Source organism: Shewanella sp. WXL01 (genome assembly GCF_012263345.1).
Lineage (GTDB): Bacteria > Pseudomonadota > Gammaproteobacteria > Enterobacterales > Shewanellaceae > Shewanella > Shewanella maritima.
In genome coordinates this window covers 113,518-163,118 of record NZ_JAAIKQ010000008.1, presented here as the reverse complement: position 1 = coordinate 163,118, position 49,601 = coordinate 113,518, and the positions used below count along the sequence as shown (strand labels likewise).

General features: G+C 45.3%; 48 protein-coding genes and 1 tRNA gene (1 of these 49 running past the window's edge). 28 read left to right on the top strand and 21 right to left on the bottom strand.

Going from position 1 to position 49,601, the window contains the following annotated elements; genetic code table 11:
• The first annotated feature begins 154 nt into the window (after positions 1 to 154).
• The 3 genes from G3R49_RS16310 (at position 155) to G3R49_RS16300 (ending at position 1,607) form a co-directional block, all read left to right on the top strand.
• Positions 155 to 231, top strand: a tRNA-Asp gene (locus tag G3R49_RS16310).
• Positions 232 to 853: 622 nt separating this feature from the next.
• Positions 854 to 1,105 (top strand): YkgJ family cysteine cluster protein, encoded by a 252-nt coding sequence (locus G3R49_RS16305; RefSeq protein WP_167870366.1) that lies wholly within the window; start codon positions 854 to 856, stop codon positions 1,103 to 1,105.
• 43 nt (positions 1,106 to 1,148) lie between these two features.
• Positions 1,149 to 1,607 (top strand): Rrf2 family transcriptional regulator, encoded by a 459-nt coding sequence (locus G3R49_RS16300; RefSeq protein ID WP_167870365.1) that lies wholly within the window; start codon positions 1,149 to 1,151, stop codon positions 1,605 to 1,607.
• On the opposite strand, the gene G3R49_RS16295 is transcribed toward G3R49_RS16300, so the two are convergent.
• Genes G3R49_RS16295 through gpmM form a run of 4 tightly spaced genes read right to left on the bottom strand, consistent with a single transcriptional unit; the run spans position 1,579 to position 6,369 of the window.
• Positions 1,579 to 2,382 carry a divergent polysaccharide deacetylase family protein gene (locus tag G3R49_RS16295; protein WP_348633936.1) on the bottom strand — a complete coding sequence of 268 codons (804 nt, stop codon included), beginning with the start codon at positions 2,380 to 2,382 and terminating at the stop codon, positions 1,579 to 1,581. The genes G3R49_RS16300 and G3R49_RS16295 overlap by 29 nt on opposite strands.
• A 25-nt stretch (positions 2,383 to 2,407) precedes the next feature.
• A complete protein-coding gene (locus G3R49_RS16290) occupies positions 2,408 to 3,622 on the bottom strand; it encodes a S41 family peptidase (RefSeq protein ID WP_167870364.1) in 1,215 nt (404 codons plus the stop codon).
• A 58-nt stretch (positions 3,623 to 3,680) separates the two neighbouring features.
• Positions 3,681 to 4,814, bottom strand: a complete 1,134-nt coding sequence (locus tag G3R49_RS16285) for a peptidoglycan DD-metalloendopeptidase family protein (RefSeq protein WP_167870363.1) — start codon at positions 4,812 to 4,814, stop codon at positions 3,681 to 3,683.
• A gap of 10 nt (positions 4,815 to 4,824) precedes the next feature.
• Positions 4,825 to 6,369 carry a 2,3-bisphosphoglycerate-independent phosphoglycerate mutase gene (gpmM, locus tag G3R49_RS16280; RefSeq protein WP_167870362.1) on the bottom strand — a complete coding sequence of 515 codons (1,545 nt, stop codon included), beginning with the start codon at positions 6,367 to 6,369 and terminating at the stop codon, positions 4,825 to 4,827.
• 270 nt (positions 6,370 to 6,639) lie between these two features.
• Between gpmM and G3R49_RS16275 the strand changes: the two genes are divergently transcribed.
• From G3R49_RS16275 to G3R49_RS16260, 4 genes are all read left to right on the top strand, one after another.
• Complete coding sequence (locus tag G3R49_RS16275; protein ID WP_167870361.1) at positions 6,640 to 7,074, top strand: rhodanese-like domain-containing protein; 435 nt, start codon at positions 6,640 to 6,642, stop codon at positions 7,072 to 7,074.
• A gap of 197 nt (positions 7,075 to 7,271) precedes the next feature.
• Positions 7,272 to 7,748 (top strand): protein-export chaperone SecB, encoded by a 477-nt coding sequence (secB, locus tag G3R49_RS16270; RefSeq protein WP_130599884.1) that lies wholly within the window; start codon positions 7,272 to 7,274, stop codon positions 7,746 to 7,748.
• Between the two features lie 5 nt (positions 7,749 to 7,753).
• Complete coding sequence (gene gpsA / locus G3R49_RS16265) at positions 7,754 to 8,770, top strand: NAD(P)H-dependent glycerol-3-phosphate dehydrogenase (RefSeq protein ID WP_130599886.1); 1,017 nt, start codon at positions 7,754 to 7,756, stop codon at positions 8,768 to 8,770.
• A 121-nt stretch (positions 8,771 to 8,891) separates the two neighbouring features.
• Positions 8,892 to 10,076, top strand: a complete 1,185-nt coding sequence (locus G3R49_RS16260; RefSeq protein ID WP_167870360.1) for an NAD(P)/FAD-dependent oxidoreductase — start codon at positions 8,892 to 8,894, stop codon at positions 10,074 to 10,076.
• A 69-nt stretch (positions 10,077 to 10,145) separates the two neighbouring features.
• On the opposite strand, the gene G3R49_RS16255 is transcribed toward G3R49_RS16260, so the two are convergent.
• Positions 10,146 to 10,775 (bottom strand): TMEM175 family protein, encoded by a 630-nt coding sequence (locus G3R49_RS16255; protein ID WP_167870359.1) that lies wholly within the window; start codon positions 10,773 to 10,775, stop codon positions 10,146 to 10,148.
• 76 nt (positions 10,776 to 10,851) lie between these two features.
• Entirely contained in the window at positions 10,852 to 11,781 is a 930-nt protein-coding gene (locus G3R49_RS16250; protein WP_167870358.1) for a sodium-dependent bicarbonate transport family permease, read from the bottom strand.
• 321 nt (positions 11,782 to 12,102) lie between these two features.
• On the opposite strand from G3R49_RS16250, the gene G3R49_RS16245 reads away from it, so the two are divergent.
• Complete coding sequence (locus G3R49_RS16245; protein ID WP_167870357.1) at positions 12,103 to 13,035, top strand: LysR family transcriptional regulator; 933 nt, start codon at positions 12,103 to 12,105, stop codon at positions 13,033 to 13,035.
• 15 nt (positions 13,036 to 13,050) lie between these two features.
• Here the strand turns inward: G3R49_RS16245 and G3R49_RS16240 are convergent, their stop codons facing one another.
• The 3 genes from G3R49_RS16240 to G3R49_RS16230 form a co-directional block, all read right to left on the bottom strand.
• Complete coding sequence (locus tag G3R49_RS16240; protein ID WP_167870356.1) at positions 13,051 to 13,848, bottom strand: ABC transporter substrate-binding protein; 798 nt, start codon at positions 13,846 to 13,848, stop codon at positions 13,051 to 13,053.
• 171 nt (positions 13,849 to 14,019) lie between these two features.
• Positions 14,020 to 15,207, bottom strand: a complete 1,188-nt coding sequence (locus G3R49_RS16235) for a flagellar assembly protein T N-terminal domain-containing protein (protein WP_167870355.1) — start codon at positions 15,205 to 15,207, stop codon at positions 14,020 to 14,022.
• A 3-nt stretch (positions 15,208 to 15,210) separates the two neighbouring features.
• The gene (locus G3R49_RS16230; protein WP_167870354.1) at positions 15,211 to 15,939 is read right to left on the bottom strand and encodes a flagellar basal body L-ring protein FlgH; all 729 of its coding nucleotides are present in this window, start codon (positions 15,937 to 15,939) and stop codon (positions 15,211 to 15,213) included.
• Positions 15,940 to 16,132: 193 nt separating this feature from the next.
• Here G3R49_RS16230 and G3R49_RS16225 point away from each other — a divergent pair, with 193 nt between their 5' ends.
• Together G3R49_RS16225 and G3R49_RS16220 are read left to right on the top strand one after the other, a co-directional pair.
• The gene (locus G3R49_RS16225; RefSeq protein WP_167870353.1) at positions 16,133 to 16,852 is read left to right on the top strand and encodes a hypothetical protein; all 720 of its coding nucleotides are present in this window, start codon (positions 16,133 to 16,135) and stop codon (positions 16,850 to 16,852) included.
• Positions 16,853 to 16,903: 51 nt separating this feature from the next.
• On the top strand, positions 16,904 to 17,374 hold the full coding sequence (locus tag G3R49_RS16220) for an LPP20 family lipoprotein (protein ID WP_210147246.1): 471 nt from the start codon (positions 16,904 to 16,906) through the stop codon (positions 17,372 to 17,374).
• 49 nt (positions 17,375 to 17,423) lie between these two features.
• On the opposite strand, the gene gltS is transcribed toward G3R49_RS16220, so the two are convergent.
• Positions 17,424 to 18,650 carry a sodium/glutamate symporter gene (gene gltS / locus G3R49_RS16215; protein ID WP_167870352.1) on the bottom strand — a complete coding sequence of 409 codons (1,227 nt, stop codon included), beginning with the start codon at positions 18,648 to 18,650 and terminating at the stop codon, positions 17,424 to 17,426.
• Positions 18,651 to 18,940: 290 nt separating this feature from the next.
• Between gltS and G3R49_RS16210 the strand changes: the two genes are divergently transcribed.
• The 4 genes from G3R49_RS16210 (at position 18,941) to mog (ending at position 22,315) form a co-directional block, all read left to right on the top strand.
• Positions 18,941 to 20,257, top strand: coding sequence for an anaerobic C4-dicarboxylate transporter (locus G3R49_RS16210; protein WP_130599903.1), 1,317 nt, complete (start codon positions 18,941 to 18,943; stop codon positions 20,255 to 20,257).
• Positions 20,258 to 20,464: 207 nt separating this feature from the next.
• Positions 20,465 to 21,049, top strand: a complete 585-nt coding sequence (locus G3R49_RS16205) for a TetR/AcrR family transcriptional regulator (protein ID WP_167870351.1) — start codon at positions 20,465 to 20,467, stop codon at positions 21,047 to 21,049.
• Between the two features lie 47 nt (positions 21,050 to 21,096).
• On the top strand, positions 21,097 to 21,594 hold the full coding sequence (locus tag G3R49_RS16200) for a C40 family peptidase (protein ID WP_167870350.1): 498 nt from the start codon (positions 21,097 to 21,099) through the stop codon (positions 21,592 to 21,594).
• Positions 21,595 to 21,781: 187 nt separating this feature from the next.
• Positions 21,782 to 22,315, top strand: coding sequence for a molybdopterin adenylyltransferase (gene mog / locus G3R49_RS16195; RefSeq protein ID WP_130599909.1), 534 nt, complete (start codon positions 21,782 to 21,784; stop codon positions 22,313 to 22,315).
• A 120-nt stretch (positions 22,316 to 22,435) separates the two neighbouring features.
• Here the strand turns inward: mog and G3R49_RS16190 are convergent, their stop codons facing one another.
• The 4 genes from G3R49_RS16190 to G3R49_RS16175 form a co-directional block, all read right to left on the bottom strand.
• Positions 22,436 to 22,711: a hypothetical protein gene (locus G3R49_RS16190; RefSeq protein ID WP_130599911.1), complete on the bottom strand. Its 276-nt coding sequence runs from the start codon at positions 22,709 to 22,711 to the stop codon at positions 22,436 to 22,438.
• Positions 22,712 to 22,799: 88 nt separating this feature from the next.
• The gene (locus tag G3R49_RS16185; RefSeq protein WP_130599913.1) at positions 22,800 to 23,933 is read right to left on the bottom strand and encodes an ABC transporter permease; all 1,134 of its coding nucleotides are present in this window, start codon (positions 23,931 to 23,933) and stop codon (positions 22,800 to 22,802) included.
• On the bottom strand, positions 23,933 to 24,667 hold the full coding sequence (locus tag G3R49_RS16180) for an ATP-binding cassette domain-containing protein (RefSeq protein ID WP_167870349.1): 735 nt from the start codon (positions 24,665 to 24,667) through the stop codon (positions 23,933 to 23,935). Before G3R49_RS16180 ends, G3R49_RS16185 begins: the two co-directional genes overlap by 1 nt.
• A gap of 2 nt (positions 24,668 to 24,669) precedes the next feature.
• Positions 24,670 to 26,358: an alpha/beta hydrolase gene (locus tag G3R49_RS16175; RefSeq protein WP_245335387.1), complete on the bottom strand. Its 1,689-nt coding sequence runs from the start codon at positions 26,356 to 26,358 to the stop codon at positions 24,670 to 24,672.
• 87 nt (positions 26,359 to 26,445) lie between these two features.
• Here G3R49_RS16175 and G3R49_RS16170 point away from each other — a divergent pair, with 87 nt between their 5' ends.
• The 7 genes from G3R49_RS16170 (at position 26,446) to G3R49_RS16140 (ending at position 33,131) form a co-directional block, all read left to right on the top strand.
• Positions 26,446 to 26,823 carry a GntR family transcriptional regulator gene (locus G3R49_RS16170; RefSeq protein ID WP_167870348.1) on the top strand — a complete coding sequence of 126 codons (378 nt, stop codon included), beginning with the start codon at positions 26,446 to 26,448 and terminating at the stop codon, positions 26,821 to 26,823.
• Positions 26,824 to 26,898: 75 nt separating this feature from the next.
• The gene (locus tag G3R49_RS16165) at positions 26,899 to 27,768 is read left to right on the top strand and encodes an ABC transporter ATP-binding protein (RefSeq protein ID WP_167870347.1); all 870 of its coding nucleotides are present in this window, start codon (positions 26,899 to 26,901) and stop codon (positions 27,766 to 27,768) included.
• Entirely contained in the window at positions 27,765 to 29,099 is a 1,335-nt protein-coding gene (locus tag G3R49_RS16160) for an ABC transporter permease (RefSeq protein ID WP_167870346.1), read from the top strand. The genes G3R49_RS16165 and G3R49_RS16160 overlap by 4 nt, the downstream gene beginning before the upstream one ends.
• 124 nt (positions 29,100 to 29,223) lie before the next feature.
• Positions 29,224 to 31,023 (top strand): long-chain fatty acid--CoA ligase, encoded by a 1,800-nt coding sequence (locus G3R49_RS16155; RefSeq protein WP_167870345.1) that lies wholly within the window; start codon positions 29,224 to 29,226, stop codon positions 31,021 to 31,023.
• Between the two features lie 137 nt (positions 31,024 to 31,160).
• Positions 31,161 to 31,772, top strand: coding sequence for a GyrI-like domain-containing protein (locus G3R49_RS16150; RefSeq protein WP_167870344.1), 612 nt, complete (start codon positions 31,161 to 31,163; stop codon positions 31,770 to 31,772).
• Positions 31,773 to 31,893: 121 nt separating this feature from the next.
• Complete coding sequence (locus G3R49_RS16145; protein ID WP_167870343.1) at positions 31,894 to 32,682, top strand: Mbeg1-like protein; 789 nt, start codon at positions 31,894 to 31,896, stop codon at positions 32,680 to 32,682.
• A gap of 47 nt (positions 32,683 to 32,729) precedes the next feature.
• On the top strand, positions 32,730 to 33,131 hold the full coding sequence (locus tag G3R49_RS16140; protein ID WP_167870342.1) for a thioesterase family protein: 402 nt from the start codon (positions 32,730 to 32,732) through the stop codon (positions 33,129 to 33,131).
• Between the two features lie 173 nt (positions 33,132 to 33,304).
• Here G3R49_RS16140 and G3R49_RS16135 read toward each other — a convergent pair whose 3' ends face one another.
• Positions 33,305 to 33,733, bottom strand: coding sequence for a thioesterase family protein (locus G3R49_RS16135; protein ID WP_167870341.1), 429 nt, complete (start codon positions 33,731 to 33,733; stop codon positions 33,305 to 33,307).
• Positions 33,734 to 33,930: 197 nt separating this feature from the next.
• Between G3R49_RS16135 and G3R49_RS16130 the strand changes: the two genes are divergently transcribed.
• Positions 33,931 to 34,989 carry a hypothetical protein gene (locus G3R49_RS16130; RefSeq protein ID WP_167870340.1) on the top strand — a complete coding sequence of 353 codons (1,059 nt, stop codon included), beginning with the start codon at positions 33,931 to 33,933 and terminating at the stop codon, positions 34,987 to 34,989.
• 103 nt (positions 34,990 to 35,092) lie between these two features.
• Here the strand turns inward: G3R49_RS16130 and mtnC are convergent, their stop codons facing one another.
• Positions 35,093 to 35,773 (bottom strand): acireductone synthase, encoded by a 681-nt coding sequence (mtnC, locus tag G3R49_RS16125; protein ID WP_130599935.1) that lies wholly within the window; start codon positions 35,771 to 35,773, stop codon positions 35,093 to 35,095.
• 233 nt (positions 35,774 to 36,006) lie between these two features.
• On the opposite strand from mtnC, the gene G3R49_RS16120 reads away from it, so the two are divergent.
• Positions 36,007 to 37,206, top strand: coding sequence for an alpha/beta hydrolase-fold protein (locus G3R49_RS16120; protein ID WP_245335386.1), 1,200 nt, complete (start codon positions 36,007 to 36,009; stop codon positions 37,204 to 37,206).
• A gap of 49 nt (positions 37,207 to 37,255) precedes the next feature.
• Here the strand turns inward: G3R49_RS16120 and G3R49_RS16115 are convergent, their stop codons facing one another.
• Entirely contained in the window at positions 37,256 to 40,033 is a 2,778-nt protein-coding gene (locus tag G3R49_RS16115; RefSeq protein ID WP_167870339.1) for an alpha/beta fold hydrolase, read from the bottom strand.
• A gap of 56 nt (positions 40,034 to 40,089) precedes the next feature.
• Entirely contained in the window at positions 40,090 to 40,623 is a 534-nt protein-coding gene (locus G3R49_RS16110) for a hypothetical protein (protein WP_167870338.1), read from the bottom strand.
• A 272-nt stretch (positions 40,624 to 40,895) separates the two neighbouring features.
• Between G3R49_RS16110 and G3R49_RS16105 the strand changes: the two genes are divergently transcribed.
• The 3 genes from G3R49_RS16105 (at position 40,896) to arrB (ending at position 44,978) form a co-directional block, all read left to right on the top strand.
• Positions 40,896 to 41,339, top strand: a complete 444-nt coding sequence (locus tag G3R49_RS16105) for a dCMP deaminase family protein (RefSeq protein WP_130599937.1) — start codon at positions 40,896 to 40,898, stop codon at positions 41,337 to 41,339.
• 361 nt (positions 41,340 to 41,700) lie between these two features.
• Positions 41,701 to 44,262, top strand: a complete 2,562-nt coding sequence (arrA, locus tag G3R49_RS16100) for an arsenate respiratory reductase molybdopterin-containing subunit ArrA (RefSeq protein ID WP_167870337.1) — start codon at positions 41,701 to 41,703, stop codon at positions 44,260 to 44,262.
• A gap of 11 nt (positions 44,263 to 44,273) precedes the next feature.
• Positions 44,274 to 44,978: an arsenate respiratory reductase iron-sulfur subunit ArrB gene (arrB, locus tag G3R49_RS16095; protein ID WP_167870336.1), complete on the top strand. Its 705-nt coding sequence runs from the start codon at positions 44,274 to 44,276 to the stop codon at positions 44,976 to 44,978.
• 169 nt (positions 44,979 to 45,147) lie between these two features.
• Here the strand turns inward: arrB and G3R49_RS16090 are convergent, their stop codons facing one another.
• The 3 genes from G3R49_RS16090 to hutI form a co-directional block, all read right to left on the bottom strand.
• Positions 45,148 to 45,510: a metalloregulator ArsR/SmtB family transcription factor gene (locus tag G3R49_RS16090; RefSeq protein ID WP_245335385.1), complete on the bottom strand. Its 363-nt coding sequence runs from the start codon at positions 45,508 to 45,510 to the stop codon at positions 45,148 to 45,150.
• A gap of 94 nt (positions 45,511 to 45,604) precedes the next feature.
• On the bottom strand, positions 45,605 to 46,723 hold the full coding sequence (locus tag G3R49_RS16085) for an acyltransferase (RefSeq protein ID WP_167870335.1): 1,119 nt from the start codon (positions 46,721 to 46,723) through the stop codon (positions 45,605 to 45,607).
• Between the two features lie 156 nt (positions 46,724 to 46,879).
• Positions 46,880 to 48,106 carry an imidazolonepropionase gene (gene hutI, locus G3R49_RS16080; RefSeq protein WP_167870371.1) on the bottom strand — a complete coding sequence of 409 codons (1,227 nt, stop codon included), beginning with the start codon at positions 48,104 to 48,106 and terminating at the stop codon, positions 46,880 to 46,882.
• Positions 48,107 to 48,253: 147 nt separating this feature from the next.
• Between hutI and hutC the strand changes: the two genes are divergently transcribed.
• Positions 48,254 to 48,961: a histidine utilization repressor gene (hutC, locus tag G3R49_RS16075; protein WP_167870334.1), complete on the top strand. Its 708-nt coding sequence runs from the start codon at positions 48,254 to 48,256 to the stop codon at positions 48,959 to 48,961.
• Positions 48,962 to 49,076: 115 nt separating this feature from the next.
• Positions 49,077 to 49,601: the 5' end (the start) of a urocanate hydratase gene (gene hutU, locus G3R49_RS16070; RefSeq protein WP_167870333.1), read on the top strand. The gene runs 1,149 nt beyond the window's last position; 525 of the gene's 1,674 nt are visible here — the first part of the coding sequence; it begins with the start codon at positions 49,077 to 49,079; the stop codon falls past the right edge of the window.

The following is a 49,601-nucleotide window of genomic DNA, read 5'->3' as shown; positions in this document are numbered from 1 at the left end:
AGCAGTGAAACGCAATCGCGCCGATGGTAGTGTGGGGTTTCCCCATGTGAGAGTAGGTCATTTCCAGACGCCTAATTAGCTTTTTATAAATGAAAGCAAGTCCCCTAGCCTTGACACGTTAGCGACTTAAAAAGAATTTAGACTTCGGTCTAAAGGAGCGGTAGTTCAGTTGGTTAGAATACCGGCCTGTCACGCCGGGGGTCGCGGGTTCGAGTCCCGTCCGCTCCGCCAACATAAAGAGAAAAGCCTCATCGATTGATGAGGCTTTTTTCGTTTTGCACGTTCGAAAATGCGGTAGTTCAGTTGGACTTACATTGTTCGCGACAATGTTTAGCATATACTCCTTCCCTGGAGATATTAGACTCTTTTGAATAGTAAGCGGCGTGTCTCGCGTGCCGAAGACACATGGGTTTAAAAGCAAGTTCGCCCCAGCTTACGCGCTTGTGGCTATCGCCACACTCGCGCCCACCAACATAAAGAGCAAAGCCTCATCGATTGATGAGGCTTTTTTTCGTTTTACGCGTTCAAAAATCATAGTTGGTCTGGAGATAAGTGCTTTCACTCCTCACGTCAGTTAGGGGTTGGCTAGTACCAATAGTCGCCCACGGTGCTTAGATAAAGCTTTTTCTCGTAAGTGCCGGTATTTTTATGTTTCTGGCATCCAAACATCCTGAATGGCCTTTCGAGGTCGGTGAAGTGTTTTTCAGCACGACATATTTCTATATGCAGATTATCTGATTTTATTTTCTGAAAACTAAAACATACATAACAAATATTTGTTTTAGTGCTTCCTTATAATGTGAAACTCAGTACACTAGGCAAGTGTTTAATGCTTTGTCTTTAGGTTGTTCAAGTGGATTGTCGATTAGGTTGTGGTGCCTGCTGTATTGCGCCATCTATAACTAGCCCAATACCTGGAATGCCCAATGGCAAGCCTGCTGGCGTGCGTTGCGTCCAGTTAAATGACGATAACTTGTGTAAGATTTTTGACCAGCCTGAACGCCCTGATGTTTGCGGTGCCTTTGTGCCTTGTGAAGATGTTTGTGGTGACACTAATGAGCAAGCATTGATCTTAATCACTGAGCTTGAACAAAGTACTGGCTAACTCTTGGCAGTAGAAGTAGCAACAGAAGTAGAGTAACTGAAGTATGAAACTAACTCGATATACAGACTACGGCATTCGTATTTTGATGTACGTGGCAATGCAGCACGAGCGTGAAAAGCTGTTTCGTATTGCAGAAGTTACCGAGGTATTTACTCTGTCGTCAAATCATGTGGCAAAGATTATTCACCACCTAGGCAAGCTCGGTTATATCAATACCATTCGCGGAAAAAGCGGCGGCTTTAAACTGGCAGTGTTACCTAGCGAGATCAATTTAGGGCAATTAATACGTGAGCTGGAAAACTCATTGGCCCCGATTGATTGTGATGAGCCAAAATGCCGCTTCACGTCTGTATGCGCATTCAAAGGCATACTTGGTAAGGCTGTTGCTGCTTATCTTGCCGTGTTAGATGAATATACCCTTGCTGACATTGTAGTGAATAAGTCAGAGTTGATGTCGACTTTATCTGATCTTGCTATTCCAGTGTTGACGCTTGAGTCGTAGTCACTTGTTCTGCAATTAAGTTAGGCTTGGTATTACGGTCAAGCACATTTGCCACAATCTCACCATTAGCGTCATATAAGCTAGATGCGCTGACTAGCCTCACCCCATTCTGGGTGAGTAAATTCATATTCTTCTTTAAGTAGCTCACCGTTTCAGGGTATGGGTGACCAATTAGAATGACTTGCCCTAGCTGCTTTGCTTGATCAATAGCTAATCTGAATTGTTTGTCTAGCGCGCTATAACGTTTGTCATTGTCTAAAAACACTTGTCGATATAGCAGCGGTACGCCTGCTGTTTCAGCTTGTGCTGTTGCCTTGCTAAATTTAGTGGTTACGCTGTCGACAAAATAGAGATTCTTTTGCTTGAGGCTCTGCATTACCCACTTCATTGGCGTTGATAGCTGGGTAAAGAAACTACCCATGTGGTTATTAACGCCTTTAGCAAATGGAATGTCTTCTACGGCATCAATAACTGTTTGTTTGATTTGCCGCTCGTTCATTTGATTGGTGAGCCCACCAGGACCTAGCTTGCGACCGTCAAGCGACTGCATAGGAATGTGCAGCATGATCTCGTGACCATTATTGTAGCCTTGCTGAGCCAACGTTTTGCCTAGTGGCGTATGTGGTAGCACGGCAAGGGTGATACTAGGATCTAATGACAGCACAGCTTTGTCCGTTTGCCGGTAACCAATATCGTCAATAATAATGGCGAGATTGGCGGCAAATGCCGGAAAGCATGTCAGTAAACATGTAACTGTTAATAGTAATAAGCGCACGGTTCTGAGTAATCGGTATATAGTTTTAGTTATTATTTTGCGAAATCCAATTAATTGCAGAGCTTATATGTAGGTCTTTAAGAGGATCATCTAAATTATAAGCTGTGATTATAGGCACATTTGTGTTTGTTGATACAGTGTTAAAGTCGACTTTTATGTCTGGAGCGATGCCGACACTGTGAATGTCATTGCCCTTAGGTGTGTTGTATTTGGCAATGGTTAGTTTGATGGCATTTCCTTGAGACAACATAGGAATAAGGCTTTGTACAGTTCCTTTGCCAAAGCTTTTCTCTCCCAGTAACACGGCTCGGTCATTTTCTTGCAGCGCCGCTGCTAACACCTCTGAGGCCGAAGCCGAGCCTTTATTGATCAGTACCGCAACTGGCAACTGGTTGAAAATGGTGTGTTTAGAAGCATAGTAGTCTTCATTGGCATCAAAAAAGCGTCCTTGAGTCGAGACGATGCGTCCTTTATCGAGAAACAAGTCAGCGATTTCGATGGCCTGATCTAACAGTCCACCCGGATTATTGCGCACATCCAAAATTACGCCATCTAGCTGCAGCTCTTGCCAGGCTATAGACTGTTTAATAATGGCCTTGGCTGCATCAGACTGAAAATTGGCGATATTAATGTAACCAATATTGTTGATTACTCTCGCCTGGATTGACTCAATGTGCACGTGGCTTGGTGATAGGATCAACTCGCGCTGCTCATCTAAAGCATCAGATACTACAGTTAAGTTTATCGCCTGGTTTTGCTGGCTATGTTGTTTAATACCCGTGAGCACCATGTTGAGGTTACTCTCAGTTACCTCTACTTCATTGAAGTGAGAAATCACATCACCGGGCATAATACCGGCGTTAGCTGCAGGGGAGCCTGCAAAAGGAGTGATGACGGTTATTTTGCCGCCTTCAGTCGCAACCTCGAAGCCAAAACCAAAATACTCACCTTTATTGCTGTCGGTAAGGGATTGGAACGCTTGACGATTAAGGAAGCCTGAATAGGGGTCGAGGTGTTTAAACACACCATCAATTGCCGCCTTGATAAGCTCTGGGCGCTCGACCTGATTAAGGTAATAAGTTTCGACAGTGTCGATAACATCATATAGCAGCGCTAAATCATATTCTTGGCCGCTGGATTCTGCTCGAATGAAAGTATGTTCTGAGCTAGATAAGCTCACTGACATTGCAACAAGTACGCCGCAAATAAAGCATGCTAGATAACGCAAAGACTGGTGCATAACATCCCCTTGTGAAGCAAGGGCGGCGTCATCACGTGTGCTTTATAAACCAGATTGGTTAGCGACAATATCTCGCTGGGTTGACGGCTTGCCCTTTGTGCCTTATCTCAAAGTATAGGCCAGGTTCTGTCTGTCCACCCGAACGTCCTACTAATCCGATGGATTCGCCTTTACTCACAGCGTCGCCGACTTCGCGTAAAAGCGCCTGCGCATGGCCATAGAGGCTCATATAGCCTTCACCATGATCAATGACTAAAACCATACCAAAGCCGCGTAACCAGTCTGAATAAATGACTTTTCCGTCGGCAATCGCTTGAATGTCTTGGCCTTCTGGGGCGGATAAAATGGTGCCTTTCCAGTTAATTTGTCCTGAGCGGCGGCTACCAAATTTTTTCGATGTTCGGCCTTTGGTCGGCCACTTTAGTTTGCCTTTTAATTTGGCAAGGCCATCCATGCTTGGGCTGTTCTTAGCGGCGCGCATTGCCTGTTGCACGATTTGCTTAAGGCTGGCTTCTTCGATTTGTAGCTGTTCAAGTTCAGCACCTTTGCTAGATAGGGTGCGCTGAAGCTGAGTTAGGGTTTGCTGACGCTGATTTTGTTCGGCTGAAAGAGTTTTGGCGTACTTTTGTTGACTCAATATGGTTGAGTTGAGCTTTTGCTGTTGTTGTTGTTGCTGGCTTACCACTTGATTTAATTCTTGCGCAGTAGATTTTAAATCAGCAATAGCCTGCATGCGGGCGTTATTGAGGTATTGATAGTAAGTTAGCATACGCTCAACTGTGGCAGGGTTTTGCTGGTTGAGCATCATTTTGCTGTAGTCGTGATTGCCGGCAAGGTACGCGCTTGATAATTGCTTTGAGAGTGTCTTTTGTTGTTTTTGCTTGCGTTTATCTAGCTCAACACGCTGCAGGTTTAATTCATCGAGCTGTTTGTTTAGCGAGGCGAGCTCAGTCTTGGTTTGATTAACTTGCTGCGCGGCTTTGGCGATGGCCTTTTCATCGCTTTTTAGCAGCGCGATCAGCTTTTCACGTTGTTTGCTGGTGTCTTGTAGTGAGCTTTGCTGCTTAGAGATCTGTGCCTGAATCGCTTTAAGCTCTGATTGACGTTTTTCAAGATCAGCACTTTGGGCAGAAGAGGTTAGCAATAAAAAGCCAGCGATAACGCTGGCTTTAACAAGGTGTCGAAGGATCACGTTTATTCTTTTACTCTGTTATGTCGATTATGCAACGTCCTGACATTTCAGCAGGAATCTTTTGTCCCATCAACGATAACATAGTCGGAGCGATATCGCTTAATCTTCCGTCAGCTTTTATTTGTGCTTCTCGGCCAACATAAATAAACGGTACTAACTCGCTAGTATGGGCAGTATGTGCCTGACCTGTACTTTCATCAGCCATTTGCTCAGCATTACCGTGGTCGGCAGTAATAATGCACTCGCCGCCTACTTTTTGTAGCGCTTCAACTACGCGACCAATACAGCTATCAACCGCCTCACAGGCTTTAACTGCCGCATCAAAACTACCAGTGTGACCAACCATGTCGCCATTAGGATAGTTACAGATGATCACGTCATAGTCGGTAGACTCGATAGCACCGACAAGTTTGTCGGTTAGCTCAGTAGAGCTCATTTCTGGCTGTAAGTCGTAAGTTGCCACTTTAGGTGATTCAATAAGAATACGGTCTTCGCCCTCAAATGGCTGCTCTTTGCCACCGTTGAAGAAGAAAGTGACGTGTGCATATTTCTCAGTCTCAGAAATACGTAGCTGCTTTTTACCCAAGTTTTGTAAGGTTTCACCTAGGGTATTAACCAAATCTTCTGACGGGTAGGCAATAGGGGCATTAATGTCTGCTGCGTACTCGGTCAGCATAACAAAGTTAACTTCAGGCGTTTTATTACGAGCAAAACCATCAAAGTCAGCATTGACGAAACTGCGAGTAATTTGACGCGCGCGGTCAGCACGGAAGTTCATAAAGATCAGTGCGTCACCATCGTTAAGTGTGGCAATGTCACCATCGGCGTTTGTAATAGCTGATGCTGCCACAAACTCGTCGTTTTCATCACGGGCATAAGCGGCTTCTAGCGCATCAACCGCGTTGCTATAAGTATGCTCAGCTTTGCCTTCGGTAATTAGCTCATAGGCTTTAGTCACACGTTCCCAGCGATTGTCACGATCCATGGCGTAGTAACGACCAATAATCGATGCCACTTGACCGCAACCTTGCTCGGCAAACATTTCGCTAAAGTGCGCTAGGCTACCTTTGGCGCTGCGAGGTGGCGTATCACGACCGTCTAGGAATGCATGCAAATAAACCTTTTTGGCACCGCGCGCGATGGCAAGCTTGCACATAGCTTCGATATGCTCTTCGTGGCTATGTACACCGCCTGGTGACAATAAGCCCATTACGTGCACCGCGCCGTCGTTAGCAATGGCTTTATCAACAGCTGTAACTAATGCTGGATTGTGGTCGAACTCGTTGTCAGCAATGGCTTTGCTGATTCGGGTAAGTTCTTGGTAAACAATGCGGCCTGAACCGATATTAATATGGCCGACTTCTGAGTTACCCATTTGACCATCAGGCAAACCTACGTCAATACCTGAGCCCGAAATCAGGCTATTAGGGTACGTGGCGTTAAGCTTGTCGAGCACTGGCGTGTTGGCATGATGAATTGCGTTATCTTTTGGATTGTCACGGTATCCCCATCCATCGAGGATCAATAACGCCAATGGGCGTTTTGCAGTTGTCATTGTGCTACCTCTTAGTAAGCAAAGTTTGAATGTTAAGAAATTGGCGATGAAATTTTGAATTGTATGAATATTACTACTTATCCGGCAGTGTAAAAAGATCAAAGCGCGTTTAGATGCGTTTGGTGTTATAAATTTTCAATCTAAATTACAAAAAACGCTGCAATGCTGGTCGATGCCTGATTTGAGGCGATTCTTTGGTGAAACTTCAATGGCAAAACTATATACTCGTGGCTCGTTATTAGCGTCAATGTCTCTAAATAGGCTGTAAACATGCAAGAATACATTCAATTTTTTCAAGCTAACCCAATTCTAAGTCTGGCTTGGGTTGGTTTATTTGTGGCTTTTATTGTGACTACGGTTAAGTCAGCAACCTCAAAAGTAGCCAATATCAATCATCAAACATTGACTCAAATGGTGAATAAGCAAGACGCCATTGTGGTAGATGTGCGCTCAAAAGATGAGTTTAAAAAAGGTCACATCGTAGGGGCGAAAAACGTCACTATGTCTGAAATCAAAAATAATCAAGCTACAAGCCTTGAAAAGCATAAAACTAGTCCCATTATAGTTGTATGTAACGCTGGCATGACTTCATCGCAAGCTTCGCAACTACTGGTTAAACAAGGCTTTGAAAGCGTATTTAACCTAACTGGTGGTATGACTGACTGGAAAGCAGCAAACCTGCCTGTAGTCGCTGGTAAGCGATAAGTAGCTGACAAATAAAACCGCGTTTGCAGACATGCATTCGAAGGTAAAAACATAGGATCCTGCTTAAACAAAGGGCTTAGTAATAAGTTTCAATTAGGTAGACCGAGACGGGTATAAGGGTTAGGTGATTCACTTAACCCACTAACAATAAACCCGATAAATAAGCATCAACAAATTATATTATTAGGTAGGACATCATGGCTGAAGAAGTAGCAAACAACGCAGAAAACCCACAGTTCAACATTCAACGCATCTACATGAAAGATGTGTCTTTTGAAACGCCAAACAGCCCAGCTGTTTTCCAAAAAGAGTGGACGCCAGAAGTTAAACTGGACCTAGATACTCGTAGTAACAAGCTAGCTGATGACACTTATGAAGTGATTTTATCGCTAACTGTGACTGCTAATAATGGCGACGAAACTGCGTTCCTATGTGAAGTTCAGCAAGCGGGTATTTTCTCAATCGCTGGTCTAACTGAGCCACAACTAGCTCACTCATTAGGTGCATACTGCCCTAACGTACTATTCCCATACGCTCGCGAAGCAGTTAGCAGCTTAGTTTCTCGTGGTACTTTCCCACAACTAAACCTAGCGCCAGTTAACTTTGACGCACTATTTGCTCAATACGTTCAACAGCGCCAAGCTGAAGCGTCAACTGAAGAAGCAAACGCATAATTACTATGAGTAACACTGCCGACATTACGGTACTAGGGGCGGGGTCTTACGGCACCGCCCTTGCCATCTCTCTTGCGAGTAATGGTCACCGAACCTTGCTTTGGGGTCATGAGCCTGAGCACATGCACAAATTGGCAAACGATCGCCGTAATGACGAGTTTTTGCCAGGGATTGATTTTCCTGACAGTCTCGAAATTGAAGCTGATTTAGCAACTGCGCTAGCTGCCAGCAATAATGTGCTGGTTGTGGTGCCAAGCCATGTGTTTGGTGAAGTGCTGCAATTAGCAAAACCTTTGCTACGTGACGATGCGCGTATTGTGTGGGCGACAAAAGGCCTTGAGCCTGAAACCGGTCGTTTACTGCAAGATGTTGCTCGCGAGCAGCTTGGTGAGCAGTTCCCGCTAGCGGTATTGTCGGGCCCGACATTTGCCAAAGAGCTTGCTGCTGGTATGCCAACTGCAATTTCTGTAGCCGGTACTTGCCCTGAGTTTACGCAGGACTTAGTAGACCTTCTGCACAGCCCTAAGCGTTTGCGCGTTTATGCGAATGAGGACTTTATTGGCCTACAACTTGGCGGCGCAGTTAAAAACGTTATCGCAATTGGTGCGGGTATGTCTGACGGCATTGGCTTTGGCGCTAACGCTCGCACAGCATTAATTACTCGTGGCTTAGTTGAGTTAACTCGTTTAGGCGTGGCGTTAGGTGCTGGCAACAATACCTTTATGGGCATGGCTGGCTTGGGTGACTTGGTATTAACATGTACCGACAACCAATCGCGTAACCGCCGTTTTGGTTTGGCGTTAGGTCAAGGCAAAGATGTTGATACCGCGCAGGTTGAAATTGGCCAGGTGGTTGAAGGTTATCGCAACACTAAAGAGGTTTACACGCTTGCTAAACGCTTAGGTGTAGAGATGCCAATTACCGAGCAAATTTATCAGGTGCTATACCAAGGTAAGCATCCGGCTGATGCGGCTAAAGAGCTACTTGGGCGTGACAAAAAAATGGAAACGCCTGAGAGCTAATAGGCTTGATAACGAGCAGTGTTTTATCGACAAAAGGGTGCTAATATAGCGCCCTTTTTTGTGTCTGATTAAAAATCACCCAGTATTTGGCTGGACGATTTAGTGGTAAGTGAGAACAAACGTGAAACATCAAGATGTGATCATTATTGGCGCAGGAGCGGCTGGCTTAATGTGCGCGGCAACGGCGGGTTATCGCGGCAAGCAAGTGCTGGTACTAGATAATGCCAAGCAGGCAGGGCGTAAAATTTTGATCAGTGGTGGTGGTCGTTGTAACTTCACTAACCAAAAGGTTGAGCCGCACCAGTTTATTTGCGCCAATCCTCATTTTGTTAAATCTGCGCTGGCGCGTTATAAGTCGAGCGACTTTATAGAGCTGGTTGAGCGTCATGGGATTGAGTATCACGAGCGCGATCACGGCCAGCTATTTTGCAATGACTCAGCTAAAGAAATTGTCACCATGCTGATGACAGAGTGTGATTGGGCGGGCGCTAATGTGCAGCTGCGCACTGAGATCAACAAAGTTGAAAAGCTAGCTTCTGGTCAATTCAAACTGACCACTTCTAATGGTGACTATGGTTGTGATTCGCTGGTAATTGCCACTGGTGGCTTGTCGATGCCAAAACTTGGGGCTACACCGTTTGGCTATCAATTAGCTGAGCAGTTTGGCTTGAAGGTGCTGCCAACTACCGCAGGCTTAGTCCCATTTACCTGGCATGCTGAGCAAAAAGCGCAGTTTGAGGGATTATCTGGCATCGCTGTGCCTTCGACCATTACTGCCGAAAACGGCACTCAGTTTAGTGAAGCCTTGCTATTTACCCATCGCGGTTTATCAGGCCCTGCTGTACTGCAAATCTCTAACTACTGGAAACCTGGGCAAGCAATCCACATCAACCTACTACCTAATGATGATGCCATCGAGCTAATGACATCTGCTTTAGAAAGTAGCCCTAAACAAAGCCTGCGTAACACCCTAAGTCAGTGGTTGCCAAAGCGTTTAGTTGAAGCCTTGTTTGACAGTGCGCAACTCGATAAAGCGCTCAATCAACTTGGTCACGGTGAGCGTGATACTATTGCCAAGCAGCTAAACAAATGGTCGTTAGTGATGAACGGCACTGAGGGTTATCGCACCGCAGAGGTAACCTTGGGCGGCGTTGATACCAATGAGTTATCGTCAAAAACCATGGAAGCGAAACAAGTACCGGGCTTATTCTTCGCCGGTGAAGTAATGGATGTCAGCGGCTGGCTCGGTGGCTTTAACTTCCAGTGGGCATGGTCATCAGGTGTTGCTGTGGGAATGGCGGTGTAAAGGTAGAACTAGCATTTTGTGTGCACACTAAAATGCTATGGTTTGAACGATCAACACGCCTTAATCAAGCTATTGCTTTGACAAACGTTTTTTTAGCGGCTCCAAGTGATGACGTTTAGAAAATAAGATAGGGATCAGCACAAAGGTTAACTCCCAGGCCAAACTTGAGTGCAGCGCTGCGACTATACTTAGTGCTGCAACTAAGGGCTCAGATAGTGTGTCCTTACTGCGAGCTTGTAACTTGTCAATATCGAGCCCTTCTATACGAAGCTCTGGGTGGTTAGCCAATCGGCGCCACCCTAGCCACAACATGACGCCCACTGCTAATAGGTTCAAGCTATAGACCACCAAAATTAGGGTTTGGCTGTCATCCACATTTATGAACTGATTAGTTACCGGGATCAGCATTAGAAAGGCCAGCAACCACAATTGTTGCATCATCAAGCTTCGGTCTACATGCTTCATTACAGAGAACAACTCAACGTGTTTAACCCAGTTAGCTGCTATTACGGCAAATGTAAGTAAATAGACACCCATTTCCGGCAGATTTGCCATGAGTAATGCATTGATTTCACTCGCAGAAGGTTCGCTGCTAATTGCGGGTAACTCGACATTACTTATCAGCAGAATAAGACTGAGTGCGAATACATTGTCAGCTAATCGCTGCAGACGCATTTTTGCCAGTTGTGGGTCTAGCATATTCGTTTTCCTTTGCTTTAGTCACACACCTGGATTTTAGTCTACTTTAGAAAGTCACTAATTAGTACTTTGTGCTCTAACCCTTAATATAGCTCGCCAGTGCGATAAAAAACGGTACACCGACAAGCACGTTAAATGGAAAGGTGATCCCAAGTGATGCAGTAATAGACAGCCCAGCATTGGCCTCGGGTAAGCTTTGTTTCATCGCTGCAGGCACCGCAATATAAGAAGCACTTGCGCCTAACACGGCCATAAGTGCAACGCCGCCTGCGCTTAGCCCCATCAGCACCCCTAAACCGATCCCCGCACTGCCACCAATCAGTGGCATCAATACTGAAAAGCTAACTAAAAACAGGCTATTGCTCTTTAAAGTTGATAATTGCTCAGCGGCGACCATGCCCATTTTTAATAAGAATAGCGCCAGCACACCAGAGAAAAGCTGCATAAAGAATGGCGCGAGCTTTTGTACGCTGTCACCGCCTACAAAACCAATGATAAGACTGCCGAGCATCAGCAATATGCTTTGATTGGCAACCAGTTCATGTTTGATAAATTCAGCATTGACGATTTTAAAACTGCCTTTTGCCAGAATGAGTCCAACAACAATGGCTGGCATTTCCAGTAAGACGACGAACAGCGGAAAATAAGCTTCGTATTTAATGTTCGCTGCTTCAAGCAGAGCAACTGCAACTGCATAGGTGGCAACACTGACTGAGCCATAGTGCGCCGCAACTGCGCCAGCATTGATTTTATCTAGCTGACCAAAGTAGCGCAGCAGCGGGTAGGCGATAAGCGGGATAATCAGGCCAAAGCCTATGACGGCGAGCGACATGCTAAATAAGGCAGGGTCAACGTGTTGTTGCAGTGCAATACCACCTTTTAGACCAATTGCCACCATTAAAAACAAGCTAAGTGACTTGTATAAGCTGTCTGGAAAGCTCAGCTTTGCTCCAAGCAATTGACTGCCGGCACCTAAGATAAAAAATGCTACTACTGCATCAATCATGGCTATTTCTCGCGAGAGTATTGGTTAGCGTAGCTTGCGCGTTGAAGTTTGAGCTGTTTGAGAGAGCTAACCACAGCCAGGCTGAATAGTGTTAGTGCTAAGGCTGCAAATGCAGGCATTGTTTGCCCAATCAAAGAGCTTAAAACATAAAAGCCGCTAAGTACTAGGCTTGTGATAACTGCCAGTGCTGATGTTCTGCTTAACATGTACTACCTCATTCATGCTTGAGTGAAATTTCGCCAAAGTTTACATTTACATTTGATTAGATAAAAATAGATATTTACTAATATTTAATTAGATTTTTATCTATGGATGGTTGCCATGTCTTCACGATTGCATGCACATATTGGTACCTTTCGACAGCTTGAGATTCTTCTGGCACTACATGAGCAAGGCAGTGTCAAGGCGGCTGCTGAGACTTGTTTTCTGACTCAGCCTACCGTTTCGATGCAGCTAAAAAAGCTTGCTGATGCCATTGGTATGCCGCTTTATCAGCAAGTAGGGCGCAAGTTGCAGTTTACTGATGCGGGACTGGCAACAGTTGCTACGGCTAAGCAAATTCTGCAAAGCTGTGAAGAATTAGACATGCAGCTTTCAAGCTTAAAGGGCTTGCGATCAGGTACGCTGCGCATCGCTTGTGCAACCACGGCTAAGTACTTTATTCCACATTTGCTGGGGCCTTTTTGTGAACGTTATCCTGGGATTGAGGTGCAATTTACTGTGGCAAACCGCCAACAGGTGATAGATAGATTAGAGCAAGGCTTGGATGACTTTTACGTCTTCAGTTATGTACCTGAAGGGTTAGATATTGAGGTGGCTGAGTTTATGCCTAATGATTTGGTCGCCATTGCTAAGGCCGACCATCCATTGGCGCAACAGTCACAAGTGTCGCTGCAGGCGTTTTGTCAGGCAGACTTTTTAATGCGCGAAGCGGGTTCTGGTACCCGTTATTCAATTGAGAACTTCTTTAAGCAGCAACAGTTCCAGCCCAATATTAAGATGACCATTGCCAGTAATGAGGCAATTATCCATTCAGTGCTATCTGGTTTAGGCGTGTCGATTTTATCAGCGCACACATTGGCATTTGGTGAGAATTACGATGTTAAGGTGCTCAATGTAGAATCTTTGCCGATTGTGTCGCTGTGGACATTCGCCTGGGCAAAATCGCGCGCGTTATCACCCATAGCGCAGGTGTTTCTTGATTATGTGAACACTCAAGGCCGTAGCGAAATGCAGCAAGCATTTAGTCTATAGGCTTGAACAGCACAACTAGTTGCTGGTGGCTTTCCCTGTTGCCATGGTTGGCGTTTCTTCAAAGCGGCAGGCATGAGTATGGCGATTAAATTGCTCGACGAATTCTGGGTAGCGTTTAACAAACTGATTGCCAAAATACACCCCTAGCGGCAAGGTGCGGTTGTGTACCACTTCAAACATTTCCATTGGTAAACCGGCTTTAGCAATTGCATCCTCAAACAGCAACTTATTTTCCATCATAGCGTCAATGCGGCCTTTTTGTAGTAGAGCGAGTAGCTCATTGATATGGTCCGCTTGATGAATTAATTGAAAGTCATTTTGTTTAAGCCAATAGGTGGTGTTTGAATGCTTGCGACTACCAAAATAGGCTTGTTGCTTAATGGTTTGTGGATCGAGTGGTACTTGAGTTCCCTTTAGCAGGTAATAATTCCAGGTTTGCGCTATAAAGGGTTCAGAGAATACCGCATAGCTGTCGCGTTGGTCGTTTTTGGCTGCCGAGAAAAATCCATCATACTTACCTTGCTCAACGGCAAATTGCGCTCTTCCCCAGGGTAAGAAAATCACTTTATACGGCTGCTGCAGCCGTCGCATCACACATGCTAGCGCATCAATTGCTGCGCCGGTTTGATCATTGCCGGTTTGCATTTGATAAGGCGGCCATTCCTGGGTGCTAATGGTGATGATTCGATCTATTTGCGTAGCCTGGGTTGTAGATACCAAGGTTATGGTTAGCAATATGGCAGTGATTGCAGTTAAACAATAACTGCCAAGTCGAGTAAGTAGGTTAGGAGGGATGCGAGCATAAGTGGTCATAGGTCTAGTACATCGCCATTATTGTTATTTTTAATAGTATTAGCTTAGTCTAACGGGCTTAGGAGTCAAAAGGTGGCGATATATTTGTCTGGCTTGTACGAATAGAGACGCTTAGCCTAACCCCATTACTTACTCATAACATAAGTGGAGCTAGCAATATTAAGATAGGGGCTAGTGCTGCGCAGCTATTACGGCATCATAAAGCTCAATCTGATCTTGCTTGGCACCGGTAACGTCTTGATGATCTGGCACTTTAAGCAGACTGGTTTTGTTACTTACCTGCATCACTTCAAGGTAAACCGGCTGCTCAGGTGGCATCCAGGTCGACAATACGGCGTTGTTGAGTGGGATGTTGTTCAACTTAATGTGCTGGAATTTATCGCCTTTTTCTACGCCATGTAAGGTGCCGATATTAACCGTGACATATTCATCACCGCTGTTGATCACGATAGCCTTGGTAGACTCGCAGCTGAGTTTGCGGTTAATGTCTTGCGCCACTTTAAACAAGGTATTCACCACAGCTTTGCCATATTCGCTGCGCCAAAATAAGCTATTAGCCATATCGACACGACTATAGCTGTCAAACGACCAAGCACCTTCCCCATGGTATTCCTCTTCTAACAAGATGCTGTCGCTGATACGGTCATACATAAACATCTTAATGGTGAAGTTTCGCATCGGTACTTTAGTCTCACCGACCAAGTTAGCCGTAATTTGGTCGAATAGGCTTATGTCGCGCAGGTAGCCAAACACCAGGTATTGGCTTTGAAATTGGTTGTTGAGTCCGTGGGAAATACCTTTAACAGACTTGAGGTTGATGCTGTCAAAGCTCGATGTCGGCTGGAATACCATTTCTGGAATTAACTCTTCTACGAAGATATTTGGCTGATTACTCAGTTCATTTTTAATGCGAGAAGCCACATGAAATGGCAGGGCTGCAATATCACCGGCAGCCGCCTGGGCAGGCGTTAACATCGGGAACTGAGCGACAATCAGCTGCTTTAGATAATCGTCTTTGACGCAATTGGCGACAGTGTGCATATTCACTTTGAGGTTAATTGTCAGCTTACCGCCAGCAATCGCCTCATTAAGAATGACGATTTCGCTGATCTGCTGATTTGACACCAATTTGCTTTGGGTGCTTGTTAGTAAGCCGCCAGAGACGGTGTTTTCAATGCTGATAAAGCTACTTGCTTGCAAGGACGCATTCTCAATGGCTTGTTCGATCGCTTGCTTGCGGATTTGGTTATAGTTATTGCCATCATAGGTGACAGATTCCTGGCCTAAATACCATTTGGCGAAAGCTGGTGACACAGGCAGCAATAAGGCGAGCAAACAAAGGGATAGAAAGTGCTTCATTAGTTAACCAAATACGCTGAGCAATTTAGAAATCAGTGACGCGTCTTGGTTATCTTGTTGTTCGCCTTTGCCGCTGACTTCTATCACTGTATTTCCCACCATTTGTGAGTCAATGGAGTGATCAGCTGCTATGTCGGTCACTCTAATTTCCCCTGAAAAGCGCACATATTCATCACCTTTGTTGAGTTTGAACCACTTTTCTCCAGCCACGATCAAATTGCCGTTTGGCAGCTTTTCTCTAACCGCTACGGTAATGGTGCCCGTCAGCGAGTTATTGTGGTTGCTAGCAGATGAACTATCGAAGTTTTCTTCTTGCGAGTAGTCGGCACTAAGGTTGCCCTCGTTAATACTAATGCTGCCAGCGTTAATGTTGGGCGACATATTGAACTCGTCAGAACGGTCTTTTGAGTAACTGATGGACTTTTTTGAGGTCATGGCTTCATTAAGGCGGATCAAAATCATATCGCCGACTTCGTAGCGATTGTTATTTTGGTAAATGCTGTAGATATTGTTGGGGTTGAACAATGAGCCGGTAACTTGTTGCGCTTGTTGGATATGGTTGTTTCTTACCGGGCGATATTGAGGATCGCCGCGTTGCACTTCTTCTTTAGTGCTGGCCACATTGACCCTGGTGTCTTCTTTGGTTGGCACCTTGATTTCAGCAACTTCTGTGCTGCTGCAAGCAGTAATGGTAACCAAGCACAATGCCAGCAAAATAGTGTTTATTTTCATTATGTTCAGCTCAGTACGGTATTCAGGTAGTCCATTTAAAACTAAACAAATTAGCGAATCTACGCCCTTTACAATAACTCCTTGGGTTCTCCTTTTTTTCTGCACAATCTCGATTTAATTGCACATTATCATGCAGTTATCGGTAATGGCCTTTGAGCAAAGCTTGAAGGCGTGAGCTAATTTGAGAGTGTATATGTCGATACAAGATTCTTGGTCCTGGCTGCAATCTACTATGAGCTTTTCAATTGGCAGTAATGTTGATGAGGTGAGTGCGGCCTTTGAGCAACAGTCTGCTGATGAGTTTACTGGCATCCTGCAGCAAGCGGCTGTTTCACAGTCTATGTCGCGAATGGTTAGTGTTGATGTACCTGAGTCCTTATCGTCTGTCAGTAGCTTTTCAGTGAGTGCAATTCAGCAGCAGTTGTTATCAGAAGTTGGTTTAGCCGACTTAAATAGCTTGTCGCTTAACGTAAGTGATGCGGTGATATCAGTGTTACAACAAGGCTTTTTGATGTCGCTGCAAACGAGCATGGTGCAAAGTGCCATTAGTAACAGTGTTGCGGCAACCACAGATGCTGAGCAGCAAGCAGAATTAGGCGATGGCTTAGATAGTTTTGCAACTTATGCTTTTGGTGATGACGGGCTGAACGCTCAAGATGCGATCGACACGCTTAATGTGCTTAATCACACACCTATCGTTTCTAGCGTGTATCAAGGGCTTACGGGGAAAGAAGTTAGCCCAGCTGCCAATGTTGTTGGCAGTGCATTATATGCAGGACCAATGGCTGCGGGCGCGACGGCTGTTGAGCTTGGTGTTGATTACTTTAATCAAAATCACTCTACAGGATTATGGTCTGCTATGAGTTCGATGTTTAGCGAGCAGGCGGCATCTGATAACGCGAACAACGAGTAGATACCAATAGTGTTGCCAAGCAATTGCAGCAACAGAATGAACGGGAGAGCTATGTTTAATCGAATCGTGTGGGTTGGCTGTTTATTGTTGTTTGGTCTATCGCTATTTGGCTGTGAAAGCGTTGGCTATACTAATGACAGCGATAAGTCAGACTATCCGGTATTAACCGCAGTTGGTTATGCACCCATATCACAGCAACCCGCGCTGTTGGAGAAAGAAAAGGTGCTGCAAGCCATGGAGGCGTCAAAAATTCTGGCTTATCGGGAGTTAGCTGAGCAGGTTTATGGAATGCAACTTAGCTCTAACTCAGTCGCAAAGGGTTACTTTCTCAATAGCATAGACACTAAGGTTAAAATACAAGGCGTTATCAAAGGTGCCAAAGTCGTTAAAACCTATCCGGTTGATGGCTTTTATGTCACTGAATTAGAGCTAGATTTTAAACTTGTGCGTGATTTATATATGCAATCTGAAAGCCCAGTTCAATCTAACACCTTGATTGTTGAGCCTGTGAAAAATTTCTAGTTATTTAGTGTGCTTAGGTTAGCGCTGCCAACCTAAGCAGTCGCTTAAATTACAGCTGATTAAGAAAGTAAGGAATAATCAGGGCGTTGGCGAGGTCAATAAAGAAGGCACAAACTAGCGGTACGATAATAAATGCTTGTGCGCTATGGCCGTAGCGTTGTGATACAGCTGCCATATTGGCCATTGCCGTTGGTGTTGAGCCGAGCGAGATCCCACCAAAACCTGAGCAAATCACTGCTGCATCATAGTTTTTCCCCATTGCTGGAAATACCACGAAAATATTGACCAGAATCGCGATAATAAACTGCGCAGCTAAGATTGCGAAAATAGGCCCGGCAAGATCGATGAGTGTCCATAGCTGCATACTCATTAATGACATGGCTAAAAAGGTACCTAGAGATATATCGGCAATTAAATCGACTGCGGCAGTGCGCGTTGGCCATGCCGTACCTGTGAGTCTTGGATAGGTTTTCGGTACTAGGTTGGTGATAACAATACCGGCAAATAAACAGGTAACAAACAGCGGTAAATCTAGTCCTAACTCACTAACTAGCTCATTTAAAAAGAATCCTAAAATCACACAGATGTGAATGGCCAGCAGTGCGTCAAGAAAATCAAATGACGTCATTCGTACCGGCGTTTCCGTTTCTTTACCTTTCGTTTCAGCAATATCTGTTTGAGGAGTTGGTGCGAGTTGGTGCTTGTTGATCAAGTATTTTGCAATAGGCCCACCCATCAAGCTGGCTAGAATGAGTCCGAAGGTTGCACTGGCGATACCAATTTCCATGGCGGTTGTCAGCCCAAACTGTTCTTGAATTTTAGGTGCCCAGGCGATGGCTGTACCATGTCCGCCAATTAGCGATACGCTACCGCCTAACATGCCGACTACGCTTTCTTGACCAAAAGCGGCGGCCACACTGATACCAGTGAGATTTTGTAAAATCATATAGCCGATGGTAACAGCAAGTAAGATGATGAGTGGTTTACCGCCTTTGAACAGGTCCCCCAGGCTGGCGTTGATGCCGATAGTGGTGAAGAAATAGACCAGTAGTACGTCTCGCGCCATAAGGTCAAAACTGACTTCGATGTTGGCGAGGGCATAGATAAGGCTAAAGAGCAGCGAAAAAATGATCCCGCCTGATACTGGCTCGGGGATACTGAACTCTTTTAAAAAGCCAATAACCTGATTTAACCTACGACCAATAAACAGCACTATGATGCCGATGGTCACGGTGAAGAATGAGTTAAGCTGTAGTACGCCGTCTGTAAATTCCATCTATCCCTCAGAACCAGGTTACTTAATTAGTTAATGCTCAAGCTAACAGAGTTTATGCCCTTGAGAAAGTGTTGATAACTTTCTGCAAGTCAGCGGTTTATGTAGCTTCTGTGTTATCGGCTCGAATTGGCTTTACCGTATGGTGAGCCTAACTGCTGAAGTAGTTGTGAATCTGATCACGAATTTAAGGGTGCACTTTCTATTCACCCTAGAAGCATGACACGTATCACTAATCGCTTTTTTCCCTATGGTATACCTGCACAAAGTTCTGCAAGTCTGACGGGGAGACTATGTTTACGTTACATATGTTATTGCTGCTGTGCGTCATTTTTATTGGCATTCGCTATGGTGGAATAGCCTTCGGTTTATTAGGTGGTTTAGGGGTTTCGGTATTGGCCTTTGTATTTGGTATTGCGCCAGGTACGCCGCCAATCGGCGTTATGCTGATCATCCTCGCCGTGGTTGCGGCATCTGCCACACTTGAGGCAACCGGTGGCTTAAAGCTGTTAGTTCGCTTTGCTGAGAAGCTGCTGCGTAAACACCCTGAGCACATTGTCTTCCTTGGACCTTTATGTACGTATTCGCTCACTGTGCTGGTGGGTACAGGCCATTCAGTTTATCCATTGCTGCCGGTAATTTACGATGTAGCTTACAAAAAAGGCATTCGCCCTGAACGTCCGCTTGCGATGGCCTCGGTCGCCTCACAAATGGGGATTACTGCTAGCCCAATTGCGGCCGCAGCCGCTGTGGTGATGGCTACTGCGGTTGATAACAACCTAGATATTGGCCTAGTTGATGTGCTTATGGTGACGATTCCCGCAACGCTATCCGGTCTTTTAGTTGCCTGTATTTGGAGCTTAAAGCGCGGTAAGGACTTAGATAAAGACCCTGAGTTTCAAGCACGTTTAGCAGATCCAGAATTTAAAGCAGGGCTGGTGGATAAAACCGATGCCATTGAGCAAACTGCTGCAGAGCAGTCGGTTGCTAAAAAAGGGCTAGGTGTGTTCTTGCTGGGTATCTTGTCGGTAATCGTGGTTGCTATGTTCAGCAAGGAAATTCTGCCTCAAGGCGTGAAAATGTCGGTGGCGATCCAGTTTATGATGCTGTCAGTAGGCGCCATCATCTTACTGGCAACCAATGTTAGTCCAAAGAAAATTGCTAGCAGCAATGTATTCACCGCAGGTATGAGCGCGGTGATCATCATCTTTGGTATTGCCTGGATGAGCGACACCATTATTAGCCATCACAAGAGCGATTTGGTTGATGCGGTAAAAGACATTGTTGAGGTATACCCGTGGACATTTGCTATTGCCATGTTTGTGGTATCGGTATTCTTGAAAAGCCAGGCTGCGGTATTAACCATTATGTTGCCACTGGGCTTTAGTCTCGGCATTCCTGCGCCTGTACTCATTGGTGTGCTGCCGGCTTGTTACGCTTACTTCTTCTTCCCGTTTTATCCAAGTGATCTAGCGGCAATCAGTTTTGACCGCTCAGGCACAACACGAATCGGTAAGTATGTGCTCAATCATAGCTTTTTAATTCCGGGCTTTATTGGAGTGATCACCGCAACGGTTACCGGTTACTTTATTTCAATGGCGGTGAACTAGGTACAAACTCACGCAATACTATTAAATTTAAAGGCTGCCCAAGGGCAGCTTTTTGCTTTAAAGCGTATTTAGTTGCACAAGATAATTTGCGATTCGTTAATAACTAGGCGGTCGGTCTACTTTGTTCTATCATTAGTGTCAGTTTAGTCATATTAAAAGTAAACAAGGACATTAGCTGTGTGAGTGACATAGCTAGGGATGAGAGTTATGAAAAAGTCGTCTACCAGCCGTCAGGTTATTTGCAGTGCCGGAGAGCGTTTGTTTTCGCAGTTTGGTTTAAGCGCTGTGGGTATCAAGGTTATTCTTGATGAAGTGGGGATCCCCAAAGGGTCGTTCTATCATTACTTCAAAAGCAAAGAAGCCTTTGCTGTGTGTGTGGCTGAGCAATACTTTGAGCAAACACTGGCATCTATTGAGTTCGATGAGCTGTTAGATTTTAAAGAAAATCTATCGACCATGCTGACGGCCTACCATGGCATGCTGGATGACTTAACCAGCGTGAGCCCGATTAAGGGCTGCTTGTTGGCGAATTTAATGATTGAAGCCACCGATAATTTCCCAGAGCTCAAAGCCTCGGTTAATAGCCTGTATGAGCGCTGGATTGAGCAGCTTGCGCAGTTGTTCTATCAGGGACAACAACAAGGCTTTATCGCGAAAGAGCGTGACACTTCATTTATGGCGCATGTGTTTTGGAATCAGTGGCAAGGCGTGGTGTTGCGCTTAAAGATAGATGGCGACAAGCAAGCTGCTAAGCGCAGTTTGGTGCAAAGCGTGCAGTTAATGACGCGCTAGTGGAAGGCATCCACGTGAGTCGTTATTGAAGTTTGAGGTGACCCTAAATGTTTAGTTTTGCTCGGGTGCTAAACGTCATTGTTGTGGCAGTGCTGCTAACGCTAACTGCATGTAGCTCAGCGCCGCCACCTCAATCCACTCCTTCCTCAAAAACAAGCAAGGTGACTCAAGCTAACTGGAACGAAGCACGCATTCGCGCTTTTTATCAGCAGTGGCAAGGCGTGCCGTATCGTCTTGGCGGCATGGATAAGCGTGGTACAGATTGCTCTGGTCTGGTGGTATTGGCATACCAGTTGTTAGTTGGCGGCAGTATACCTCGTACTACTGAGCAGCAAACCAGCTTAGGCTATAAGGTAGCCAAGTCGGAATTACAGGCAGGCGATTTAGTGTTTTTTAAAACCTCTTGGCGTGGCAGGCACGTGGGTATTTACCTTTCAAATAGGCAGTTTTTACATGTATCGAGTAGCCGCGGCGTGATGATTTCGAGTCTTGATAACGTGTATTGGCAGCCAAGATATTGGTTTGCGTCACGCTTAGTTAATTAGCCTAATGCTGCGCGGTGACTAATCGCCAATCTTACGTCGAATTGTGCTAGTTTATGACCACTCTTGAATGCAAAAAGCTGAATAAAAAAATTGAATACAACAAAGACAGATAAGTTGTCGTCGCTTATGTGAATGAGTGAGTGTTTCAGTGCGCTGAGGCGACAAGTATGAATATGAGGATAGATTAATGACGAAAGCAAAAATCGGTATTGTTACCGTGAGTGACCGCGCCAGTGCCGGTGTGTATGAAGACATCTCAGGTAAAGCGATTATTGATGTGCTAAATGAGTACCTGACCTCTGAGTGGGAGCCGGTTTATAAGGTGATCCCGGATGAGCAAGACGTGATTGAAGCAACGCTTATCGATATGGCAGATAACCAAGATTGCTGTTTAGTGGTCACGACTGGTGGTACTGGTCCTGCTAAGCGTGATGTTACCCCAGAAGCAACAGAAGCTGTGTGTGACCGCATGATGCCTGGCTTTGGTGAGCTAATGCGCGCTGAGTCATTAAAGTTCGTGCCAACGGCAATTTTGTCGCGCCAGACTGCAGGTTTACGTGCAGATAGCCTGATTGTGAATCTGCCAGGTAAGCCAAAGTCTATCCGCGAGTGTCTAGATGCGGTATTCCCAGCGATTCCTTACTGTATTGATCTGATGGAAGGACCTTTCCTGGAATGCGACGAGTCAGTTATTAAGCCGTTCCGTCCAAAAGCTAAGTAGCTTTCTGACGCTAAGCCGCTTAGCTGCATGCAAACAAAAGCCGCGCCTGTACATATACAGTCGCGGCTTTTTCTATTGCCTTGTCCTTTGAGTAAACGGGGCTAGCTGTTCAAACTTATTCTACAAACGATTAATTTGCTGCTTAACCTCAAACCCTTCATCAGTCACTAACTTCTCAAGCACTTGCACACGCTCTTTTAATGCCTGGTTTTGCGCTTGTAGGTCGGCAACATGACTGCTGAATTGGGCATCTTGCTTTGATGATGCCTCAGCTGCTTGACCCGCGAGTTTCCCTTTTGGGTACTTGGCTTTCATATAGTATTTAAATAGCTCGGTGGCGGTGGTTCCCATAACTATCAATGCCACTAAGGTGATGATTGCGATATCGTTTTCCATACTTCCTCCACTAGCTGCCTTTTGCCTATTTGTGCTCAAAAACATCGGGCAGCGGTTAATTACAAGGTGGCGCTTTAGGTGCTAAGCACTACAAGCCAAATACCACCTTTTCGCTTTTAAGTGATTTCTCCATACCAAAGGCAAGACCTAAGGCGATGACTAGCGTGGCGACAGTTGATACAACTAACTGGGTCACTGGTAGCGCTTGGCCTTTAATAAATGCCATTAGTGCTTGTTGCTGACCTGATACTGGCAGCCATTGCAACATATCGGGCGCGATGTTGTAGCTTGCAGCCATCGACAGCGCGATTGGTACAAACAGCACCATGGTTAGGTATGACTGCGCTTCTTTAAAGGTTTTTGCCATAAATGACACGAACAGTTGCAGAGTTGCCGCTAGCAGGGCTACTGGCGCACCAATGGCGAACATCAAGCCGATAAAGTCCATCGAGATGTTGACGCTAAATCCAAGCTCATGCCAAGGCACAAAGGTGTAGGCGACTTTGGAGATAAGCATGATGAGTATTAACCCCAACATAGCAAAGCAAGTCACGGCAATAACCTTGCCCCACACTAGTTGGCGGGTGGTGATCGGGTGGCTTAGCAGCAAGGCTAATGAGTCACGCTCGCGCTCACCGGCACTGGTATCAATGGCAAGGTTCATCGCCGAGATAAACACCGAATAAATCATGGTGAAAATCGCGATACCCAAAATAAACCCACCTTTAGAGTCGGATGTTGCCTGATCGTACACTGTGACTTTAATTGGCGCAGCCACTTGCGGGTTAATACCGCGAGCAATTAAACGCAAGCTGCCCATTTCGAGACTGTATAGCTGTAAGCGCTTTTCCAGGCGACGAATAGACTGCTGCAATTTCTCGTTTGATTGATCGGCAATGACAAATACTTCAGCGGCTTTGGCCTGCGACATGTCTTTGGCGTAGTCATCACTGATCCGCAAGGTGATGTCTTTAACATCTTCGCCTTCGCCGTGGGCGATGCCATTGTTGTCGAGGTAGCGCACTAAATCAGGTGCGTTGTCAGCTTTTTCAATGGTGATTTTCAGATCTTCTGGGCTAGATAGCTGACCGATCAGCACCATAAACATGCCGCACATTAATAGCGGCGTACCAATGGCGTAGTATAAGCCCGCCATGACTGAACGTTTGTCGCGCGCGGCATCAATTAGCTCTTTTCGCACCATAGCAAATATTGTTTTCATTAGGCTGCAATTCCTTCGTCAGTACCAATGAGAGCGATAAAGGCATCTTCAAGTGAGTCTTTACCTGTTTGTTGACAGAGTTCATCTGGGCTGCCAATTGCCACTACTTGACCTTTTGCCATCACGATAACGCGGTCACACAGTGCGGCGACTTCTTGCATCACGTGGCTTGAAAACAGCACGCAGTGCCCCTGACTTTTTAGCTCCAGCAAGATGTCACGCAGCAAGCGCGTACTCATTACGTCGAGCCCACGGGTTGGCTCATCGAGGATAATGTTGCTTGGCTGATGAACGATTGCCTGAGCAAGCGCGGTTTTCATGCGTTGACCCTGAGAGAAACCTTTACAGCGGCGGTCGGAAATATCTTCAAGATTAAGCTGCTCAATCACTTTGGCAGTGGCTGCTTTGGCATCTTTGCGCCCCATGCCACTTAGCTCGGCAAAGTAGCTGATGTACTCTCTTGGCGTTAAACGCTCGTACAGACCAAATGGGTCAGGGAACAAACCAAGTTGTTGCTTTGCGCCAATAGGATCTTTAGCGACATCAATATCATCAACGCTTGATACGCCAGCATCTGGTTTTAATAAGCCGAAAAGCGTGCGCAAACAGGTGGTTTTGCCGGCACCATTTGGGCCAAGCAATCCGGTAATTTGACCATTTTCAGCGCTAAAACTTAGGTTATTAAGCGCCTGCACATCGCCAATCTTCTTCGATAAATTCTCTACTTTAATCATGACTATTCCTTATCAGCGGTGGCAGTAGTTGATGTGCTAGTGTCGCTATCTGTCACCAGCTCGACACCATTGGCATTTAGATAAAAGCTGCGGCGCACATCTTTATTAAGGCAGCTGCCATCAATGCTCATTACATCTGCCGTGTCGACTAGCTCGGCAATGAGGTCATTACCACAACTTTGATACGCCACGCCGTGGGTCGCATACGGGGCGATAAAGTGTTGCGCGTTGCTTAGTTGCTCGGTTGCCATAGCGCCCCAGTTGGGTGGCGTTGCAGGGTCAATTTCACCTGATAGCAGTAGTGTTGGTATGTCGCTGTTAATTGGCGCGCTAAAGCTGTCGTCCATTAACGGCATTTGCCACACATCGCAGGTTTTCTCTAAACCATCAAGCATGCTGCCGCTCATGTAAGACACCTTGGCATCTTTGCGCATTTGCTCAGTCACTCGGTGAATATCTTCGCTACATACCACGCTGGCGTGCATGCCCATTGCGATACCTGTGCTGTCTGCGGTAAGGGCATAAAGGCCTAAAATTGGTTGGAAGTCATCTTGCTTAGCCTGATGAATCGCGTGTGGCAACAGTGCGCGAGTGGTAGGCGAATACATGGCCATGCGGATGGCACCATTGAATTTGCCACGAGTCATAAGCAAGGTTTCTGGCGAATTGGTTAGTGGGTCGCGAACCTGCTGGGTGATTGGCGCGTTGGCAAGCTTGTTGTCAACATCGCGGAAATCTTGTTCAAGATCAGGGAAGGTTTGCTGACATGCCTGATTGTTGCGGCAATCGCTAAATAACAGGTTCAAGCCACGTTCAATAGCGCCGCCAATGGCGATTACGCTTTGTTGCATCGGCACTATACCATCAAGGGTGACGGTTTTAAGCGCTTGCGGGTAGTGACGCATGTAAAGCTGCGCCATGCGGCTGCCGTAAGAAATGCCATAAAGATGCAGTTGCTGATAGCCAAGGTATTCACGCACTGCTTCAAAGTCTTTTAGTGCGGTTACGCTATTGTACTGGCTGATATCTGATGGGTTGTTCTTCGCTATCTCATCAATACAGGCTTGGGTCGACTCACCTAAATTCAGCTCATCATCGTTGAACGACAAGGTAAACATGGCGTCATCTTGGCATTGAAGCTGGTTTGATTGACCTGTGCCGCGTTGATCAATCAGCAGGATATCGCGCGTTTGACGAACCTTAGTCAGCATGCGGTCGAACCCGGCTGCGTTTTCAATAGCCGATTGACCAGGGCCACCTGCAATAGCAAGTAGCGCCTCATTTGGGTAAGAGTTCTTGATTGCAGGCAAAATGGCAAAGTGAACATCAATATGTTTGCCATCTGGCTTGTTTGGATTCTCAGGTACGCTGATCTTGCCGCACTCGAGCTGCTCAGCCAAACCATCTAGGTAGCAAGACTGGGTTTTTGCAGTACTCTTTATCGCGCCATTGACTTTAGTGTCGTCAGCAATCGAAGTTGGTGTATTAGTGGCTTCATTCACCGCCTCGGCCTTTTGCTGAGCTTCATCTTTTGTGTCAGCGCCAGTGCTTACATCAGCCCATAATAGCGAGCTAGTAGCCAACCCCATTGCTAGCGTCAGCGTCTTTAACCCCATAGCTACAGCGCGCTTGGGCGCAGTAGAGCTGGCTTGTGATGCCGTCGCTTGGGTGAATAACGTCCTGTGGTTCATGGTGCATTTCCTTTTTGCAATTCAGGATGATTATGTTACCTTACACTAAGTGTATGGGTGTATCAATGTATTAATACAGTTAGGCTAATGTTAGAACTTATCAATGTCAACCCCAATAGTGGGGAACCAATTTACCGCCAGTTACATGATCAAATCGTGCGATTGATTGTGGGTGGGCAAGTTCAGCCCGACGACACCCTGCCATCAGTTAGGCAAATAGCGGAGCATTTAACCGTGAACCCGATGACGGTTTCGCGAGCGATGCAGCAGTTAGTTGAGCAAGGCTGGGTTGAACGCCGCCGTGGTCAGCCCTCTCGTATTGCTCACCGCGATGTGCCTGAGTCCAGCAATAGTCAGAATTTACTTCAGCCTCAAGTGACTGCATTAGTTGAGCAGGCAAGCCAGCTTGGGGTAAAACAACAAGACTTGATTGAGTTAATTCGCGAGCAGTGGCCCCAAGACTGATAAATTCGTCACCGGCTTTTAAGCCTCGCGCAGTGAGTTATAGCAGCAACCATTTTTCAACAAAGGATGTCGTTAATGGAACATGAAATGGCAGCGATACTGGATTTTCAGCAGGTATCAAAGCAGTTCAATACCAAGCAGGTAACCAAAACAGCGTTGAATAAGCTGTCGATGACCTTGTACCCAGGCATGGTCGTGGGTTTGCTCGGGCAAAATGGCGCAGGTAAGTCGACCTTGATGCGCTGCGCTTTGGGCATTTTGCCGATTGATAGTGGCGACATCAGCACTCTGGGTGCCAACCCTCTACAGTTATCTACCACGGCAAAAAGCCAAATAGGTTACGTGCCGCAGCAGCCCTTTGGCTATGAAGGCTTTACCGTTGAAGGCGCCCTTGAATTACACCGCAGCTTTTACCCTGATTGGGATGCCGAGCTAGAGCAAGATTGGCTGGCGCGCTTTGATTTAGATGTTACGCAGTCAGTACAAAAGCTATCTGTCGGTCAAAGACAGTCTTTGGCGTTAATTATGGCGATGGCCTATCGTCCTAAATTGCTGATTTTAGACGAACCAGTTGCCAGTTTAGACCCAGCAGCAAGGCGTAAATTTATGGGCGACCTGTTTGATTTGGCCCTAGATTCTGGTGCTGCAGTGCTGTTTTCGTCGCATATCACCTCAGATCTAGAACGGGTTGCCAGCCATGTTGCCATGATTAAAGATGGCGAATTGGTGCTGTTTAAAGAAATTGATGATCTGCGCCAGGACGTCAAACTACTTACACTCACCGATGATGTAGCGCTGAGCGAATTAACTGATGAGATGCAAATATTGAGTCAGCGCTCTGGTCGCTGGGTAGTCGATACTCAAACCCCATTAGATGGCGTTGCCGGTGTCACCAATGTGCAGGCAATGAATCTAGAGCAGCTGTTTATGGAGCTACACCCATGAGTCGTGAGATGGGCGATAATATCGACAACAGTATCGACAATAACATCAACAAGGCTCAGCAGTTCGCTCCAGCAACAAGAGTGCGAGTTAGCCCATTTAAAGGTATGTGGCGCTTGTGGTTTTATGATCTTGGCTGTTTAAGCTTTTTACTGACGGGCGTTGGCGGTTTTTTATTGCTGCCGTTTCTGATTGAGCCTGAAAAAGTCGAAGTCGCAGGGATCATCATTTCAGTGGCTGTAGTGTCAATTTCTATTGCTATTATCTGGCAAATCAATCGCCTTAAAGGTACTGAGTGGAGTCAACTCGTGCCTTATTATCGGCGCAATATACTAGTGCAGTCGGCAACTGTTTATGGAGTGATGTGGCTGTATCTCGTATGTTTTATCAACTATTTAGGCTTGAGTGAAGTATGGCCTAAAGTGATTTCATCTGCCGCGGTTACTATAGTGTTTTTAGCGTTAACTCTGCACCGCAGCCAGCTATTTAACGCAGCGGTCTTAGTGTTTTTTGCTGTGCCTTTTGTTGAGTATTTAAATCCTTATCTGACTACCTTGTTGGCGATTGCCAGCTTAGGCTATGTGCTGCTTAGTAAAAGCGCTTTTGAGTGGCAAGGTGAGGCGAGAGTGACTTACCTTAATGGGATGGAAGCTGGTTGGTTTTGGCTGCCCAGTTTGCACCACAACAAGTTAAGTCAAAAGCTTGAGCAGTGGCTATTTCCGGTCAATTATTTTATGGGGCCAGCGTTAGTCGTGGTGATTGTGCTACTGCCATTTATTGCCATTGCGATTGGCGTGGCAACTATGATGTTTGATTTTGATTTTCCACTGCAGTTTATTATTGGGCAAATTGTGGTGATCACTTGCGGTATTGTGCATTGGAGCCGGGTACAGCGTACACGTGCATCAGAAAGCCTGTTTATGTTGCCTTGCTTCAATGGTTTGTCTGGATTGCAGCAAGCCTTTTATCAAGGGCAGTATCGTCTTATCGCGGTGATGGTCACCATCATGCTATTTAGCAGCTTAGTTGACGGTTTGCTCAGTCAAAATCTCTCTTGGCAACTTACCTTACACATTGGCTTAAGTGCTTATTGGGGCTGTGGTTTTGCCCTAGGCGCAGGCTCGGCAAGTCGGACTAGTTTACACATTTCACTAGCCATGTTTATTGTTGGTGTTCACTCAGGTGTGATGTCATTCAGCTTTGTTGACTTTAGAGACGGCGAAAGCTTGCTACCTTGGTTAGTTGCCGATGTGGTTTTAGTGGTAATTGCACAACTATTGTTAATGTTTGGTAAACGCAGACTATGGCAAAACGGTGTTATCGATCGTAGCTGATAACAAATCAACTGAAAAACTGATCTCGCGCAACTGAATTACCGAAAATTGCTTAGTGATCGCTCGCCCTTGATGTAGAATGCCGTCAAAACGGTACACGTGTAAGCTAAAAGGGTTATAGCCGATGTCTTTAGAAAACTACCATGTGGTGCGATTACTGCAGCAACAAAGCCGCGCACTAGGCGATAAGGTCGCGTTAGAGGGCTTTGAAATGTCTGCGCCATGGGCGCAAATCAGCTGGCGTCGCTTTGATGAGATCTCCCATGCTATCGCGCTTGCCCTAATTGAAGTCGGCTTTAATGTACAAGATAAAGCCGTCATCTTATCTGCTAACTGCCCGCAATGGACCTGTGCCGATATCGGCATTCTGAAAGCTCGCGGTGTTGTGGTACCGGTTTATCCAACCAGCACAGTTGAGCAAGCTGCGTATATCGTTAACGATGCGCAGGCGAAAGTGATTTTTGCTGGTGACGATGCTCAGTATAAAATGGCTTGCGAAGTACAAGCACAATGCAACAGCGTTGAGCACATTGTGGTATTTAATCGTGAGGTCGAGCTTAACTCTGACAAGCATATTCATCTTGATGAGCTTGTAGCTCGTAGCTTTAGCGCTGCAGATAGCCTGACTCTAACTGAGCGTCTAGGGCAAACTTCGCTAGATGACCTACTTACACTTATCTATACCTCTGGTACAACAGGCGACCCGAAAGGCGTCATGTTGGATTACCGTAATATCGCATCAACGATTTTGCAGCATGACCAAAAACTTGCTTTTAATCCTGGTGATGTGTCGCTTGCTTTCTTACCGCTTTCGCACGTATTTGAACGTGGTTGGAGCTTCTACGTGTTATGCCGTGGTGGTCACAACGTTTACCTAAACGACACTAACCGTGTTAAAGAAGCCATTGCTGCTGTGCGCCCACATACCCTTTGTGTAGTGCCGCGTTTCCTTGAGAAGGTTTACAGTGCTGTGCATGACAAGGTGGTAAAAGCGCCTACCGTGCGCCAAAAGCTATTTGGTTGGGCGATTAATGTTGGCACCCAGATGTTTGAAGTCGGCCAAAATCGTGCTCAAGGCAGCCTAGGTTTATCACTGCAACACAAGCTGGCAAACAAGCTCGTGTTTAGCAAGCTACAGCAGGTACTAGGCGGACGTTTGAAGTTTATGCCATGTGGCGGTGCGGCACTTGACCATAACGTAGGCAACTTCTTCCATGCTATTGGTGTGCCTGTATTGTGCGGCTATGGCATGACAGAAACCGTAGCGACTGTAACCTGTAATACTTTAGACAACCGCGTGCCTGGCTCAAATGGTCAGCCGCTGCAGGAAACTCAGGTTAAGCTGGGTAAAGATAACGAAATCATGGTGCGCGGCGATACCGTCATGCGTGGTTACTACAACCGCCCAGAAGAAACTGCTGCAGTATTTGAAGATGGTTGGTTAAAAACCGGTGATGCGGGTCGCTTTGACGAGCACGGTAACCTATACGTAACCGACCGTATTAAAGAGTTAATGAAGACTTCAAACGGTAAGTACATTGCGCCGCAACGTGTTGAAGGTAAAGTGGCGTGTTGCCCGTTTATCGATCAGGTTGCGATTGTGGCCGATGCGCGCAACTATGTGTCAGCCTTGATTGTACCGGCATTTGAGTCACTCGAAGCTTGGGCGCACGAGAAAGGCATTAAGGTTGAAAACTCACTAGAGTTACTACGCCACTCTCAAGTTGTTGAACACTTTGAAGCGCGCCTAAAAGAGCTGCAAAAAGAGCTTGCAGGCTTTGAACAAATTAAAAAGTTCACCTTGTTGCCTGAAGCTTTCTCGGCTGAGAAAGGTTTGATTACGCCAACTATGAAGCTGCGCCGTAAGAACATTTATGCCAAATACATGAGCGAGATTAACGCCATGTATGGCAAAACTTACTAACGTTAGTTAGAGCACAAGTTACCTGAAAGGACGTGCAAGCACGTCCTTTTTTATTGCCTACAATTTGCTGATGTATTCGCACGATTTAGTTAGCAAATAGTGAAATCTAGAGTGCTACCAAGATATAGGGGTTAGCGATGGAAAAACGAGATTATAAAAAGCTATTGAGTGAGTTTTACAAAGCGTCCGCCAAGAAAGTCGTGGCAGTTTATGTACCTGCAATGAATTTCCTTACCGTAACCGGCAAAGGTGAGCCTGGTAGCGAGTCGCATCAGCAGGCGATTGAAGCCCTGTATAGTGTGGCCTACACCTTGAAATTTATGATTAAGAAGTCTGAGCTGGCTATCGACTATGGGGTGATGCCACTTGAAGGTCAGTGGTGGGCAGATGATATGAATGATTTCATCACAGGCAATAAGCAAAACTGGCAATGGCAAATGATGATCATGCAGCCTGAGTTAATTACTCGCGAGTTGGTTGAGCAAGCCATGCAAACTGTAGCCGCCAAGAAAGACTTACCAGCATTAGACAAGGTACAGTTTCAATCTATTGCCGAAGGGAAATGTGCGCAAACCCTGCATGTGGGGCCGTTTAGTGAAGAAGGGCCAACCGTTGAGCGTGTACATCAGCATATTGAAGGTCTAGGCGGACAGTTAAGTGGTCGCCATAAAGAGGTGTACTTGTCTGATATTCGCCGCGCTCGCCCTGAAAACTGGAAAACCATTATCCGTCAGCCGTATTCTGCATAGCCATGAGTGCTTTTAATAGTCACTGAGTTGTCATTTTTGTGTTTTAAGCTGGGCTGAGTCATATATGTATGAGGCTTGGCTGCAATAGTTCCTAAACTAGTTAGCCAAGATAAGCAGCCTAGTGAAGAAACTCAAACGCTACCAATATGAGCGCTATGCAGTGCTGTGTAAAGTGGTCTACAAGCGCGACTTTACGCCGTTCAAGCTTGGGTTTGATAGTGAGCATTATCATCAAGTTGCCAACCGCTGGGGACATATTTGCGCAAGAATACTGTGGCAACCCAAGCGCCAAGAAGTGCTGGTGGTGTTTCGAGGTTCGCAAACATTCAATGAGTGGTTTATTAATCTAAGGTGCTGGCCTAGCAAGCATATATTCCGCGGTGGATTTTATAATGTGCACTCGGGTTTTAACTATTTGTTAGAGCAACAAGCTAATCCTCTCCCGCCAAATTATCAAAGCCATGAAACCGTATATCAACAGTTGCAACAAGTGCTTGCCCCATTAATCACACAAGGTAAGCGCATCACCTTAACCGGGCATTCATCAGGCGGCGCTATGGCAGTATTGGCGGCCGATAGGTTAGAGCGATCTTACCCTGGCGCAATTAAGCGCGTGGTGACTTTCGGTCAGCCGTCGGTTGGCTTTCGCAGTTTTGCCAAACACTATTTACTGAGTAGACGAACCTATCGTATTTGTTGCGATTTAGATGTGGTGACTTTTCTGCCGCCTTTACCTGGGATCTACTTTCATGTGGGAAAAATGTTGTGGCTGCACAATGAGCGCATATACGACAACATTCATCCCGTTAACCGCTTTATATTAAGCTTTTTTAGCTGGGTATTGTCGCCGTTTACTTATCATTACATGCACAAATACATCAGAGATAAGGACTTTTTTGATGATATTTAAGCCTTGCTCTACAATGCCCGCAGCATTATTGAATAAGGATATGTACTGTGACGACTCAATTTTCTCTGGATATTACCCCGCGCTTTTGTGAAACCGATGCTTTAGGGCACATCAATAACACAGTGATCCCAGTGTGGTTTGAAGCAGGTCGTGAGCCGATTTTTGAAATCGTTAATCCAGGGCAAGATTTAACGAAATGGAACATGATCCTTGCTGGCTTCAACATTACCTTTGCCGCGCCAACCTTCTACGGTAAAACTGTAACAGTGAAAACCCACGTAAGCCGTATCGGTAACAGTAGCTTTGTTATCACCCAAAGCTGCTGGCAAGAAGGTAAAAAAACTGCTGAAGCGCAAACCACTATGGTGCACTACAACTATCAAACCGAGAAAAGCGAGCCATTATCGGAGCAGGTAAAAACTCAGCTAGCCCAATTGACGGGCGAGTAATAGTGAAGGGTTAATAGCGGCGAGCAGTGAGTAGCTATTTCTAGGCTGCCAACCGAATAAAAACGGCTTTGTTAATTATCAGATTAACAAAGCCGTTGTTGTATCTGCGCTTTAATCTACCCGCGTTTATACCAATTAGGATAAGAATGATCACATTCTTATGCTAATTGGTATTATGCTTGCTCATGGGTTTTGAGTGCATCTAATAGCTCAGGTGAAATATCAGCTTTTTGGCCTGTCTTAAAGTTAAACATCACTATTTTTGCCCAACCTTGAGTGGTCACCGCTTGCTGCGATTTACTGTAAACATGGTAGTGCATGGTAAAACGGTCTTGCTGAGTCTCGCTAACGCTAACGCCTACTACCAGGTTATCTGGGTATACCACTGGGCGCTTAAAGCGAGCATTAGTTTCGCTTACTACGGGGCCAATTCCTGATTGATGCAAGTCTTTGAGAAAGTTGATTTGGGTGAAAAAGTCTAGCCTTGCGGTTTCAAAGTAACGAAAGTAGTTGGCATTGTTCACATGTTGCAGGGCATCCATTTCACCCCAGGCGACAGGAATATGGGTGTGAATTGGGTACTTGGCAATAAATTGTTCCATGATGCAGTCCTTGGCTTAGCTTCTAGCTTAGTTATTAGCTTAATTTCTTAGTCTTGTAGAATTCGTTGTGGATAATACGACAAATAAATTATTCAAACGGTCGTTTTGAATAAATAATCTACCAATAAGTTACTTTTACAACAACCACTAAAACGCGATATGTTAAAGGCTTGTTTATCTAGCTGTTAGGAACAGTCGTGCTTAAATCCTTGCCCAACTTTAAAATTGTTGCTGGTCGTGCTTTAGTTGCTTCATTCTTCGAAACCCTGCTGCAACCGCTTAAAGTACTTAGAGATAAACTCTCAATGTCGCAAAAACTTTATTTGGTGGCTCTGATTATCTTGATTACCACTCAGTCATTAGCCTGGGTAGGTATTTTCAGCGTGATAGGCATGGCAATTGAGTTTTGGCCTATCTTCGAGCGTATGTGGCATAGCCTAGCAGGCAAAGCGTTTTTCTTGCTGTTTTATGCGATAGTTGCCAATTTTGCACTAGCCACTGCTGGCAGTGTAGTAAATGAGGTTGTTGGCGTTTCTGCTAGCCACTTTAATTACACTCATAACTTCGCCATTTTGCTTTATATCCCTAAGTGGATAATTATCACCAGTTGCTTTGCACTGATATTGATGCAGATGTTGCTGCCTGTTTACGCATTTTGCGTGTGGTTGCTTAAGATGATGGGAGTTAAATTTAAGCGCCTAACCGATCATCAAGATTATCATCGAATCACTTACTGGGTTCGTTTGGTGTTAGCCTGGGTGATCATGTATCACTTACTCATGTTTATCGGCGTAAATGATTTAGATGACGATGGACACGAAGAGGCAAAGCAAGTTCAATCTGAGCTTGTGCAGCCCTCTGAAGACCACGAGCAAACTAAAGTCGCCGTTAATACTGGAGAGTCAAAGGATGAGCTTGCACAAGACAACCAATTAGGTGAGGTGCAGGTGTTAGCTGATTCAGATGAGAAGCGAGATGATACGGGGCTGGTGGTGATTAACTCTGATCTTGCGACCGATGAAATTCAGTATCAGGTGATTCGTGATGACTATTTTAACGCGGTGCGAGAAGCCATTGCCGTTTTTGCTTTTTATCTAGAAGCCGATAGTTTCTCTCGTTGTAGTAAGGCGCAGAATAGTAAGGTGATGGAGCTCAATGATTATGAGTTTTTAGAGATAACTCCAAATAACAAGGCAAAGTATGGCTTTGATTTTGAAGTGAAGAAATGCGTATCTCCGGCATTTCCTGCGAGTTAATTAACGTGAGGCTCAATACAAAAAACGACCGCAAGCGGTCGTTTTGTTTTTAAGTCTGTTCTCTTCTATCACCCGAATCTTAGGCGTTAAGAACGCAAATTTATTAGCCTAATTGCAGCTCGGCAAAGTTACTAATCGTTTTAAAATTGCCAGTACGCTGCGCATCGTCACGTACCATTTGGCAAGTTACCATACCTGCAGACTCAGCGGCTTTTAGCTCCTCAACTACGTCTGACACAAACAGAATTTGCTTAGGCGTCAAGCTGATGGTGTTGCAAATATTGCTGTAGGCCTGCTTGTCTAACTTGTTACCGGTGCGAGTATCAAAGTGGCCGTTAAATTTAGGTGTTAGGTCGCCGTTATCGCTATGGGTAAATAACAGCTTTTGGGCATCAACCGAGCCTGAAGAGAAGCTATATAAGCGCACATTGTGAGCCTCAAGCTTTGGTAAAAACTCGATAAAGTCTGGGTAAATATGGCCAGTAAACTCACCTTGGTCATAACCTTGCTTCCAAATTAAACCCTGCAGGGTTTTCAGTGGCGTGACTTTACGGTCTTCATCAATCCAAGATTCTAAAATCTCAATAACACGTTCCAGATCGGCATCTTGCTCTAGGGCAATGTCTTTCACGTCGCTAATGCAGTAATCAACAAGCACATTGTCTTGGTTTTGTTTAATGAATTCAGCCATTGCTGATTTGGAGTATGGGAATAATACATCCTGAATAAAGTTTAAATCGGTAGTAGTACCTGCAGTATCAACAATGATTGCTCGAATACTCATAGTGTGTCACGACTCCAAATAACAAAGTTTGCTTAGCCTCGATCCTATGCTTTATTAGCCTTTATGGCTAGTGAATTTGTTGCTCGTTAGTTGAGGATTTATAGATAAACGTATCTGTAATGCAAGTTGATGAGTTACAAAGGAATAGGTTGCTTAAGAATTGTCCTATTGTATTTGAGCTGTTAGGTTAGCATTTACTAATTCAAGCTAATCAAGCTAACTTTAGGAGCCACATGATTACTTCATCATATCGTCTGTCATCAACACTGATGCTTTTAGGCATGCTATTTATTGCGCCGCTGTTCATGCCGCAGGTTCTTGCCGAGCCAACATCGAATATTCAGCAGCATGAAGCTTATCCTAAGCCGATACAGCAGGTATTGAGCGTTGAGTCAGAGTTGTTTACTGAAAAAAGCGCTGACTTTATGGTGAGCTTACCCCACAACTATCAGCAAAATTCAGCTAAGTCCTATGTTGTGATGCTTGATCTACATCCACGCTCGCATTTGTTGCACACAGGTATGCACGACTGGATGAGTCACAATGGTGGCTGGCCTTGGTTAGAAACCATCATTATAACTGCACCCGATGGGCATCAGGGGTTAGGCAAGTTAAAAGAGCTAGCCATTGAAGAGAAGGGCAATCAGCAACTGTTGGACTTTTTCGAGCAAGACTTGTTGCCAACAATTGACCGCAGTTATCGCACTAATGGCTTTAAAATCTTAAACGGTTTTACCGGTAACGCAGGGCTTGGTTTGTATACCCTGATTAATCGCCCTGAGCTATTTAACGCTTATATCGCTGCTAGCCCAGTGCTGAGCCGTGACTTTGGTTATGTGCTTAAAGATGCCTCTGAAAAACTCAAAAACCTCAAACTAAAGCAGCAGCGGTTCTTGTTTGTATCAACTAGCGATAGTGGTTACGAGCAGGGTCAGTTGCCGTCGTTCGCTGAGTTAGAAAGTATTCTTAAACAAGCTGATAACTCGATGCTTAACTATAAGGTGCAAAGGTTTGATGGCAGCTATTATATGACCCAACCTGTGTTGGCAACTGCTATGGGTATTGAGATGATCTTCAATGATATCCACAACACAGTGCAGCCAGATTCTGAACTCGGTAAACAAGGGGCGCAGGCGATATTAGCGCACTATAAAACCTTGTCGCAGCAAGTCTACGGCTTTGAAGTGTCAGCGGTCGGCTCGCTAACAGCGTTGGCGCAGTCGCAATTTACCGCAGATGCCGAGCAAGCTATTGCTACGCTAGAACTTGCCATTGCCAACTACCCGACTAATCCACACGCTTTAGCCGCGCTCGCTGAAATCTATATCGAGTTAGATAATCAAACCAAAGCCAATAGCTTATTGCGTAAAGCTATGACCCTGACCGAGCATCCATTTTGGCTTAATAAGTGGGGTAAGTTGGTGAAAGAGTAGTATTTGGATGGAACCAGCGGCTTATTAAAAGATGCCGCTGGAATCTGGTTTACAGGCGGATAAAATCTTGTTCTAACAATACATTACCTGAGCTATCTTTTAAGGTGACTTTATAGGTTCCTTTGCCATCGATATTAGTCAAGCGGTAGCTAGAGGACCAGTTATGTTTTTGATCTCCCCACAACATAGATGTCCACTTAGTTTTTTTCTTTCCTTCACTATCAATAAACTGCCAATGCGCGAATACAGCAGCTTTTTCTTTGCTAGAATTGCTGTCTATCGTGAATTTGATGCCTACAATGTCATCGTCACTAAATTCTGAAGACGTTATTTTTTCGGCAACATTTTCGCCTGAAGGGGTCAATAGTCCCATTCCATTGAGATTGATGTTGGTTACATGCGCTTTAATATCTAGCTCTTCTGCTAAGAGTGTCTTTAGAGAGTCAATAACTACATCATTAGCTTGTATGTTTGCATAGATACGAGCGAGCACTGTCTGCCGCTCTTTTTTGTTGAACTTGACATTTTCATGCTTTCGGTCAATTTCGGGAATGTCCTCAATATGGTTTATTGATAGAAGCTCGATACATTTTTGAATGTCCTGTTTTACAACCTCACCTATACAATAAAACTTGGCTAATCGAACTTTAGCAGCAGATGAGTAACCTAGTTTGTCAGCTTGTTCAAAATAGCTAAAAGCTTGTTGTGCATCATACTCAATGTGTAAGTCTTGAATGTGCATTAATCCCATTTGATAGTTTGCTCGGTCATACCCCAGCTCTGCTGATTTTTTAAACCACCTAATCGCATCTTTACCTTCGTCTGCATCTAGGTGGATCTGCCCAAGCCGGAAATTCGATTCGGGGTGGTTCATTGAGGCGGCTTTAAAGTAGTACTTTTGAGCCGTTGAGCTGCTTTTCTCAACCAAACTATCAAAGTGACGCACTTGTGCTAGCATTTCATAGTCGCTGGCTAAATTTGCTAATTCCGTATCATCTTTCACTAATGCATCATAATCTTCGAGCTCAAGTGTGTCCTTGAGAAACTCTGCAATGCTAATCGCTTCATGCTGTTGCCAAAAGAACTTGCTGTGACCATGTCCAGTGTCTTTGTAATAGAGAGTCTTCGGTGAGTTGCCTTTTTTATCTAGTATGTATTCGAGGCGACGAGTGTGCTCAAACTCAGCGATAGGGTCTTTTTTACCAGCAATAAGTAAAGTCGGAGTGTTATAGCTGTTCAGTAAATATAGTGGTGAAGTTAGCCCAAGTTTGCCACTGTATTCACCAACTACTTTTGCTGTCATCTCTCGATATTCTGGTGTGGATTTGATGTTTGATGAGTTGAACAGTAAGGGTAAATCGTAAATACCATATGCACCAACAACGCATTGGTAATCGTTTGGATGCTGAATTGCTAGCATAACTGATGAGTAGCCACCATAACTTGCGCCAATAGCGCAGCGGCGCTCAAAGCCATATTGTTGCACTACATGGTTAACTGTTTTGGTGATATCTCGCTCTATATCTAGGCCAAATTCACCTATACCACTCTTTTGGAAAGATTTACCAAAACCTGCAGAGCCACGAAAGTTTACTCTCAAAACAGCAAAACCGCGACTTACATAAAACTGGCTTTCTGGATTGAAATTGTTGTAATCCCTCACACCTGCTGGGCCACCATGTGGAACAACAAGCAGAACTTTATTGCTTAGCTCTGGGGGAGGTAGGGTTAAGTAGGATTCAACGACGAGACCATCATCGCTTGTCACATCAAATTCAATTGCTTTGTGCAATTTGTATTTGGCAAGTTCTGGGTAACGCTCTTCAATTAACGTCGCCAAATTCTCTTGTTTGTTATAGAGGTAGTAGCTGCCAGGGTCATCAGATGAAGAAACAAAGACAATCTGGTGCTGATCATTGCCAGCTATTGGCATGACACTTTTACCTTCAAAAGACAATTTTAGCTTTTTTTGTTCAGCAGAAGCTGAGTTGTCGAAGTATTTCTCGGTAAGCAGCCCATCTTCGTAGAAAGATACCGAGTGTAAGTTGCCCCGAGAATTAAATTCACTTGACACTAAGTCATACTGTGGATGCTCGTATATCAGCTCTAAGTATTCTTGAGATTTAAAGTCAAACTTATACAGGCCTACTTTGTCTGAGGTTTGGTTACTCAGTACATACATGGTTTTTTTATCAATGAATTGAACAGGTAAGAAAGTGTGTTCATCGGATGTCATGGTAAAAAAACTACGCCATTTATAGTCATCGAGTTGGCGGTAGTAAAACTTAATTTCATGGTCATCGACGTTTACTTTAAACGAGAATAAAGTCCTTTTGTTTTCGTCAAAAAAGTAGCGATGTGCTTTACGCCTTGAGGTTTCAAAGAGTGTTTCTTTAGAGAAGTTATTTGCTTTGAACTCTGCAATAGTGAGTTTGTGTAGCTTTTGATATTTCCCGGATTGTAAGCCAAATAAAATCTTACCCGAGTAATCAAGTGTACTGACTAAATTGCCAGATAAATCAAGATGAGTGTATGTCGGCTCTATTTTTTCCTCGGCATTGCGAATCGTCAATATGCCGAGCTTTTGCCTTCTGTTTTGAAACGTTTTTAGAAAAATATGATTGTTGTCTAACCATTGATACTCCAAGATCAGTGAGCCCGATTCCAGGCGCATTAGCTCGACGTATTCGTGGGTGGCGATGTCAACTAACGTTAGTTTGCTTTCTTTTTCTTCGAATTGAACCGCTGAAATGTGATTGCCATCTGGGCTTAATGCAACCTTGGCGATAGCTGGCATTGTATATAGTTTGTCGGCCGGGATCGGCATTGCGTGCGTTTGATTGCATATCAATAAAAGGAAGGTGAAAATTAAATAGATTCGCTTCATAATTTAGCCTCCCCTGCAACTTTGTGAGCGTATTGGAAGAAGCTATCTTCTCCGGGGCCTGAGTAAACCAATTCACTCGATTGATATAGTTTAGGGTATTCTTTTTCGATGAATCGTAAAGCTTCAGAAGATTGGTTTTCTAATAAAATCTTGCTGCCGAAAAAGCCGAATTCGAAATTAAAATTACCGACGTAATTAACCTTGCCAGGAATGATGTCGAACTCCCAAGACTCATCATCCAATTCAAAATAATAATATCGCGACAATCTGACGTTCTCGAAGGTATATTTTCCTTGGGGGAGCTCTGCAATAATGTAGTTGGTGCCACTTTTTAAGTGCTGTTGAGTGAACATGAAGTTCTCAGGACCATCGATAAAAATTTTGTGCAGCTCGGTATTGGTGTCGAATGAGATGAGCAAGTAACCAGCTTCGGAAGAGGTTTTGTTATCAGTGTCGTCTTTAATTGCTGTGATTTTTTGGGCGCAGCCAGTTCCTAAGAGCACTAGCAGCAGTGCGAAGTATTTTTTCATATTGAGTCCATTCAAAATATAGCGTAAACAGCAGCCATTTATGTTGTTGTTTTGTTAAGAATATCTAATAAACACAATAAGATGTCAAATGTACGGTAAATGTGTGAACGTTGAGAAAGGCAACTATTATTGTGAAAATTTGCTCCAGCGTTATGATTGACTAAATCAGTAAAGTATTTCTGCAATATTATCTAGTTAAGGTATGATACATCAGTAGGTTAGGGCATTTTGCGTACCCAGAGTTCAGGTAAATAAACTTAAGGGCAGTGATTATGATTTCAAAATGGGCGAAACGATTTTTTCAAATGGCGGAGCTAGTTGGCTCTTGGAGTAAAGATCCCTCGACTCAGGTTGGCGCGGTGATCACTAAGCATAACCGCATCGTCTCAGTTGGCTTCAATGGCTACCCTCATGGCATATCGGACAGTGCAGAGACTGACGATCGTGATATGAAGCTACTGAAAACCTTGCACGCTGAAGAAAACGCGATTTTGTTCGCTAAGCGCGACCTTGATGGTTGCGATATTTGGGTTACTCATTTTCCGTGTCCAAACTGCGCGGCTAAGATTATCCAAACAGGTATTACCGGCGTGTATTGCCCAGAGCAAAGTCAGGACTTCTTATCGCGCTGGGGCGATAAAATCAAAATCAGCCAAGATATGTTCTTGCAAGCCGGAGTAAAAGTAAACTGGCTTCCTGTTGACGAGCTTGAATAATTATTAAATCACGTGAGTCATCGCTAACCATGTTATCGATAACGAAACTATCGTTAACTAAGTGTTAGCTCGCTATATTGTTTTATCTAAAACCGACCTAGTGTCGGTTTTTTGTTGCCTATATCAAATTAAGTAAGTGATAACAGCGCAGCATTCAATCATTCCCTGATGAGCCGTTCTAGCTTGTTAGTCGGCTTAACTGCATAAATTTACAAAGTAATTTTCCCTGTCGATTAATTAAGCAAATCACAAAGTTCAAAACTGTGAATTAGCCCCTGTAATAAAACTGTCAAAAGTACCGCTTTAGGAGTATATCTATAAATGTGTATATGCGATTAGTGTTATATATCGAGGGGTAGAAATGACTGATAACGTAAATAAAGGCCGCAGAGCGCTATTAAAAACGTCAGTAGCAGGGGCCGCTCTCTCAGGAGTGGGGTGCAGCAGCAATACAGTTGAGCCAGTAATCAAAGGTATTGAGAGTGAATTGCCAGCTAAGGCGAAATTAACAGGTACAGGCCAATGGGTTGCAACCACTTGCCAAGGGTGTACATCCTGGTGTGCTAAGCAAGCCTATATTATGGACGGCAAAGCCGTAAAAGTACGTGGTAACGTGAACTCGAAAGTGCACGGTAGTTCTAGTTGTCCGCGCGAGCAATTAGGTTTGCAGCAGGTTTACGACCCAGACCGGGTGAAAACACCGCTTATTCGTACTAACCCGAAAAAGGGTAAACAGCATGATCCTATGTTCAAGTCAATTTCATGGGATGAAGCATTAGATCTATTGGCTGATAAGATCATCAAGCTAAGAAACAATGATGAATCTCATAAGTATGCACTCATGCGCGGTCGTTACTCGCATATCAATGAGTTCATGTACAAGCATTTGACCAATATGATTGGCTCGCCAAATAACATTTCTCACAGTTCTATTTGTGCCGAAGCCCATAAAATGGCGCCGTATTATCAAGATGGCAACTGGGGCTATAACCAATATGACATAGAGAACACCAAGTTTATTCTGTCGTTTGGTGCAGACCCTGTTGCCAGTAACCGCCAGGTGTCTTACTACTCAAAAACCTTTGGTGCGGCATTAGATAACGCCAAAGTTGTGGTCGTCGACCCGCGTTTGTCTGCTTCAGCAAGTAAGGCGCATAAGTGGATCCCAATCGAGCCAGCGCAAGATAGCGTATTAGCGCTAGCCATTGCTCACGTTGCCTTAGTTGAGGGGTTATGGCACAAACCGTTTGTGGGTGACTTTGCTAACAAGCAAAACCAGTTTGTGGCTGGTAAAACTGTTGATGCAAAAGCGTTTGATGAGCGCTACACCCATGGTTTAGTTGATTGGTGGAACCTATCACTCAAAGATTGCACGCCGCAGTGGGCTGAAGAAATCAGCCAAATTCCAGCAGCAACCATTATTGCGATTGCGCGTGATATGGGTAAAGCCGCACCGGCGGTACAGGTTTGGACTTCACGCGGTGCAGTCATGCATACCCGTGGCACTTATACCGCGATGGCTTGTCATTCACTCAATGGCTTATTCGGCGGTATCGACAGCAAGGGTGGTTTGTTCCCTGGCAACAAGATTAAGTTGAATAAGAAATTCCCTGACTCTAAGCCATACCTAGACGATATTGCGAAAAAAGGCGTTAAACATACCAAGATTGACCAGCGCGGCACGCTTGCCTTCCCAGCACTTAAGAAGGGTAAATCTGGCGGTGGTGTGGTCACCAGCAACGCGGCTAACGGCATGTTGTCGGCTGACCCATATGACATCAAGGTATTACTCGCTTACTTCAACAACTTCAACTTTTCTGCACCAGAAGGTCAACGTTGGAATGAAGCGTTAAGCCAAGTTGATTTCATGGCCCATGTGACCACCAATATTTCTGAGTTCAGCTGGTTTGCCGATCTTATTCTGCCTGCTAACCATCATATGTTTGAAAAGTGGGGCGTGCTCGACTCAATTGGTAATGGTATTCATCAAGTATCGGTGCAGCAACCGTCGATTAAACGTCTATGGGACACCAAAGATGATGAGTCAGAAATTCCATACTTGCTTGCTAAGAAGCTAGCCGATAAAGGCTTTGATAAGCCTTGGCGCTACATCAATGAGCAACTACTTGACCCAGAAACTAAGCAAGCTGCTAAAGATGAACGCCAGTTTGGTGAGTTGTTGGTGAAATATGTGACTCACCCACTTTGGTCTGATGCGACCGGTAAATACGGTGAGGCAATGACCTCCTGGAAGCAATTTACCGATGCTGGCGTGTGGAACAGTCATCCGTACAAGTATCAAGCGCGTTGGGGCAAGTTTAAAACCGAAACCAAGCAGTTTGAGTTTTACAGTAAAACCTTACAGAAAGCGCTATCTAAGCACGCCAAGAAACATCATGTCAGCATCGACAAGGTGATGGAAGTGTGTGAGTACCAGGCGCGCGGCGAACTGGCGTTTGTGCCTCACTACGAAGAGCCTTACCGCTTTGGTGATGCGACTAAATTCCCGCTATTGCTGGTGGATCAAAAGTCACGCTTGAGCAAAGAAGGTCGCTCGGCAAATACCCCTTGGTTCTACGAGTTTAAGGATGTTGACCCGGGTGATTTAGCTGGTGTCGACTCAGCCAAAATCAATCCAATTGATGGTGAGAAGTTAGGCATTAAAACTGGCGACAAAGTGGTCATTGCTAGCCCTGTAGGTGAAGTCAGTTGTACTGCCGTGCTGTGGGAAGGAGTTCGCCCCGGCACAGTCGCGAAGTGTTTTGGTCAAGGTCACTGGGCGTATGGCCGTAATGCGGCAGCGATATTTGGTCAGCAAGAGCGAGGAGGCTCTAACAATGACCTGATTGCCGATAGGTATGACAGGCTAAGCGGCGCGTCTGCTTTCTATGGTCACATTCGTATTAACATGAAAAAAGCCTGAGGTAATTGATTATGAGACTCGGAATGGTAATTGACCTACAAAAGTGTGTAGGCTGCGGCGGCTGTGACTTAGCTTGTAAAGCTGAAAACAACACTGCTGATGGAATTAAGTGGTCGAATCATATCAATACAACTGAAGGCCGCTTTCCTGATGTGAAGTACAGCTATATCCCGACCATGTGTAACCACTGCTCGAATGCTGCGTGTGTGGAAGTGTGCCCAACAGGTGCCATGTACAAAGATAAGCGTGGCTTAACCTTGCAAGACAACGACAAGTGTATTGGTTGCCGTAAGTGTGAGCGAGCTTGTCCGTATGGCGTGATTAGCTACAACAAGCAGGTGCCGCATCGCAATTGGCAAGACGATGAAGCACTCGTTGCCGGAGCAACCGCTTCACCTAAAGCGCTGGTTAAGCAAGCGAATGCCAAGGTGTTCCCTTATATGAACCCAGCGCGTGGCGATACTTACCCAGCTACGCGTCCACGTCGCACAACTGAGAAGTGTACCTTCTGCGATCACCGCTTAGACCAAGGCTTAAGCCCAGCTTGTGTGTCGGCATGTCCCGCAGGCGCTCGTGTGTTTGGTGATTTGGACGACCCGACTAGTGAAGCGTCACGCATGCTTAAGCTTAATAGCGCGCAGCAGCTGAATCTAGAAGCCAACACTAAGCCTAATGTGTACTACATTCGCAGCTTTAACGTGAAGAGTATTTACTAGGTTTTTTGCATTGGCTGATGATTTTGCTGATTAGAGTTAACGACAAGGACGTCTAACTTTAGCGGCTAAGAGTAATGCGTTAGCTGCAAAAGTTTGAATAACGTTTTGGGAGCAAGGTGGGGCATATTGCTAAGGCTATATGTCCCATTTTCTATGCTTGATGAAAGGGTTAGCTACCGCAGCAAAGAATATTTGGTCTATCGCTACTTGGGCCGACTTTTTCTAGCTTAGTCATGGCATCGGCAATTAACTGGTGATTGCCGGCATAGGTTTGGTTTACCACTTCTTGCGCCCATTCAGGCAATTCAGGGTTAATTGAATAGTAGATCCATTGCCCTTCACGGCGGTTAACGACCACACCATTGGTTTTTAGTAATGCAAGGTTACGGGAGATCTTTGGCTGCACTTCGTTTAATGCTTCAGTAAACTCACACACACATAGCTCGTTCTCCGCTTTCAGCATCATAATAATCGCCAAGCGTGAAGGATCAGACAGGGATTTGAACAGGCTAATTGGGTCGAGTTGCATCATACGAGTCATCTAATTAACAAATTTTGCGCTAACAATATGCCCTTTGGGCATTGGAGTCAATTTGTAGCCGCTGCATTTACATTTTTGCTGGAAACTAGGCGCCAATAAGCTTGCTTGAGTGCTGTTTAAATAGCAGTCGTATTATGCGGCTGATGACGATGCTCAGAGTGATGGACAAAGTCAGGCTTGCTAGCCCAAAGCTTACAATTAACCACGGGCTGCGATGATCAGCCAATGTTTGCCAGGCAAGGCCAATTAACCAGCCCATAGGCACGACATGGATAAAGTAAATAGCAAAGGCGTGGTCGGCGCACAGGCTTAACAGGCGTTTAGTTTTTGGTTTGGCTTGTCGCCTAGCTAGTTGCTTCGGCGTTTGATTTGATTGCTGGTGTGATGGCTGATGCCAGCCGTGCAGCCAATGAAGTATCAACAGTGCGAGCAAGCATTTTTGCAGGTAGTACAAGCTTTCGCGCAAGCTGAAAAAACCATAGCTCCAGGTATCAACCAGATAACCATAAACAAGCGCCAAACTAGATATCACCACTATGGCGAGTATGGGCAATTGATAGCGTTTAATCAGCGTTAATGTCGCTTTATAGTGACTGCCGATAATCATCCCCAGCAAATAGGCGCCACTAAAATACACAAAGGTTTGCGGCTTAATAAAGTCAGGAAACGGGCTGCGAGTAATGATTAACGGTAGCAAAGTGAGTGCGAAGGCTACAACTATGCCGCGAGGCTGCGTAGATAACTTATTTAATAACCACTGAAATAGTGGCGTTAGCGCAAATAACACCACTAATACAGGGATATACCAGTATTGAATACTCGCCTTACCGACCAGTAGGCTGTTCAAATACACATGTAACATATTGGCGTCAGGGTTATCGGCGCTGACATATTGCCAGTACATGGCGGTCATCACCGCGCTCATCACTATATAGGGCAGCACTACCTTGGTGAGCTTTTGTCGGTAGAAGTGACTCCAAGGTTTACGGTGTAGTACCTGAGTAAATAGCAGCCCTGAAATGATGGCAAAGAATAGGGTTGAGCCGTGAAACAGCATCTCGGTGACAGCAAATACCCACTCTAAGCTGTCATCTAATTGGCCGGTCCAAAATATCGCAAATGACCAGGCGTGCGCAGCCACTATGGTAATAATCGCCACACCACGAAAACTATGAAGATGTTCGATACGTTGTTGTGCTGACATAGCGAGTCCATTGCCTTTGCCAAGATGGTATAGAAGGAATAGCTAATGTTGTGGGTTATTTAAGCAGGCATCAAGAGCAAAAGGCCTGCATACGAATGCAGGCCGATATACCTTAGCGGGAAACAACAACGAGAAGGTGAGTGAGGCTAACTCGGTTTATTGATGCACCAACTGACCATTTTTGACCACATTAATGCATGGGTTTACGCCAAAGCTGTAGGCGAGCTCTGCTGGTGAGTCGATGTCCCATAAGCAAAAATCTGCTTGCATACCTAGCTTTAACTGACCGACTTTATCTTCCAGCCCTAGCGCTTTTGCCGCATTCACAGTCACGCCTGCGAGTGCTTCTTCCGGCGTTAATCTAAATAGCGTACACGCCATATTGAGCATCAACTGGGTTGAGCATAACGGTGATGAGCCTGGGTTAAAGTCACTGGCGACCACCATAGGCACCTTATGTTGGCGTAGCAGCTCAATCGGTGGCAGCTTGGTTTCGCGTAGGAAGTAAAAAGCACCGGGCAGTAATACCGCGCAGGTGCCGTTGTCGCTAATAGCTTTGACACCTTGTTCATCAAGGTACTCGATATGATCGACCGATTTAGCCCCTAGCTTAGCTGCCATTTCAGAGCCGCCAATGTTAGACAGCTGCTCGGCGTGCAGTTTGATTTTAAGTCCTGCCTGTTTTGCTGCTGTTAGCACCTTTTCAGTTTGTGCTAAGTCAAAAGCGATGCCTTCACAAAACACATCCACGGCATCGGCAAGGTCTTGCTCAATCACCTTCGGCAGCATGTCGTTAATCACTAAATCGACATAAGCATCGGCGTTATCTTTATATTCCGGTGGAATGGCGTGAGCACCTAAAAAGGTGGTTTGCACATCCACATGGTGGTGCTTACCAAGCTCGCGAGCGACACGCAGCATTTTTAGTTCAGTGTCGGTATCTAAGCCGTAACCCGACTTTATCTCAACCGTTGTGACCCCTTCTTTACCTAAGGCGTTTAAGCGTTTACGGGCAGACTCAAACAGCTCAGCCTCATCAGCCTCACGACAAGCTTTAACCGTTGAGATAATGCCGCCGCCAGCACGGGCAATATCTTCATAGCTAGCACCGTTAAGGCGCATTTCAAATTCATTGGCGCGGTTGCCTGCAAATACTAAATGGGTATGGGCATCAATTAAGCCTGGAGTGAGCCATTTGCCTTTGCCTCTGTAAACAGGAGTTGACAAAACATCGAATTCTGGCAGCTGAGTACGCGGGCCTACCCAGGCAATTTTACCGTCCTTTACTGCCAGTGCTGCATCGGTAATTGCACCGTAAGCTGTTGATAAATCTGCGTCCATGGTGGCGGCATTGATATCTACCCAGACCTGATCCCACGACATAGCATCCCTCGATTTCTTGTTGTTTTTGTCGCCAATCACCATACTTGTTTTTACTTGTATATACAAGGTAGGATGTTTAATCATTCATCACTGCTAGCTTGGTTATATGAGCTAGTCAGTGAGTGCTATCAACAAGGAGAGCGAGCAATGGCATTGGCAAAGTTTGCTGAAATTAAACAGTTTATTTTAGCAAAAATCGAGTCAGGCGAATGGCAAGAGAACCATCGAGTGCCGTCTGAAAATCAGCTAACAGATTTGTTTGCCTGTAGCCGTATGACCGCGCGCCGCTCTTTAACTGAGCTGGTGGAAGCTGGGGTGTTAACTCGCACTCAAGGCCTAGGCACTTTTGTCGCAGGGCTTAAGTCGCAATCATCCTTATTGAGCATTCGTAACATTGCCGATGAGATTAAAGAGCGTGGCCATGGCTATAGTGTTGAGCTCCTAGAGCAAACTGAAATTATCGCCATAGCGCCAATTGCCATTGCTTTGGGATTAGAGATTGGCGCTAAGGTGAGCTACTCATTAATCGTTCACTGCGAGCAAAGTGTGCCGCTGCAAATGGAGGAGCGCTTTGTTAACCCAGAGTTGATCCCTGATTACCTTGCACAAGATTTTAGCGAGCAAACGCCCCATGAATACTTATCTAAAGTTGCGCCGTTAACCGAGGCGCGTCATACCGTTGAAGCCGTAATTCCGAGTGAGCAAGTCCAGCAGCATCTGCAAATTGAGGCCACTGAGCCTTGTTTACAAGTGCTTCGACGCACCTGGTCACGCCAAGGAGTGGTGAGCTTTGCACGGCTGGTACATCCGGGCAGCAAGTTCCGCCTAGGCGGCCACTTAACGTTTAAGCGCTAGCGCTTAATAAAGATTAACTAGGCAGCTCAAGGAGAGCTGTTAGACATTGCATAAATAATAGCAACGGAGCAATCAGCAAAGATTGCCCTAATAACAACCGAAAAGGTGATTTAGCATGAGTACAAGACACGACCCAAGCCGCAAGATTATTGCACCCCATGGCAGCGAGTTAAGTTGTAAAAGTTGGTTAACTGAAGCGCCAATGCGGATGTTAATGAACAACTTGCACCCTGATGTTGCTGAGCGCCCAGAAGATTTAGTGGTATATGGCGGCATTGGCCGTGCAGCCCGTGACTGGCAAAGTTATGACAAGATCGTTGAAGTACTGCAGCGTCTAGAAGACGATGAAACCCTACTGGTGCAATCGGGCAAGCCAGTTGGTGTGTTCCGCACTCATGCTGATGCACCTAGAGTGCTGATCGCCAACTCAAACCTAGTGCCGCACTGGGCAAACTGGGAACATTTTAACGAGCTAGATAAGCAAGGGTTGGCGATGTACGGCCAAATGACCGCTGGTTCGTGGATTTACATCGGCACCCAAGGCATTGTTCAAGGTACTTATGAAACCTTTGTTGCTGTGGCCAAGAAACACTTTGGCGGTGATGCAGCAGGCAAGTGGATTTTAACCGGTGGTCTTGGT

Coding starts and splice junctions, on each gene's coding strand:
- G3R49_RS16115 (WP_167870339.1), bottom strand. CDS start 40,033: ATGCCGATCCCGGCCGACAAACTATATACAATGCCAGCTATCGCCAAG.
- G3R49_RS16105 (WP_130599937.1), top strand. CDS start 40,896: ATGATTTCAAAATGGGCGAAACGATTTTTTCAAATGGCGGAGCTAGTT.
- secB (WP_130599884.1), top strand. CDS start 7,272: ATGGCTGAAGAAGTAGCAAACAACGCAGAAAACCCACAGTTCAACATT.
- gpmM (WP_167870362.1), bottom strand. CDS start 6,369: ATGACAACTGCAAAACGCCCATTGGCGTTATTGATCCTCGATGGATGG.
- G3R49_RS16240 (WP_167870356.1), bottom strand. CDS start 13,848: ATGACCACTTATGCTCGCATCCCTCCTAACCTACTTACTCGACTTGGC.
- G3R49_RS16235 (WP_167870355.1), bottom strand. CDS start 15,207: ATGAAGCACTTTCTATCCCTTTGTTTGCTCGCCTTATTGCTGCCTGTG.
- G3R49_RS16190 (WP_130599911.1), bottom strand. CDS start 22,711: ATGGAAAACGATATCGCAATCATCACCTTAGTGGCATTGATAGTTATG.
- G3R49_RS16300 (WP_167870365.1), top strand. CDS start 1,149: ATGAAACTAACTCGATATACAGACTACGGCATTCGTATTTTGATGTAC.
- G3R49_RS16250 (WP_167870358.1), bottom strand. CDS start 11,781: ATGATTGATGCAGTAGTAGCATTTTTTATCTTAGGTGCCGGCAGTCAA.
- G3R49_RS16110 (WP_167870338.1), bottom strand. CDS start 40,623: ATGAAAAAATACTTCGCACTGCTGCTAGTGCTCTTAGGAACTGGCTGC.
- hutC (WP_167870334.1), top strand. CDS start 48,254: ATGGCATTGGCAAAGTTTGCTGAAATTAAACAGTTTATTTTAGCAAAA.
- G3R49_RS16085 (WP_167870335.1), bottom strand. CDS start 46,723: ATGTCAGCACAACAACGTATCGAACATCTTCATAGTTTTCGTGGTGTG.
- G3R49_RS16225 (WP_167870353.1), top strand. CDS start 16,133: ATGTCGATACAAGATTCTTGGTCCTGGCTGCAATCTACTATGAGCTTT.
- arrB (WP_167870336.1), top strand. CDS start 44,274: ATGAGACTCGGAATGGTAATTGACCTACAAAAGTGTGTAGGCTGCGGC.
- G3R49_RS16210 (WP_130599903.1), top strand. CDS start 18,941: ATGTTTACGTTACATATGTTATTGCTGCTGTGCGTCATTTTTATTGGC.
- G3R49_RS16175 (WP_245335387.1), bottom strand. CDS start 26,358: ATGAACCACAGGACGTTATTCACCCAAGCGACGGCATCACAAGCCAGC.
- G3R49_RS16255 (WP_167870359.1), bottom strand. CDS start 10,775: ATGCTAGACCCACAACTGGCAAAAATGCGTCTGCAGCGATTAGCTGAC.
- G3R49_RS16150 (WP_167870344.1), top strand. CDS start 31,161: ATGGAAAAACGAGATTATAAAAAGCTATTGAGTGAGTTTTACAAAGCG.
- G3R49_RS16205 (WP_167870351.1), top strand. CDS start 20,465: ATGAAAAAGTCGTCTACCAGCCGTCAGGTTATTTGCAGTGCCGGAGAG.
- arrA (WP_167870337.1), top strand. CDS start 41,701: ATGACTGATAACGTAAATAAAGGCCGCAGAGCGCTATTAAAAACGTCA.
- G3R49_RS16120 (WP_245335386.1), top strand. CDS start 36,007: ATGATTACTTCATCATATCGTCTGTCATCAACACTGATGCTTTTAGGC.
- G3R49_RS16220 (WP_210147246.1), top strand. CDS start 16,904: ATGTTTAATCGAATCGTGTGGGTTGGCTGTTTATTGTTGTTTGGTCTA.
- G3R49_RS16165 (WP_167870347.1), top strand. CDS start 26,899: ATGGAACATGAAATGGCAGCGATACTGGATTTTCAGCAGGTATCAAAG.
- G3R49_RS16155 (WP_167870345.1), top strand. CDS start 29,224: ATGTCTTTAGAAAACTACCATGTGGTGCGATTACTGCAGCAACAAAGC.
- G3R49_RS16180 (WP_167870349.1), bottom strand. CDS start 24,667: ATGATTAAAGTAGAGAATTTATCGAAGAAGATTGGCGATGTGCAGGCG.
- mog (WP_130599909.1), top strand. CDS start 21,782: ATGACGAAAGCAAAAATCGGTATTGTTACCGTGAGTGACCGCGCCAGT.
- G3R49_RS16290 (WP_167870364.1), bottom strand. CDS start 3,622: ATGCACCAGTCTTTGCGTTATCTAGCATGCTTTATTTGCGGCGTACTT.
- gltS (WP_167870352.1), bottom strand. CDS start 18,650: ATGGAATTTACAGACGGCGTACTACAGCTTAACTCATTCTTCACCGTG.
- G3R49_RS16275 (WP_167870361.1), top strand. CDS start 6,640: ATGCAAGAATACATTCAATTTTTTCAAGCTAACCCAATTCTAAGTCTG.
- G3R49_RS16230 (WP_167870354.1), bottom strand. CDS start 15,939: ATGAAAATAAACACTATTTTGCTGGCATTGTGCTTGGTTACCATTACT.
- mtnC (WP_130599935.1), bottom strand. CDS start 35,773: ATGAGTATTCGAGCAATCATTGTTGATACTGCAGGTACTACTACCGAT.
- gpsA (WP_130599886.1), top strand. CDS start 7,754: ATGAGTAACACTGCCGACATTACGGTACTAGGGGCGGGGTCTTACGGC.
- G3R49_RS16135 (WP_167870341.1), bottom strand. CDS start 33,733: ATGGAACAATTTATTGCCAAGTACCCAATTCACACCCATATTCCTGTC.
- G3R49_RS16245 (WP_167870357.1), top strand. CDS start 12,103: ATGTCTTCACGATTGCATGCACATATTGGTACCTTTCGACAGCTTGAG.
- G3R49_RS16200 (WP_167870350.1), top strand. CDS start 21,097: ATGTTTAGTTTTGCTCGGGTGCTAAACGTCATTGTTGTGGCAGTGCTG.
- G3R49_RS16170 (WP_167870348.1), top strand. CDS start 26,446: ATGTTAGAACTTATCAATGTCAACCCCAATAGTGGGGAACCAATTTAC.
- G3R49_RS16185 (WP_130599913.1), bottom strand. CDS start 23,933: ATGAAAACAATATTTGCTATGGTGCGAAAAGAGCTAATTGATGCCGCG.
- G3R49_RS16090 (WP_245335385.1), bottom strand. CDS start 45,510: ATGATGCAACTCGACCCAATTAGCCTGTTCAAATCCCTGTCTGATCCT.
- G3R49_RS16160 (WP_167870346.1), top strand. CDS start 27,765: ATGAGTCGTGAGATGGGCGATAATATCGACAACAGTATCGACAATAAC.
- hutI (WP_167870371.1), bottom strand. CDS start 48,106: ATGTCGTGGGATCAGGTCTGGGTAGATATCAATGCCGCCACCATGGAC.